Source organism: Dokdonella sp., assembly GCF_044227025.1.
Classification (GTDB): Bacteria; Pseudomonadota; Gammaproteobacteria; order Xanthomonadales; family Rhodanobacteraceae; genus Dokdonella_A.
The window spans coordinates 57362-111785 of the sequence record NZ_JBGAFX010000006.1 but is presented as its reverse complement, the minus strand read 5'-3'; the positions used below and the strand labels follow the sequence as shown (position 1 = coordinate 111785).

Annotated in this window: 59 protein-coding genes (2 of these 59 cut by a window edge); 23 read left to right on the top strand and 36 right to left on the bottom strand. The window is 67.7% G+C overall.

Annotation, left to right across the window (positions count from 1 at the left end; genetic code table 11):
* From ACILRJ_RS14755 to ACILRJ_RS14745, 3 genes are all read right to left on the bottom strand, one after another.
* Positions 1-121, bottom strand: partial view of a DUF488 domain-containing protein gene (locus tag ACILRJ_RS14755; protein ID WP_395683965.1) — the 5' portion only. Its footprint begins 275 nt before the window's first position; the window shows 121 of its 396 coding nt (coding positions 1-121); its start codon is at positions 119-121; its stop codon lies beyond the left edge, outside the window.
* Positions 118-714, bottom strand: a complete 597-nt coding sequence (locus ACILRJ_RS14750) for a uracil-DNA glycosylase family protein (RefSeq protein WP_395683964.1) — start codon at positions 712-714, stop codon at positions 118-120. Before ACILRJ_RS14750 ends, ACILRJ_RS14755 begins: the two co-directional genes overlap by 4 nt.
* Before the next feature lie 124 nt (positions 715-838).
* A complete protein-coding gene (locus ACILRJ_RS14745; protein WP_395683963.1) occupies positions 839-1669 on the bottom strand; it encodes a DUF4097 family beta strand repeat-containing protein in 831 nt (276 codons plus the stop codon).
* A gap of 108 nt (positions 1670-1777) precedes the next feature.
* Between ACILRJ_RS14745 and ACILRJ_RS14740 the strand changes: the two genes are divergently transcribed.
* The 4 genes from ACILRJ_RS14740 (at position 1778) to ACILRJ_RS14725 (ending at position 4510) form a co-directional block, all read left to right on the top strand.
* A complete protein-coding gene (locus ACILRJ_RS14740) occupies positions 1778-2803 on the top strand; it encodes an NAD(P)H-dependent flavin oxidoreductase (RefSeq protein ID WP_395683962.1) in 1026 nt (341 codons plus the stop codon).
* A gap of 157 nt (positions 2804-2960) precedes the next feature.
* Positions 2961-3200: a hypothetical protein gene (locus tag ACILRJ_RS14735; protein ID WP_395683961.1), complete on the top strand. Its 240-nt coding sequence runs from the start codon at positions 2961-2963 to the stop codon at positions 3198-3200.
* A 237-nt stretch (positions 3201-3437) separates the two neighbouring features.
* Positions 3438-3941, top strand: coding sequence for a hypothetical protein (locus ACILRJ_RS14730; RefSeq protein ID WP_395683960.1), 504 nt, complete (start codon positions 3438-3440; stop codon positions 3939-3941).
* Between the two features lie 65 nt (positions 3942-4006).
* Entirely contained in the window at positions 4007-4510 is a 504-nt protein-coding gene (locus ACILRJ_RS14725) for a rhodanese-like domain-containing protein (protein ID WP_395683959.1), read from the top strand.
* A 60-nt stretch (positions 4511-4570) separates the two neighbouring features.
* Here the strand turns inward: ACILRJ_RS14725 and mddA are convergent, their stop codons facing one another.
* A complete protein-coding gene (mddA, locus tag ACILRJ_RS14720; RefSeq protein ID WP_395683958.1) occupies positions 4571-5299 on the bottom strand; it encodes a methanethiol S-methyltransferase in 729 nt (242 codons plus the stop codon).
* A 136-nt stretch (positions 5300-5435) separates the two neighbouring features.
* Between mddA and ACILRJ_RS14715 the strand changes: the two genes are divergently transcribed.
* The gene (locus tag ACILRJ_RS14715) at positions 5436-6824 is read left to right on the top strand and encodes a choice-of-anchor Q domain-containing protein (RefSeq protein WP_395683957.1); all 1389 of its coding nucleotides are present in this window, start codon (positions 5436-5438) and stop codon (positions 6822-6824) included.
* Between the two features lie 72 nt (positions 6825-6896).
* Positions 6897-7028: a hypothetical protein gene (locus ACILRJ_RS14710; RefSeq protein WP_395683956.1), complete on the top strand. Its 132-nt coding sequence runs from the start codon at positions 6897-6899 to the stop codon at positions 7026-7028.
* Between the two features lie 4 nt (positions 7029-7032).
* Here the strand turns inward: ACILRJ_RS14710 and ACILRJ_RS14705 are convergent, their stop codons facing one another.
* The gene (locus tag ACILRJ_RS14705; RefSeq protein WP_395683955.1) at positions 7033-7281 is read right to left on the bottom strand and encodes a hypothetical protein; all 249 of its coding nucleotides are present in this window, start codon (positions 7279-7281) and stop codon (positions 7033-7035) included.
* A gap of 200 nt (positions 7282-7481) precedes the next feature.
* Here ACILRJ_RS14705 and ACILRJ_RS14700 point away from each other — a divergent pair, with 200 nt between their 5' ends.
* Positions 7482-8060: a gamma-glutamylcyclotransferase gene (locus tag ACILRJ_RS14700; RefSeq protein ID WP_395683954.1), complete on the top strand. Its 579-nt coding sequence runs from the start codon at positions 7482-7484 to the stop codon at positions 8058-8060.
* A 97-nt stretch (positions 8061-8157) separates the two neighbouring features.
* On the top strand, positions 8158-8727 hold the full coding sequence (locus ACILRJ_RS14695) for a hypothetical protein (RefSeq protein ID WP_395683953.1): 570 nt from the start codon (positions 8158-8160) through the stop codon (positions 8725-8727).
* 136 nt (positions 8728-8863) lie between these two features.
* On the opposite strand, the gene ACILRJ_RS14690 is transcribed toward ACILRJ_RS14695, so the two are convergent.
* The 4 genes from ACILRJ_RS14690 to ACILRJ_RS14675 all read right to left on the bottom strand — a co-directional run bounded on the left by ACILRJ_RS14690 (position 8864) and on the right by ACILRJ_RS14675 (position 12566).
* On the bottom strand, positions 8864-9328 hold the full coding sequence (locus ACILRJ_RS14690) for a hypothetical protein (protein WP_395683952.1): 465 nt from the start codon (positions 9326-9328) through the stop codon (positions 8864-8866).
* A 198-nt stretch (positions 9329-9526) separates the two neighbouring features.
* A complete protein-coding gene (locus ACILRJ_RS14685; RefSeq protein ID WP_395683951.1) occupies positions 9527-10006 on the bottom strand; it encodes a helix-turn-helix domain-containing protein in 480 nt (159 codons plus the stop codon).
* A gap of 98 nt (positions 10007-10104) precedes the next feature.
* Complete coding sequence (locus ACILRJ_RS14680) at positions 10105-10947, bottom strand: hypothetical protein (protein ID WP_395683950.1); 843 nt, start codon at positions 10945-10947, stop codon at positions 10105-10107.
* Positions 10948-11057: 110 nt separating this feature from the next.
* Positions 11058-12566, bottom strand: coding sequence for a S10 family peptidase (locus ACILRJ_RS14675; protein WP_395683949.1), 1509 nt, complete (start codon positions 12564-12566; stop codon positions 11058-11060).
* A 309-nt stretch (positions 12567-12875) separates the two neighbouring features.
* Between ACILRJ_RS14675 and ACILRJ_RS14670 the strand changes: the two genes are divergently transcribed.
* Entirely contained in the window at positions 12876-14909 is a 2034-nt protein-coding gene (locus ACILRJ_RS14670; RefSeq protein ID WP_395683948.1) for a S8 family serine peptidase, read from the top strand.
* Between the two features lie 520 nt (positions 14910-15429).
* Complete coding sequence (locus ACILRJ_RS14665; protein ID WP_395683947.1) at positions 15430-15678, top strand: hypothetical protein; 249 nt, start codon at positions 15430-15432, stop codon at positions 15676-15678.
* Between the two features lie 38 nt (positions 15679-15716).
* Here the strand turns inward: ACILRJ_RS14665 and ACILRJ_RS14660 are convergent, their stop codons facing one another.
* The 5 genes from ACILRJ_RS14660 to ACILRJ_RS14640 form a co-directional block, all read right to left on the bottom strand.
* On the bottom strand, positions 15717-16058 hold the full coding sequence (locus ACILRJ_RS14660) for a hypothetical protein (protein WP_395683946.1): 342 nt from the start codon (positions 16056-16058) through the stop codon (positions 15717-15719).
* A gap of 101 nt (positions 16059-16159) precedes the next feature.
* Positions 16160-16555 (bottom strand): glutaredoxin family protein, encoded by a 396-nt coding sequence (locus tag ACILRJ_RS14655; RefSeq protein WP_395683945.1) that lies wholly within the window; start codon positions 16553-16555, stop codon positions 16160-16162.
* Positions 16556-16665: 110 nt separating this feature from the next.
* Entirely contained in the window at positions 16666-16869 is a 204-nt protein-coding gene (locus ACILRJ_RS14650) for a hypothetical protein (RefSeq protein ID WP_395683944.1), read from the bottom strand.
* A 161-nt stretch (positions 16870-17030) separates the two neighbouring features.
* The gene (locus tag ACILRJ_RS14645) at positions 17031-17807 is read right to left on the bottom strand and encodes a hypothetical protein (RefSeq protein WP_395683943.1); all 777 of its coding nucleotides are present in this window, start codon (positions 17805-17807) and stop codon (positions 17031-17033) included.
* Positions 17808-17846: 39 nt separating this feature from the next.
* Complete coding sequence (locus ACILRJ_RS14640) at positions 17847-18851, bottom strand: phytanoyl-CoA dioxygenase family protein (RefSeq protein ID WP_395683942.1); 1005 nt, start codon at positions 18849-18851, stop codon at positions 17847-17849.
* Positions 18852-18972: 121 nt separating this feature from the next.
* Between ACILRJ_RS14640 and ACILRJ_RS14635 the strand changes: the two genes are divergently transcribed.
* From ACILRJ_RS14635 to ACILRJ_RS14620, 4 genes are all read left to right on the top strand, one after another.
* Positions 18973-20328, top strand: a complete 1356-nt coding sequence (locus ACILRJ_RS14635; RefSeq protein ID WP_395683941.1) for a hypothetical protein — start codon at positions 18973-18975, stop codon at positions 20326-20328.
* 25 nt (positions 20329-20353) lie between these two features.
* Positions 20354-21535, top strand: coding sequence for a hypothetical protein (locus ACILRJ_RS14630; RefSeq protein ID WP_395683940.1), 1182 nt, complete (start codon positions 20354-20356; stop codon positions 21533-21535).
* Between the two features lie 257 nt (positions 21536-21792).
* Positions 21793-22137 carry a hypothetical protein gene (locus ACILRJ_RS14625; RefSeq protein ID WP_395683939.1) on the top strand — a complete coding sequence of 115 codons (345 nt, stop codon included), beginning with the start codon at positions 21793-21795 and terminating at the stop codon, positions 22135-22137.
* Positions 22134-22877 carry a hypothetical protein gene (locus tag ACILRJ_RS14620; RefSeq protein ID WP_395683938.1) on the top strand — a complete coding sequence of 248 codons (744 nt, stop codon included), beginning with the start codon at positions 22134-22136 and terminating at the stop codon, positions 22875-22877. The genes ACILRJ_RS14625 and ACILRJ_RS14620 overlap by 4 nt, the downstream gene beginning before the upstream one ends.
* A gap of 105 nt (positions 22878-22982) precedes the next feature.
* Here ACILRJ_RS14620 and ACILRJ_RS14615 read toward each other — a convergent pair whose 3' ends face one another.
* The 7 genes from ACILRJ_RS14615 to ACILRJ_RS14585 all read right to left on the bottom strand — a co-directional run bounded on the left by ACILRJ_RS14615 (position 22983) and on the right by ACILRJ_RS14585 (position 31112).
* Positions 22983-23930, bottom strand: a complete 948-nt coding sequence (locus tag ACILRJ_RS14615; RefSeq protein ID WP_395683937.1) for a hypothetical protein — start codon at positions 23928-23930, stop codon at positions 22983-22985.
* Between the two features lie 36 nt (positions 23931-23966).
* Complete coding sequence (locus ACILRJ_RS14610) at positions 23967-24260, bottom strand: hypothetical protein (RefSeq protein WP_395683936.1); 294 nt, start codon at positions 24258-24260, stop codon at positions 23967-23969.
* Positions 24261-24526: 266 nt separating this feature from the next.
* Complete coding sequence (locus tag ACILRJ_RS14605; RefSeq protein ID WP_395683935.1) at positions 24527-25792, bottom strand: hypothetical protein; 1266 nt, start codon at positions 25790-25792, stop codon at positions 24527-24529.
* Between the two features lie 139 nt (positions 25793-25931).
* Entirely contained in the window at positions 25932-27065 is a 1134-nt protein-coding gene (locus ACILRJ_RS14600) for an SGNH/GDSL hydrolase family protein (protein WP_395683934.1), read from the bottom strand.
* The gene (locus tag ACILRJ_RS14595) at positions 27062-29218 is read right to left on the bottom strand and encodes a hypothetical protein (RefSeq protein WP_395683933.1); all 2157 of its coding nucleotides are present in this window, start codon (positions 29216-29218) and stop codon (positions 27062-27064) included. Before ACILRJ_RS14595 ends, ACILRJ_RS14600 begins: the two co-directional genes overlap by 4 nt.
* A gap of 188 nt (positions 29219-29406) precedes the next feature.
* On the bottom strand, positions 29407-30168 hold the full coding sequence (locus ACILRJ_RS14590) for an ABC transporter permease (RefSeq protein ID WP_395683932.1): 762 nt from the start codon (positions 30166-30168) through the stop codon (positions 29407-29409).
* Positions 30165-31112 carry an ABC transporter ATP-binding protein gene (locus ACILRJ_RS14585; protein ID WP_395683931.1) on the bottom strand — a complete coding sequence of 316 codons (948 nt, stop codon included), beginning with the start codon at positions 31110-31112 and terminating at the stop codon, positions 30165-30167. Before ACILRJ_RS14585 ends, ACILRJ_RS14590 begins: the two co-directional genes overlap by 4 nt.
* 233 nt (positions 31113-31345) lie before the next feature.
* Between ACILRJ_RS14585 and ACILRJ_RS14580 the strand changes: the two genes are divergently transcribed.
* Both ACILRJ_RS14580 and ACILRJ_RS14575 read left to right on the top strand, forming a co-directional pair.
* A complete protein-coding gene (locus tag ACILRJ_RS14580) occupies positions 31346-31726 on the top strand; it encodes a hypothetical protein (RefSeq protein WP_395683930.1) in 381 nt (126 codons plus the stop codon).
* Positions 31719-32312, top strand: coding sequence for a low affinity iron permease family protein (locus tag ACILRJ_RS14575; RefSeq protein ID WP_395683929.1), 594 nt, complete (start codon positions 31719-31721; stop codon positions 32310-32312). The genes ACILRJ_RS14580 and ACILRJ_RS14575 overlap by 8 nt, the downstream gene beginning before the upstream one ends.
* 1 nt (position 32313) lies before the next feature.
* Here the strand turns inward: ACILRJ_RS14575 and ACILRJ_RS14570 are convergent, their stop codons facing one another.
* Positions 32314-32790 carry a hypothetical protein gene (locus tag ACILRJ_RS14570; protein WP_395683928.1) on the bottom strand — a complete coding sequence of 159 codons (477 nt, stop codon included), beginning with the start codon at positions 32788-32790 and terminating at the stop codon, positions 32314-32316.
* 319 nt (positions 32791-33109) lie between these two features.
* Between ACILRJ_RS14570 and ACILRJ_RS14565 the strand changes: the two genes are divergently transcribed.
* Complete coding sequence (locus ACILRJ_RS14565; protein WP_395683927.1) at positions 33110-33454, top strand: hypothetical protein; 345 nt, start codon at positions 33110-33112, stop codon at positions 33452-33454.
* 176 nt (positions 33455-33630) lie between these two features.
* Here ACILRJ_RS14565 and ACILRJ_RS14560 read toward each other — a convergent pair whose 3' ends face one another.
* Together ACILRJ_RS14560 and ACILRJ_RS14555 are read right to left on the bottom strand one after the other, a co-directional pair.
* Complete coding sequence (locus ACILRJ_RS14560; protein WP_395683926.1) at positions 33631-34518, bottom strand: hypothetical protein; 888 nt, start codon at positions 34516-34518, stop codon at positions 33631-33633.
* 101 nt (positions 34519-34619) lie between these two features.
* Positions 34620-35075: a hemerythrin domain-containing protein gene (locus ACILRJ_RS14555; RefSeq protein ID WP_395683925.1), complete on the bottom strand. Its 456-nt coding sequence runs from the start codon at positions 35073-35075 to the stop codon at positions 34620-34622.
* A gap of 254 nt (positions 35076-35329) precedes the next feature.
* On the opposite strand from ACILRJ_RS14555, the gene ACILRJ_RS14550 reads away from it, so the two are divergent.
* Positions 35330-36406, top strand: a complete 1077-nt coding sequence (locus tag ACILRJ_RS14550) for a hypothetical protein (protein WP_395683924.1) — start codon at positions 35330-35332, stop codon at positions 36404-36406.
* A gap of 120 nt (positions 36407-36526) precedes the next feature.
* Here the strand turns inward: ACILRJ_RS14550 and ACILRJ_RS14545 are convergent, their stop codons facing one another.
* The 8 genes from ACILRJ_RS14545 to ACILRJ_RS14510 all read right to left on the bottom strand — a co-directional run bounded on the left by ACILRJ_RS14545 (position 36527) and on the right by ACILRJ_RS14510 (position 46297).
* Complete coding sequence (locus tag ACILRJ_RS14545; protein WP_395683923.1) at positions 36527-36886, bottom strand: hypothetical protein; 360 nt, start codon at positions 36884-36886, stop codon at positions 36527-36529.
* A gap of 71 nt (positions 36887-36957) precedes the next feature.
* Positions 36958-37353: a roadblock/LC7 domain-containing protein gene (locus ACILRJ_RS14540; RefSeq protein WP_395683922.1), complete on the bottom strand. Its 396-nt coding sequence runs from the start codon at positions 37351-37353 to the stop codon at positions 36958-36960.
* Positions 37350-37910, bottom strand: coding sequence for a GTP-binding protein (locus tag ACILRJ_RS14535; RefSeq protein WP_395683921.1), 561 nt, complete (start codon positions 37908-37910; stop codon positions 37350-37352). The genes ACILRJ_RS14540 and ACILRJ_RS14535 overlap by 4 nt, the downstream gene beginning before the upstream one ends.
* Positions 37907-38839, bottom strand: coding sequence for a hypothetical protein (locus tag ACILRJ_RS14530; RefSeq protein WP_395683920.1), 933 nt, complete (start codon positions 38837-38839; stop codon positions 37907-37909). The genes ACILRJ_RS14535 and ACILRJ_RS14530 overlap by 4 nt, the downstream gene beginning before the upstream one ends.
* A 1152-nt stretch (positions 38840-39991) precedes the next feature.
* Positions 39992-41728, bottom strand: a complete 1737-nt coding sequence (locus ACILRJ_RS14525) for an amidohydrolase family protein (protein WP_395683919.1) — start codon at positions 41726-41728, stop codon at positions 39992-39994.
* 157 nt (positions 41729-41885) lie between these two features.
* The gene (locus tag ACILRJ_RS14520; RefSeq protein ID WP_395683918.1) at positions 41886-43619 is read right to left on the bottom strand and encodes an ATP-dependent Clp protease adaptor ClpS; all 1734 of its coding nucleotides are present in this window, start codon (positions 43617-43619) and stop codon (positions 41886-41888) included.
* Between the two features lie 241 nt (positions 43620-43860).
* On the bottom strand, positions 43861-45414 hold the full coding sequence (locus tag ACILRJ_RS14515; RefSeq protein ID WP_395683917.1) for an ABC-2 transporter permease: 1554 nt from the start codon (positions 45412-45414) through the stop codon (positions 43861-43863).
* A 1-nt stretch (position 45415) separates the two neighbouring features.
* Complete coding sequence (locus tag ACILRJ_RS14510) at positions 45416-46297, bottom strand: ABC transporter ATP-binding protein (protein ID WP_395683916.1); 882 nt, start codon at positions 46295-46297, stop codon at positions 45416-45418.
* Positions 46298-46613: 316 nt separating this feature from the next.
* On the opposite strand from ACILRJ_RS14510, the gene ACILRJ_RS14505 reads away from it, so the two are divergent.
* The 3 genes from ACILRJ_RS14505 (at position 46614) to ACILRJ_RS14495 (ending at position 49080) form a co-directional block, all read left to right on the top strand.
* Positions 46614-47096, top strand: a complete 483-nt coding sequence (locus ACILRJ_RS14505; protein WP_395683915.1) for a hypothetical protein — start codon at positions 46614-46616, stop codon at positions 47094-47096.
* Positions 47086-47499: a hypothetical protein gene (locus ACILRJ_RS14500; RefSeq protein WP_395683914.1), complete on the top strand. Its 414-nt coding sequence runs from the start codon at positions 47086-47088 to the stop codon at positions 47497-47499. The genes ACILRJ_RS14505 and ACILRJ_RS14500 overlap by 11 nt, the downstream gene beginning before the upstream one ends.
* A gap of 144 nt (positions 47500-47643) precedes the next feature.
* Positions 47644-49080, top strand: coding sequence for a hypothetical protein (locus ACILRJ_RS14495; protein ID WP_395683913.1), 1437 nt, complete (start codon positions 47644-47646; stop codon positions 49078-49080).
* A gap of 69 nt (positions 49081-49149) precedes the next feature.
* Here ACILRJ_RS14495 and ACILRJ_RS14490 read toward each other — a convergent pair whose 3' ends face one another.
* Positions 49150-50610, bottom strand: coding sequence for a M48 family metalloprotease (locus tag ACILRJ_RS14490; RefSeq protein ID WP_395683912.1), 1461 nt, complete (start codon positions 50608-50610; stop codon positions 49150-49152).
* 254 nt (positions 50611-50864) lie between these two features.
* Between ACILRJ_RS14490 and ACILRJ_RS14485 the strand changes: the two genes are divergently transcribed.
* Positions 50865-52148: a choice-of-anchor Q domain-containing protein gene (locus tag ACILRJ_RS14485; protein ID WP_395683911.1), complete on the top strand. Its 1284-nt coding sequence runs from the start codon at positions 50865-50867 to the stop codon at positions 52146-52148.
* Between the two features lie 52 nt (positions 52149-52200).
* Here ACILRJ_RS14485 and ACILRJ_RS14480 read toward each other — a convergent pair whose 3' ends face one another.
* Positions 52201-53361 (bottom strand): choice-of-anchor Q domain-containing protein, encoded by a 1161-nt coding sequence (locus ACILRJ_RS14480; protein WP_395683910.1) that lies wholly within the window; start codon positions 53359-53361, stop codon positions 52201-52203.
* Between the two features lie 373 nt (positions 53362-53734).
* On the opposite strand from ACILRJ_RS14480, the gene ACILRJ_RS14475 reads away from it, so the two are divergent.
* Positions 53735-53977 (top strand): DUF2188 domain-containing protein, encoded by a 243-nt coding sequence (locus tag ACILRJ_RS14475; protein WP_395683909.1) that lies wholly within the window; start codon positions 53735-53737, stop codon positions 53975-53977.
* A 160-nt stretch (positions 53978-54137) separates the two neighbouring features.
* Here the strand turns inward: ACILRJ_RS14475 and ACILRJ_RS14470 are convergent, their stop codons facing one another.
* Both ACILRJ_RS14470 and ACILRJ_RS14465 read right to left on the bottom strand, forming a co-directional pair.
* Positions 54138-54350, bottom strand: coding sequence for a hypothetical protein (locus ACILRJ_RS14470; RefSeq protein ID WP_395683908.1), 213 nt, complete (start codon positions 54348-54350; stop codon positions 54138-54140).
* On the bottom strand, positions 54347-54424 hold the 3' portion of the coding sequence (locus tag ACILRJ_RS14465; protein WP_395683907.1) for a hypothetical protein. It continues 273 nt past the right edge of the window; only the last 78 of its 351 coding nucleotides appear in the window; its start codon lies off the right edge, out of view; its stop codon occupies positions 54347-54349. The genes ACILRJ_RS14470 and ACILRJ_RS14465 overlap by 4 nt, the downstream gene beginning before the upstream one ends.

Here is a 54424-nt window from a genome sequence, read left to right as displayed (position 1 = left end):
TGCGGCCGCGCGGCCAGAAGCGGTCGACCAGCACGCGGTAACCGTCGTGCGGAGTCGGGTCGTCGTACGCGCGCTGGATCGCGATCGATGGCTGCGCGGCCTTCTTCTTCGGCGCAGTCATGCGCGCGTTCCCGCCAGCACCGCATGCACGCGTTCGCGCAGGTGCGGCAACACGTCGTTCGCGAACCACGGATGACGTTGGAACCACGCGGTGTTGCGCGGCGACGGATGGGGCAGCGGAATGCAGCGAGGCGCGTAGTCGGCGAACGCGGCCACGGTGTCGGTCAGGTTCGCCCTGGCACGCGTGCCGAGGAAATGGCGCTGCGCATGCGTGCCGATCAGCAACGTGAGTTCGATGCGCGGCATGCCCGCGAGCAGGCGGTCCAGCCACAGCTGCGCGCATTCGCGGCGCGGCGGCAGGTCGCCGCCGGCGCCGCGGCCCGGATAGCAGTAGCCCATCGGCGCGATCGCGATGCGCGATGCGTCATGGAACGAAGCGACCCCGATGTCGAGCCAGTCGCGCAGGCGCGCTCCGCTCGCGTCATCCCACGGCACGCCGCTCGCGTGCACTTTCGCGCCCGGGGCCTGGCCGACGATGAGCAGGCGAGCCGTCGGGGACGCCTGCACGATCGGCCGCGGCCCGAGCGGCAACTGCGCCGCGCAGGCACGACAGGCGCGGATCGCCGCGAGCAGAGCGCCAAAGTCACGATCCACGGCACTCGCTCGCGCGGGCGGGATGGCGTGGATCGCGTAATGCGTTCGCCCCATGCCTCGCCTTTGCGGAGAGGATGAGCGTTCGAACGAGGTCATTGCATGATTGTACGCCCGCCAGGCTGCCTCAGTCGTCGTCGCGCGGCACATCGACCTTGCCACGCACCCCGTGGTCATGGACGTCGCCGGAGCCCTTGCGGCGCAGGGTGAAGTCGCCCCCGACATCCGCCACGTCGAGGTCGCCGGAGCCGAGCGAGTCGACGCTGACGCTGCGTTCGACGTGCCCGATCGTGACGTCGCCGGAACCGACATTGCCGATCGTCACGCCGCCGCCGACGTTGTCCAGGCGCAGGTCGCCCGAGCCGACGCGGCCCACCTGCACGTCGCCGTGCACGTCGCGCAGCGTGAGGTCGCCGGACGAGACGCTGCGCACGTCGGCGCTGCCGACATCGCGCGCCTGCACGTCGCCGGAGCTGAGTTCGAGCGAGAGCAGGCCGGCGATCTTGTCGGCGATCAGGTCGCCGGAACTGCCATCGTAAGCGAGCGACGCGACGTCGCGCACCCTGGAGTCGCCGGACGAGGCCTTGATGTCGACCGCCATCGACGCCGGCACGCGTACCTCGAGGTCGATCGAGGCATAGCTCGATTCGAACCAGCTCCAGTTCGTCCCGCGGCCCTGCTGCGGGGTCAGGGTCAGGCGATCGCCGCTGCGCTGCTGGTCGACCTTGAGATCGGCGAGCCACGCTTCCTCGGACGCACAGGCGCGGCCGCGCACTTCGACCTTGGCAAGGCCTGGCACGCCCTCGACCACAAGGTCGCTCGATCCGAGCCGGAACGCGATGGACTTGAGGCCGGCCGCATCGACGTCGAAGTCGCGATGCGCGATGAACTTGCAATCGGTATCGGCGCTGGCGAACGCCGGCGCGAGGGCGAACAGGAGAAGGGCGAAACGACGCATGCGGGCGGCTCCAGGTGGTTGCACCTTGATCCAGATGCCCAAGCGGGGCAATGGGTTTAAAGGGCTGGCCGCGCTAACCTGCGCTTCCCGAACGGGCGCGGAGCCGCCGTGCACGAACTGCTCGGTACGAAACTGCCGTTGATCCAGGCGCCGATGGCCGGCGTGCAGGCAAGCGGGCTTGCCCTCGCGGTCGGTGTTGCCGGCGGGCTCGGCTCGCTGCCCTGCGCGATGCTTGCGCCGGATGGACTGCGGCGCGAACTCGACGCACTGCGCGCCGGCGGCCAGCCGTTCAACCTGAACTTCTTCTGCCACGTGCCGCCGCCGGCAGACGAAGCACGCGAACGCGCATGGCGTGACGCGCTGCGACCGTACTACGAGGAATGCGGCCTCGCTGCGCACGACGCACCGACCGCCACCTCGCGCGTGCCGTTCAACGCGATCACCGCGAATCTGGTCGAAGCGTACCGGCCCGCCGTGGTCAGCTTCCACTTCGGCCTGCCGACGCCGGAGCTCGTCGCGCGCGTGCGCAGCTGGGGCAGCAAGGTCATCGCCTCGGCGACCACGCTGGCCGAAGCATTATGGCTAGAGGCCCGCGGCGTCGACGCGGTGATCGCACAGGGCCTCGAAGCCGGCGGCCATCGCGGTCATTTCCTGTCGAGCGATCTCACCTTGCAGGCCGGCACGTTCGCGCTGCTGCCGCAGCTGGTGCGCGCGCTGCACGTGCCCGTGATCGCGGCCGGCGGCATCGCCGATGCGCGCGGCGTCGCTGCCGCTTTGGCACTCGGCGCGAGCGCGGTGCAGGTCGGCACCGCCTACCTGCTGTGTCCGGAGGCGACCACGCATTCGGTGCATCGCGCGGCGCTTGCCGACGACCGTGCCCGCCACACCGCGCTGACCAATTTGTTCAGCGGCGGCGTCGCGCGCGGCATCGTCAATCGGCTGATGCGCGAACTCGGCCCGCTCAGTCCGCTCGCGCCACCGTTCCCGCTCGCGGCATCCGCGATCGCGCCCCTGCGTGCGCATGCCGAACGCGCCGGCAGCGGCGATTTCTCGCCCTTGTGGGCCGGCCAGAACGCGAGCGGTTGCCGCGAGATCGGCGCGGCCCGGCTCACGCGCGAACTCGCCGGAGACTGAACCGCACCCGGTGCAGCGCGGGCGGCCGGACGGACCGCCGGCCGACACGCGCCTCGCGGCCCCCAGACACACCGGTAGACGATGGCGGCGCCATGTCGACGTGCGCACGGCATCGGCAGTGCCGCGCTCCACGCCGGCAACGATGCCATCGGCCTTGATGTTCGATCAGCGCAGCGTGTGTGCGGTCGGCAATCCGCCGGGCATCGGCGTGCATGGGATGCAGACCGGCCTCGCCGAAGTCATTTTCGCGAACGGTCTTGAGCTGCCGCAGCGCGGACCGACGATGATGGCGGCGCGCGGTTTTCAAACGGCGGCGGCAAGGCACGCAGGGGGACGAACGGCAGCGGGCGCGGCCGGACCAGACGGAACACCGGCGAAAGCAGAAGCAATGACATGATCCAACTCCGCTGTGGCACGGGCGGATATTCGCGGCAGGACGCTCACGCGCCGCTGAATGAAGTTGTGCCTGCGCCGATCCGTTCAGCGGACATTCCACCGGGGAGCCAGGCAACTGCATCTACCAAGCACGGGTACGCCGGGATGTTCGCGCGGCGCGCCAACCGGAGCGCCCGCGCGTCCATCCGCGCCACACCTTTGGCGACAATCGAGTCGACTCACGCCACGGAGATTTCCGATGATCTCGCCCAGGGCCCTCGGCCTGGCCGTGCTCGCCGCCACCGGGGTGCATGCCGCCGACACGCCATCGGTGCCGCCACCCGGCTGCACCAGTGCTGCCTCGCACGCCTTCGACTTCTGGATCGGCGTATGGAACGTGACCGATCCGACCGGCAAGACCGTCGGCCACAGCCGCATCGAATCGATCCTGTCCGGCTGCTCGATCTCCGAGCACTGGGAAGGGCGCAGCGGCTTCACCGGTGTCAGCTACAACGCGTGGGACGCGAAGACGAAGTCGTGGCACCAGTTCTGGGTGGATGCACAGGGCAATGTTGCGCGCCTGCAGGGCGGTCCCGTGAACGGATCGATGGTGCTGCAATCGTCGCCCTCGCCGACCCACGTTGACCGCATCACCTGGACGCCGAACGCCGACTCCAGCGTGCGCCAGTTGTGGGAAGCGAGCGAAGACGGCGGCAAGGCGTGGAAGACGGTGTTCGACGGCCTGTACCGCAAGGCAGGCTGACGCCGCGGTGGAACTTCGGCCGCGGGTGGCACACCAAAATGGCGCCAGCCACCGCGGAGGACCGCATGAAGAAGCTTGCGATCGCATTTGGCATTGCAGCGGCCGCCGCCGCGAGTGCCCGTGAGCCGATCCCGAACCCGGAGATCGACTACACGGCGTTCGAGCGGATCGTGCATGAGTCGAAAGACGAACGCGAGTCGCATCGCCTGACCGAGGCGCAGTTCCTGGCGCGAATGCGCCAAGCCGGCGTGCTCGTGCTGGATGCGCGCACCGAATCGCGCTATCGCCTGCGCCATATCCGCGGCGCGGTGAACCTGCCATTCACCGAGTTCACCGCGCAAGCGCTCGCCGCGATCGCGCCGGACAAGGACGCTTCGATCCTGATCTACTGCAACAACAACTTCCGCGACAGCCCGGTCGCGTTCGCGCCGAAGGCCGCCGCGGCCTCGCTGAACCTGTCGACCTACACCGCGCTGAGGGCCTACGGCTACACGAACGTGTACGAACTCGGTCCCTTGCTCGCGGTCGCGGACACACGCATCCCGTTCGAGGGAAGCGAAGTCGACTGAACCTGCGGATGCCGACGGCCCCATCGCAGGCGCCGGGCGTCCGGCGTCCTGCCGACATGCCTACCCGCGAGGCCTCCTGAACGGCACGAGCATCGGCACGCGCGCGCGGTAGTCATCGTAGTCGCGGCCTATCTTCGCGCGCAGGTCCGTCTCTTCGAGGTGTACCCCCACCAGGACATAGCCACTGGTCAGCAGCGCGAAAAGCAGATGGCCCTGCGACATTGCCGGGGTCGCCCAGAACGCGACCAGGAAGCCGAGCATGATCGGATGGCGCACGAATCGATAGAAGAAGCGCTCGACGAACGGCGCTTCCGGTTGCGATGACTGCGCGCGAGCGCTACGCCAGGCCTGGGTCAGGCCGAATAGTTCGAAATGGCTGATCATGAAGGTCGACAGCAGCACGACCAGCCAGCCGAGCGCCTGCAGCGCGAGCAGCATCGGTGCAAGTGGCGTGCTGCGCACGTCCCAGACCAGCACCGGCAGCGGCCGCCACGCGACGAAGACCAGGCCCAGCAGCACGCTCGACAGCAGCACGTACGTGCTGCGCTCGATTGGCGGAGCGACGAAGCGTGTCCACCAGCGCTTGAACGCCGGTCGTGCCATCACGCTGTGCTGCACGGCGAAAGCACCCAGTACCAGCGCATCGACGAGGAACGCCGGCCAGCCGGTCGGCGTGACCGGTGCATCGATCGTCTTCGGCACGAGCAGGTTGCCGACAAATCCGATCGCGTAGAGGAATGACGCGAGGAACAGGATGTAGCACATCAACGCATAGCTTCGACGCAGCATGGTCACGACTCGGCAAGGGGGCGACCGAGTAGAACGCCGCGAGGCCGCCGATTGGGACATGCACCGCCGATGCCGTGCGATGTCCAAAACGCGCTCGACCCGGCGTTGTTCATCCATGCCCCTGCCGGAGAACGCCATGCCGACTTCGACCCATCCCATCGCATTGCGCGCGCTCGCGCGTGCCCTCGTCCTCGCGTTTGGCGGTCTCGCCGTGCTCGATGCCGCTGCGGCGCCGGATGGCGGCAACATCGCGATCACCAACTGCAACGACAGCGGGCCCGGCAGCCTGCGCGCGGCGATGGCAATCGTGACCAACAACTCGACCATCGACTTCGACCAGTTGACCTGCAGCACGATCACCTTGACGACGGGCGCGTTGACCGACCCGAACGTCGATTCGCTCAAGCTGCTCGCAACACCGCACTTCGTCGCCGGCCGACCGGTACCGGCGGTGACCATCGACGGCAACCACAACAGTCGCATCATCGACCACGCATCCGGCGGCTCACTTGAACTGCGCGGCCTCGCGCTGCGCAACGGTCGCACCACCGATGCCAAGGGCGGCGGCTGCGTGTATTCGGCCGGCCACGTGAAGACGATGGCGGTCAGCGTCAGTGGCTGCGTCGCCGCGGCGGTCGGCAGCGGCAATGCACTCGGCGGCGGCATCGCCTCGAACGATGCGATCGAGCTGCACTTCAGCACCATCAGCGGCAACAGCGCGCTCGCGAACGCCGGCGGCTATGCGTATGGCGGCGGCCTGTTCACCCGTTACGGCCTGTATGCGGTGTACAGCACGATCTCCGGCAACACGGCGACGGGCTTCGGTTACGGCGGCGGTGCCAGCGTGCTCGGCTACACGACCGTGTATTCGTCCGTCGTCAGCGGCAACACGGCGTCGTATGGCGCCGGACTTGCCTTGTTCGGAGGCAATGTCGGCCCGGGCGACCTGAAGATCGCCAACAGCACGATCGCGCAGAACCACGCGACCGGTTTCGCCGCCGGCATCGAAGCCGCGGGTCCGCTCAACGTATTCAGCAGCACGATCGCCGGCAACATCGGCGACCGTGCGGACCATGCCGCCGGCATCGTCATCAATGGCGCGAACACACTGCAACTGGTCAGCACGATCGTCGCGACCAATATCCAGGGCGGCGTGGCGCACGACATCAGCGGCGCCAGTGGGATCAGCGGCAGCGCGAACCTGGTCGGCGCTTCGGCGGTCGCGCTTCCACCCGGCACGCTGTCCGGCAACCCGATGCTCGGCGCGCTCGCCGACAACGGCGGGCAGACGCAGACGATGCGCCTGCTGGCCGGCAGCCCGGCGATCGATGCCGGCAGCAACCCGAACCTTGCTGTGTGCGACCAGCGCGCCGGCAGCTACTTGCCGGGCGGTGCGTTCACCGCGCGCTTCCTGCGGACGAAGGGCAACGCCACGGACATCGGCGCGTTCGAATCGGGCACGGGTGACTCGGTTTTCGCCAGCGGATTCGAGCAGCCCTTTGCATTGCTCTGCCATCCGATCTGACGCAAGCCGGCAGCATGATCCCCGGACGGCCTACCCTGCGTATGCAGGGACAGGCTCGTCGAGGATGTCCCCATGCGCCGCTTCGCAATGCTCTATTGCCTGTTCGCCGCGATTGCATTCACGCTGTTCGCGCTCGCTCCCGCACACGCCACCGACGGCTCGTCGGAACGCCGGAGCGGAACAGTCTCCGCTCCGGCAGACTGACGCTCTAGGCGCGCTGCCTGTCGCGCCGGACCTTGAAGCGGTTGAGCGCCGCGCGCAGGTCCTCCGAGCGGTCGCGCAGCAACTTGAGCTTGTCGCGCGTGCGAATCACTTTCTCGATGAGCTCTGCGCGCTGGCGCAGTTCGTCATCGCTCATCGGCATCGCCAGCGGCTTGAGGTTCGCCGACGCATCCTGCGAGCGCCGCAGCGCATCGATCGCGAGGGCGGCCTTGCGCAAGTTCGTGTTCACGCTCATGGGCGCTGCTCCATAAAAGGGAAATCGACTCGTCGCTTCATCGGCGAGTCGCGGACAGACTGACGGCGACGCGCTGAACGCCGCGCATATGTGGAACGCGAAGCGGGTCACACTCCCGCTGCGCGTTGGCCGGTTCATGTGACGCAGCCGACAATTGGCGCCGTCGTATCATGAAGGCTGTACGCCGTCCGACCTCGCGCATGTCCTTCGATACCACTGCCCTCAATCGCCGGCGCCATCGCTTCGAAGGCCGCTCGCAGGTCTGGCTGTTCGGCTACGGATCGCTGATATGGAAAGCCGACTTCGAGTTCATTGAGCGCCGCATCGCGCGCCTGCACGGCTGGTCGCGGCGGTTCTGGCAGGGTTCGCACGACCATCGCGGCACACGCGAATCACCGGGACGCGTGCTGACGCTCGTGCCCGATCCGGACGCGACCTGCATCGGTGTCGCGTACCTCATCACGCCGGCGGTGTTCGACGCGCTCGACCAGCGCGAGAAGAACGGCTACCTGCGCCACGTCGTGCCACTCGCGTTCGGCGACGGCACCGAAGTCGAAGGACTTCTCTACCTCGCCGACGAGCACAATGCGGCGTGGCTCGGGCCTGCTTCGGACGCGGCCGTCGCGCGCCAGGTCGCGCACGCACAGGGGCCCAGCGGCGCGAACCGCGACTACGTGCTGCATCTCGCCGAGGCATTGCGTGCGCTCGATGCGGATGATCCGCACGTGTTCGCGATCGAGCGCCTGCTGCGCGAAAGCGCGACGGCGACGGGTGCGTAGCGGGCGGGATGGCACGCGCGCCACGATCACAAGTGGCTCTTCTTCGAACCGGCGAAGCGTCGCAGGCTCACGTCGGTCGAATCGCCCGGAGTCCTGCATGAACCGCTTGCATGGCGCGCTCGCCGCGCTGCTCGTAACTGTTCCGATCGCGCTGCCCGTCGATGCCTCGACGCCGGTCGCGTCCGCGCGGGGCGACGCCGAAGCGACGGGTGTCCACGATTTCGATTTCATGTTCGGCGACTGGCGCGTACGCCATCGCACACTCAAGCCAGGCGCGCACGCGTGGGTCGAGTTCGACGGGACGAGCACGACCCGCCCGATCATGGGTGGCGCCGGAAACCTCGAAGACAACGTGCTCAATCCCGCCAGCGGCAGCTATCGCGCCTCGGCCGTGCGAGCCTACGACGCCAAGACCGCACAATGGGCGATCTGGTGGATCGATGGGCGCAATCCGCACGGCGTCCTCGATCCGCCGGTGAAAGGACGTTTCGAGAACGGCGTCGGCCGTTTCTATTCCGACTACGAACAGGGCGGAAAGGCGATGCGCGTGCGCTACACCTGGACACACGCGACGCCGTCGAGCGCGCACTGGGAGCAGGCCACGTCGAGCGACGGAGGCGCGACCTGGCAGACCAACTGGACCATGGAATTCACGCGCCTCGAATGACGCCACCAGGCGCAGCACCAATACGCCAGCGTCCCGGGCGTGCGCGCGCTCGCTGCCTGACGCCCGCCCATTCGCAGTCACGCGTGCGCAGCGCATCCACGGGCCGCGGCCGCGAACACACGGCCAGCGCGACCCGTCAACCGGTATCGGGATCGTTTCCGCGGTGCTCGCGCCGCACCCGTGTCGACCAGGGCCAACCGAACCGCATGGGCTTGGGATACGGCAGCCGGGAAACGACCCAGCCGACGCCGACGAGGGCGCCGCCAAGCCCGGCCGGCGCGGAACCGCCACGCACCAGGATGCACCCGACCCACACACCGACACCGGCGAGGTAGCACATCCCGACGAACGCGGACTTGAGCCGCATCGGCATGTCACGCAAGCGGTCTATTCCGCTTCGTCGCAGATAGCTTTCGATGCCCGCGGTTTCGAAGACGCCGTCGAAATCTTCGCGTGTGTCGGCATCGGACTGGCGGCACAGATCGACATCGATCAAGGCATAGACGACGCTCCCGATGTCACGGCTCGAGGCGATGCCTAGCCGTTCCAGAGTGATGCGGATGTCCTGTGCACTGCGCGCATCGATGTCGGCGACGAGCATGCGACACAGTTCGTCTGCGTCGACGTGGCCCGTATCGGACCCGAGGCGGCGATAAGCGCCCGTGAAGCGGATCGCATCGGCGATCCAGCGCACCGTTTCAAGCGGCATCGCAGTTGCCGCAACCACCTGGTCGAGAAGCTGCGCGCGGCAACGTGGGTGCGCGAGCAGTACCTCGCTCATCGTCGGGGAGCGCGCAGCCTACTTTGCCTTGCGCGTGCGCGGCGTGCGCGGCTTGCGCACCTTCGGCGTCGACAGCGCTTCGAGTCGCTGCTGCGCTTCCTTCTTGCCGAGCGAGCGCAGGCCCGCGATCGCCGCGACCTGGCTTGCGCGCGGCACGGCGACCTTGCGTTCCCAGTTGTAGACCGATTGCATGCTGACCCCGAGCAGCTTGGCCAGTTGGTCGGCCGACAGGCCGAGGCGAGAACGCATCGAACGCAGGCCCTTCGGCGAGAACCGGTTCTTCGACTGAGGTTCTTCCTGTTCCGCCTTGCCGGCGGCCGGCGCGCGCCCGGCGAGCTGCCTTGCGCGCCGCTCGAGTGCGGCGTTTGCGCGCTTGAGCGCGGCGATTTCACGCCGGTGGGTGCTGCTTGCCTTGCGCAAGGCCTGTACTTCCTTGCGCACTTCCTTGCGGGCGAGGCGGACGATCTCGGTCTTCAGAAGCGAGGCAATATTGGCCATTGACGGTCTTCGAGTGGGGAAATCCAGCCCGTAGTGTGGCAGACCTCGGAGCCAAGTGGCGTCCAGCGGCGCCCGGCACGGGGCGAATTTCCCTCCGTTCAGGGCATCTGGCAGTCGAACCCGTCCTGGAATATGCAACCGCTCGCGGGATGCGGCTCGCCGTAGATCATGTCGTCCATCGCCACCACATCGACACCACCGACGCCGTCGTCGTTGGAGGCGGACAGTGCGTGCGTGCCCGCTCGGATGACTACGTGATCGATCTTCTCGCCAGCATTGAACGAGATGCCGACGAACGACAGGCCGCCGCTCAGCGCCGGAGCGCTCGCCGCGACCAGCTGGCTACCGTCAGGCGCGAATGCCGAGACCTCCGTTCGGCTTCCGCCGCTGCTGCCGTCAACGTCGCTGAACACGACGCCGAATCCGCTGACTACCGCCCGGTTGGTCGTGCCCGGCTGGTAGAACTGCACCTGCAGCGCATGCGCGCCGCGCGGCATGAACAGGCGTTGCGCCGAAAACGTGATGAAGGTCGAGGTGTAGCCCGGGTTGATGTCGCCGAAGCGCACCGGCGTACCGGACGCTGCGCTCGCGCTGACCATGAAATCGTTGAATGCGCTGCCGGTGTCCTCGAGCAGGGTATGGAACACGATCCCTCGCGGTGACGTGGTGTTGAAGAAGTCCGGCGCGAGGAAGCTCGGTGCAGCCGACGCATCGGGCACGCCATCCCAGTTCACCTCGCGCCGACCGCCCGGGAATGTACCCCCGACGCCGTTGTTGGCGCCGCCGAGGTCGGCGCGGAAGGTGTCGACGATCGCCTGCAACGCAGCCGGGGTCGCCCCCGAACCTTGGCGAACCAGCGCCGCCGCGTGCACTCCGGTGCCGGACAGGCTGGCAACGATCCATGCGGCAACACGAAACGCACGACTGCGGCAGACAGGCATGGCAGGCTCCGGCACGTCTCCCCGGCGGGACTTCGCGACCGAATCATCGCACGCTGCGGAGGGCGAAGACATCTACGCGCGCGTCCTCGCTGCGAGAATGCCGACGCGCGTCAATGCGCCGCGTACACCCGCATCACGTCGCGACGCAACATCGCCTGGCTGTCGCCGCGGCTGTAGAACATGTGCCCCCCCGGATACTCCTTGACCTGCACGCGCTGCGGGTCGCCCATCACAGGCATCTGGTCGACGATCAGCAACGAGGCCATGAACGGGCACGACAGGTCGCCCCAGCCGTGCGCGATCAGCACTTGCAGCTTCGAATCGATCGCGACCGACTGGCGCAACTGCTCGACCGAGCCCTTGTTGTCCGCGTCGCGCTCCCACAGGCGGTTCACTTCGTAGCTCAGCGCGTTGTAGCGTCCGCTGTACTTCCAGCCGACCGTGCGGGTGATGAAGTCGACCATCGCGGTCGTGGTCGGCGCGATGATGCCGTCGAGGATCGGATCGTTGGTGCGCTGCTGCGGCGCGAACGGGAACGGATCCCACGAGGTCACGTTGGAATCGTAGCGGCTGCCGAGCTTGCCTTCGCCGCGGAACACCTCGCGCAGGTAGGCCTGGGTCTCGAGGCGGCCGCCGGCGCGGCGCACGAACTCGGGTTCCAGGCCGGACAGTTCGGTAACGCGCTTGACGATGCGCTCGACCGCCAATGGATCGCTGCGGCCCTTGAGCAGGTCGGTCACGTAGTCGCCGCGCGTGTAGTCGACGATGTCCTTCATCGCCGCGTCGCTGAGCTTGCCGTGGCGCTCGAGGTTCGCCGCCGAAATGCTCGGAAGGGTCAGCATCCACGGCAACGGCGAGAGGTCGCCGTTGTCGTTCGCGGAAGGATCGAGGTACGGCGACACCAGCACCACGCCGTTCATCGCGACGCCGAGGCGCGTCTGCAGGAAATGAGTGATGCGTGGTCCGCGGAAACCGCCGTAGCTTTCGCCGACGAGATACTTGCGCGACATCAGGCGGTCGTTCTTGACCAGCCAGTCATAGATGATGCGCGAGAGGTACTCGATGTCGGCATCGGTCGAATAGAACTTCTTCTTCGCTTCGTCTTCCGGAATGCGCGCCCGGCTGAAACCGGTGCCGACCGGATCGATGAACACCATGTCGGTGAAGTCGAGCCAGGTGCCCGGGTTGTCGCGCGCGACCGCCGGATCGGACGGGCTGTTGCCTTCCGCGCCGAACTGCACGCGCTTGGGACCGAGCGCGCCGAGATTGAGATACACCGACGAGGCACCGGGGCCGCCGTTGAGCGCGAACGTGATCGGCCTGTCCTTCGCGGGCATCGTGTAGGCAACGAACATCACGTCGGCGATCGTCTTGCCCTTGTCGTCGACGACCGGCAGCGATCCTACCGTGGCGTCGTACGACAGCGAACGGCCATCGACAGTGGTGCTCTGGCGTACGGTCTTGTCGGCCGGGAACGGCTGCAGCCTGGAGAAGTCGTCCCGGCCGCCTTCCTTGCCTGCCTCCTTCGCGCCTCCGTCATCGGCGCTGAACGCCGGCGTCACGACCGCCGCGGCGAGCAGCATCAGCGCGGCGAGCGCCGCGGTCATCGGCCGTTTCATATCGGAATTCCGCGTGGGAGGAAGGGGATCTTCCGAGCTTAGTCAGGGCGACTCGCAAGGCGATGTGCCGGAAGTCTTGCGTCCGGGCGGGCACCGCAGCCGGCAAGATCGCCGGATGCGCCCATGCGCCGGCGTACGCACGCGGCCGCGGCATCACGGCAACCGGCGTGCGTTTCAGCGCTGCAGCGCGCCGCGCATGCGGATAGACTGCGTCGCCCCCGCGAGCGGCGTTGCCGCCGGTCCTCTGGCCGGTCCGCGCACTGCGCGCTACCGGCGGGTGCCATCCATCATTGCCGTTGGGGAGTGTCAATGAACCGGTTCCAGAACACGTCGAGCGCCGCGTCCATGCGCGTGCGCGGTTTCGCAGGTCTCGCGCTCAGCGCACTCGCACTCGCCTGCAGCCACGCGCTAGCGGCCGAGATCAGTCCATCGCTCACCCTCCAGGCCGATTCGGCAGGGCGGGTCGAAGCCCTGATCGTGCTGCCGGACCAGGCTACGCCGGCGCTCGCGCCGCTCGCGACCGATGCCGACTACCTCGTGCGCCGTCGCGCGCTGGTCGACGCCCTGCGCACGCGCGCGGCGAGCCAGCAGGCGGACCTGCTCGCGTGGTTGCAGGCGCGCGGCATCGAGCATCGCGCGTACTGGATCTCGAACCTCGTGTGGGCACGCCTGTCGAGCGCGGACCTCGCCGAACTCGCGACGCGCAGCGACATCGCGCGGGTCGAGGCGAATCCGCACCTGCAACAGGCGCTGCCTGCCGAGGAGGACGAGGCCGCAGTCACGCAGCCGACCGCGATCAACGCGATCGAATACGGCGTCAACAAGATCAATGCACCGGCGGTCTGGGCGCTCGGCTACACCGGACAAGGTGTGGTGATCGCCGGCGAGGACACCGGCTACCGCTGGGATCACGCCGCCCTGAAATCGCACTACCGCGGCTGGAACGGCACCAGTGCCGACCACAACTACAACTGGCACGACTCGATCCACGACTCGAGCGGCAACACCTGCGGCAACGACGCGCCGGCACCGTGCGACGACCATGGCCATGGCACGCATACCGCCGGCACGTTCGCCGGCGACGACGGCGGCACCAACCAGATCGGCGTCGCGCCGGGCGCGAAGTGGATCGGCTGCCGCAACATGAATGCCGGCGACGGCACGCCCGCGCGCTACATCGAATGCATGCAGTGGATGCTCGCGCCGACCGACCTTGCCGGACAGAACCCGGATCCGGACAAGGCCCCCGACGTGATCAGCAACTCGTGGGGCTGCATTCCGTCCGAAGGCTGCACCACCGGCAACGAGATCAAGACCGCGGTCGACAACCTCGTCGCCGGCGGCATCTTCTTCGCTGCCGCGGCGGCGAACGACGGCCCGGGTTGCGGCACGATCACCGACCCGCCGGCGATCTACGATTCCGCCTTCGTCGTCGGTGCGACCAACAGCGCCGACCAGATGGCCGGGTTCTCGAGCCGCGGTCCGGTCAGCGGCATCACGCACATCCGTCCGGACGCGTCCGCGCCGGGCGTCAACACGCGTTCCTCCGTCAAGACCAGCACGACCAGCTACGGCACGATGAGCGGCACCAGCATGGCGACGCCGCACGTCGCCGGCGCCGCGGCGCTGCTGATGTCGGTGAACCCGGCGCTCAAGGGCCATCCCGACCAGGTCGGCGACCTGCTGCGCAACACCGCGGTCACGGCCGGCGTCACCGATCCGGGGAACTCCGGCTGCGGCGGCCTGACCATGGCCAACCATCCGAACTACCAGGTCGGCTGGGGTCGCATCGACGCGCTCGCTGCGGCACAGGCTGCGATGCCGACGACGACGCACACCGTCACGCCGAGCGTCGCCGGCGGCAATGGCACGATCACCCCGGACACGCCGCAGGCGGTGAACGACGGCACCACGATCAACTTCACGCTCGCCCCCGCGGCCAACCACCACGCCGTGCTTCCGCTCGGTGGCACCTGCCCGGCCGGGACGCTCGCGGGCAGCGTCTACACCACCGGCGCGATCGTCGCCGATTGCAGCGTCATCGCCAGTTTCGCCATCGACACGCATTCGGTGGGCGGCAGCGTCAACGGCCTCGTCGGCGGCAGCGTCACGCTGTCGCTCAACAGTGGCGCGCAGACCAAGGTCGTCTCCGCCGACGGCGCGTTCGCATTCGACACTGCCATGGACAGCGGCAGCAGCTATACCGTCACGGTGGCCGCCCAGCCGACCAATCCGACGCAGTCGTGCAGCGTGGCCAACGGCAGCGGCACGATCGGCGCGAGCGACGTATCCGATGTCGTGGTCAGCTGCGTGGACACGATCTTCAGCGACGGTTTCGAATAAGCCCATCAGGACCGTTCGCATCGAGCGCAGACGAACGAAGTTCCGCGGAGTCGAAACGCCAGAATCGCATTTGGCTCTTCGACTCCGCCTTCGGCGCCGCGCTCGGCGCGAACGGACTGGTTGATCCGTGCATGTTGAGCGTAGCGGAACGCGGTTGCGCGAAGTCGAAACACCGGAGAGTCGCACGTGGCTCTTCGACTCCGCGCCTTGCGCTGCGCTCAGAGCGAACGGAGTGGTCGAACCGTTCGTGTTGAGCGCAGCGGAACGCAGTTCCGCGAAGTCGAAACACCAGAGTCGCACTGCGCCCTTCCGACTCCGCGCCTTCGGCGCTGCGCTCGGCGCGATCGGAAGCTCGAGATCGGCTCGAGTCCCCGGCGGCCCGGTCGCCTCGCGCCGGATCCGCCGTCCGCCGTCTGTAATCGCCCGCGGCAAACATCGAACCTGCTCCAGAGCGCATGCGGGAATCCTTCCGCAGCGCCCCACCGCCACGCCCCGCGTGGCGGACCAACGGAGCCAAGCCATGGGATTCGACACCAACCTGCGCAACGCCGTCCTCGCCATCGGTTCGTTGCGCGGCGCGCAGCAGGCCTGCGCCGACCTCAAGCCGACCGCGATGCCGATGACCGACGAGGAACTGCGCGGACGCGCCGAGCTGATCGAACGCGTCATCCGTACCCGCGCCAAGCTGCAGGAAGTGCGCGACCGCGCAGAGAACCTGCAGGCCGCGCTCGAGCGATTCAAGCAGCGTCGCGCCGCGATGAGGATGTAAGCCGAGGCAACCCTGCTGCGCGAATCACGCGCTCCGCATCAATGGCGCTGGCGATGGATGGCGCGACTGTTGCGGTTCTCGGCACGATTGAGCCGCTGCGTTTCTGCTGCCGTCAGATGCCCGCCGTGGCGCGCTTCGGCAGCGCTCGCACGCTGGGCGATGTTGGTGGCATGCCGCTCGTCGCGTGCGGCCTGGGCCGGCGTGATGGTGCCATCCGCGACACCGGCATCGATGCGCTGCTGCTGATGGTCGATGCGACGGTTCACTTCGTTCACGCGCGGATGGCCCGGCACGTCGGTGGACTGCGCCTGCGCGGCGCCGGCGAACAGCGCGGCGGGCGCGAGGAGCACAAGCAGGGCAAGGCGGGCGATCGTCTTCATGGCGTTCTCTCTCGTTGGAATCGGCGACGCCGAGTGCGGCGCACATGCGTTCCAACGCACGAGCGGCGCGCCGGTTGACTTCCACATGGGTCCGGGGCCGCCTACGGTGTCTGCTGCGCGAACGTGGCGAGCTTCACCCGGTACGCCTGCTCGTCGAACCCGGTGATTCGCAGGTTCGCGGTGACCAGCACCGGCACGCTGTTCGCATGGAGTTGCTCGTACAGCGCGCGAGCAGGCTCCGACGTGTCGACGTCGTATTCCACGTGCGCGACGTTCATCGCATCGAGCAGGCTGCGCGCCTTCGCGCAGTACGGACAGGTCGTGGTTGCGAACAACACCACGGGTCGTCCCGCCGTCGTGACGATCGCGGAGTAGTCTCCCGCCTGCAGCGCCGGTTCGGCGCGCAGGCCGCGTATCGCGAGCGTGCCGAACCAGCCGCACGCGGCCGCGATCACCACCAGTGCGATGGTCGACAGGAGGTTGTGCAGGATTCGCATGCCCGGCGCCTTTCGTCAGGTCGTGGCCGCATTCCGTGCGGCCATCGACGAACATCACGAGCCGGGCGACCTCCGTGTCGCCCGGCATCGGACCACGCAGGGAGCGCCGCCTACAGGCCGTAGACCGCGCAGCAGAACGAGCTGCCGAACCAGTTCAGGCAGGCCAGGTACGCACTGGTATTGGCCGGATCGATCATGCACACGTGGCCACCGCCGCCACCCGGCGGCCTGGCCATGGCGGAGGCGCCCGCCAGGCCGAACACCAGACCAAACAGCACCGCACGGACACGCATGGAGCAAAGTATCTTCTTCATTTCAGGGGTCCTTTTGAAGAAATGGACCGCATCATCGCGGCCCATCCACGCAGAACGCCCAAGCGCGCGCGAATGAGACATGGGGAACGGTTGTTTCGCACGCCATCAGGCCCGCGTCGCGCCGGTCGCTGCAGGAACCCTGCACGGCGCCGGCGGCACGCTCATCGCACCGAGCGGGTGCCCGATGGATCGAAGCCGTCGGTGAAGATCGCATCACCGCCCGACTGGAACGCGAACAGCCACAGCGGCGCGCCTTGCGCCGGCGTTGTCGCCCACGACACGTGGTAGGTGCCCGCCGCCGCGACCTGCTTCCAGGCGACCACGCACTGCACCGCGCTGTTCGGCGGCAGGTCGACGAAGTTCTCGATGATCGTGAAACCGTTGCCGGGCACCGCGGAATGATGCAGGCCGCCCGCGTCACCCCACCAGAGCGCGACGAGCGTGGCCGGTCCGGTCGTGGTGACGTCACCGCTCGTGAGCGTGTTGCCTGCAGGCGGATAGTTCTGCGCCACTGCCTGCAGCACGCCGGCATCGCGGATCTCGATGAAAGGCACCGTGATCTCGCCCGCCGGCACGCCGTTCTTCACGATCGTCACGCTGTGCGCGGAACCGCCGCTCGCCGCCATCGCGCGATATGCCTTCACGTCGAAAACGCCGTCGTAGCCGCGATACACGACCGGATTGCCGAGCCGTACCCAGCTGTTGGCATAGTTGTCGGTCGGCGCCTGGTCGTTGCTCGCATACCCCGCACTGAACGCGATCAGCGCACTGCCGCTGGCGGCAGTCGCGATCGGCGCAGTGGTCGCCAGCGCCGGACTGTTGCCGTCCTCGTGGCCGAGAAGGGTGTGCGCGCCGAGGCTGCTCGCTGCGTCCGCGCGGCCGACCCATCCGCTGCAGAGGAGCAGCAGCGCGACTTGCAGCGCTGGGGACCCGATCATTCGTCGTCCTTCCATCATGTCGACAATCCCGCGGGATGGTCACGCTGGTCGCGCAGGATACATCGTCAGGTACTGCACCACGCGCGGTCGCACTCCACGATTCGGGCGGCTGCCGTGCGGCAATGCGTGGTGCCAGAGGATCAGGTCGCCGGCGTCGCCGGCGATCGGGCGTGCCGCTTCGGCGGGGATGCGCGAGTACGGGTCGACGCCGGGCGGCAGCGCGCGCAGCCAGTCGTCGATGCCGCGATGGAATCCGGGAATGCAGGTGAACGCGCCCTGCTCCGCCGGCGTGTCCGCGAGATACAGGATGCCCTGCACGCCGGGTCCCAGCGGCGGTTGGAGCACGGCATCCCAATGCAGGTGCGGTCCCGGAAACTGGAAGTGTGCGCCCTCGGGCGGATTGAAGCCGACGCGATCGGTGCTCATGACGAGGTCCTCGTCATTCCACAACTGTGCGCAGGCCTTGTGGATGCGCAGTGACGTACGCGCCGGTTCCAGAGCGGGGTGCTGGAACAACTGCACCATGATGCCCTGGCGCCGATGCGCGGCATGCCACGTCGCAGGATCGTCGGCATCGGCGCCGACGTGCGCATGCACGGCCGCGAACGCATCGGCACACTCGCGCGGCGTGATGGCCTGCTTCACGACGACATAGCCGTGCTCGTCCCAGTGCGCGAGGTCCGCCGGGTCGAGCACCGGCGCGAGTGCGCGCACCTGCGCATGCCTCTCGCGCACATCCGGCGGATATTCGTTACCGTCCTGCAAGGCGTTCACCCACGCCACGCGCGTTGGCGCAATCGCGCCGCCGAGGCAGTCGAGCACGAACTGCTGCAATGCCTCGAAGCTCGGCTGGTTGGACAGGAAGCGCGCGATCTGCTCCTGGCCGATGCCGAGGCTGTCGGTCAACACGCGATCCAGATGCTGCCGGCGCGGATCGTATTCGCCGGCCGCCTCGCCGCGCATGAACCGCAGCCGGCGCGACCAGAAATCGTGCAGGGCCGGTATGGCGAGGTCGTCGCGATGGATCGTATCGTCGATGGGCATTGGCTACAGTCTAGATCGTGCGGTGATGCGCTCCAAAGCGTTGCGCCGCCAAGAGCGTACGCGGATGACAGGATCCGGCGCCATGCTCCGTATAGGCATCAACACCGAAGGAGCACGGCCGATGCACAAGACCGCAATCCCACTGCTGTTCGCCTGCCTCGCGAACAGCGCATCCGCGGACTGGACCGCCGAGTGGCAAGGCGTGTGGCAGCACCCGGAGCCGATCCACTCGCCAACGAGCGTGGACGTCGCCCGATCGGCGACGGGACACGTACTCGCGGCGCTCGCGGTCGGCCACCACGGATTCAACCACGCCGCGCTCGTGCGATTCGCCGCAGACGGTACATTCGACTGGCTGCGCGAAGCGGTGTCGGGCGAGACGATCGGCATGTCGGCGCTCGGCGACGGGTCGCGCGCAGCGATCGTGGACGGCTCCGGCGCCGATGGCGCGCGCATCCAGGTGCGCGCATACGACCTCGCCACCGGCGAGCTCGCCTGGTCCGACACGACGCGAGTCGGCCGCTTCGTCGGCGGCGCGCACCGTACCGCCACGGCCAGCAACGGCGACCTGCTCGTGCGTGCGAGCGACGGCGGCGACCTCGTCGTCCTGCGCTATTCCGCAGATGGCACGCCGCTCGCGGACTGGCGCTGGTCGTCCGGACAGGCGCTGGCCTCGGCCGACGACATCCTCGCACTGCCGGACGGCGGGGCGATGGTTGCCGGCCGTGGCGCGGCGATCGGCGGCGGGTACCTCACGGTGCGCTTCGCGGCCGACGGTGCCGTGGTGTTCACCGACCGCGAGGACGGCGAACTCGGCAACCCGCTCGGCAGCCCGCGCCTTGCCGCGGTCTCCGACGGCATCGTCGTCGCGGGCGCGCCCGAATCCCGCTTCGGCGTGTTCAAGGCGCAGGTATGGAAGCTTTCCGCCGACGGCGCGCGTGTGTGGACGCACGCGTTGCCGAACCCCGCCGGCGATTTCGGCAGCCTCGACACCGCCGGCATCGCCACACGCGACGACGACGTGTTCGTCACGCTCGCCGGCAATCCCGCCGACGGCTTCCGTCTCGTGCGCCTCGACGGCGCGGACGGCGCCGTCCTGCACGACGCACACGGCGGCGTCGGTGGAATGCCGACGACACTCGTGCAGGCAACGAACGGTCGCTTCCTCGTCGGCGGGTTCGACTTCATCGACAGCAGCGGCCACGTCGGCGCGCGCATCGCGGAGTTCGACGCGGAAGGTGCGCCGTGCCGGGCCAGCGCAAACCTCGGCCTGCATGGCGGCGTCGCGGCCGCGGGCGATGGCGACGGCTGGCTGACGCTCGGCAACGGCGCATGGATCGACGGCGTCGGCAGCGAAGCGCTGGTCGCGCGCTACGATGCCTCAGCTCCTTGCGAGCGCGGCGAGACGGTATTCACCAACGGCTTCGACGCGACCCCGGCACGCGCACCGCAGGCCAGGCGCGACCTGGCGCTATGATGCAGACCCTTCCCCGGTGCCGACCATGGCGATCCGAGCCGGCCGTTGTGCGATCGCGTGCTGCCTGCTGCCGCTCGTGGCAGCGGGAAACACGCTGCACGTCGGTCCGGGCCAGGCGTATGCGGCTCCCTGCGCGGCGATCGCCGCCGCCGGTGCCGGCGACACGATCCTCATCGAGGCCGCCGGCGCCTACGACGGCGACGTCTGCGCATGGTCGACCAACGGGCTGACGCTGCGCGGCGTCAACGGAAGACCGCACATCGACGCCGCCGGCAACGATGCCCAGGGCAAGGCGATCTGGGTGATCAGCGGCAACGACACCACGATCGACAACGTCGAATTGTCCGGTTGTCACGTGCCCGACGCGAACGGTGCCGGCATCCGCCAGCAAGGCACGAACCTGACCGTTCGCAACGCCTGGTTCCACGACAACGAGAACGGCATCCTCGCCGGCGAGAACATCGCCAGCACAATCACGATCGAGCACAGCGAGTTCGCCCACAACGGCGCCGGCGACGGCTATTCGCACAACCTCTACATCGGCCATGTGGCGCGGCTCGTGTTCCGCTACAACTGGTCGCACGGTGCCGTCGTCGGCCACCTGCTCAAGTCGCGCGCGGCGCGCAACGACATCCTCTACAACCGTCTCACCGGCGAAGCCGGCGGCAGCGAAAGCTACGAGATCAACCTGCCGAACGGCGGCCTCTCGTACGTGATCGGCAACCTCGTCGAACAGCCGTCGACGACGCAAAACGGCGCCATGCTCGACTACCTCAGCGAAGGACTCGGGCCGAACACCGATGATCGCCTGTTCGTCGTCAACAACACCTTCGTCAACGATCGCGGCAGCGGCACGTTCCTGCAGATCGGCGCCACCGCGACCACGTCGGCAGTCGCGCGCAACAACATCTTCCACGGCGGCGGCACGCCGAGTTCGCAGGCGAACGCGCTGCTCGATCACAACTACATCGGCAACGCCGCGCTGTTCGTCGATGCGGCGCACTACGACTACCGCCTGCTTGCGGGCGCGAACGCAGTCATCGACGCGGGCGTCGCTCCCGGCAGCGGCGGCGGCGAGCCGCTCGCGCCGACCCGCGTTTACGTGCATCCCGTTGCGGCAGGCGCTCGCCCCGTGCTCGGCGCGTTCGACATCGGCGCCTACGAATGGCCCGGTGACGCGATCTTCGAAGACGGCTTCGACGGCTGACGCGGACCTCGCAGATACGCTAACGCCCCCTTTCCGCGCTGCCCGCAATCGGCGAAGGCGAGCATCGCGCGCGTGACTCGCCGCCTTGCGAGGCGCAGAATTTCGGCGGGGAGGCGCACTTGCCGATTCGGCCCGGCCGACGGTTCCGGACACTCCCCGCAGCGACGGCCATCGGCACCCGCTCGACAAGCAGGGGTGCCCGCCGCACACCGGTGTTCCCGATCGTTTGTCACTTGGTCATTCGAGGGGATCTAGCCATGCCGACCCGCACTCGCGATTTTCGTTTCGCTCCAGCCAGCCATGCTCCAGGCGCGGCGCGCGGACTCCGACGACGACGTGCGCGCAGCGTTGCTGCATGGCTGCTGCTCGGTGTCTCGGTCGTCGCGATGCAGGCGAGCTCGCAGACGTTGTCGGGTTCGGTGATAGCCGGTGGCGGAGGACGCAGCACCTCCAGCGGAGGCTGCTTCCGCCTCGACGCCACGATCGGGCAGCCGCTTGCCGGCGTCGCCAACGGCGGCACCTTCACGATCTTTTCCGGCTTCCTGCCCGGCCGGGCCGACCGGGACTCCATTTTCAACTACGGTTTCGAGGTGTGCTCATGAACACTCGCACAGTTCGTTTGTTCGCCGCGACCTGCGTGTTCGCCTGCGGCGTCTCGCTCGCACGCGCCGACCAGCGTGCGCCGGAGGTTGCGCAACTTCCGGACTTCACCTACCAGGGCCAACTGACGCAGGCCGGGCAACCCGCCAACGGCAATTTCAATCTGACGTTCGCGCTGTTCAATGCGTCCAGCGGTGGTTCGCAGGTCGGCTCGACCATCACCGAGAACAGCTTCCCGATCACCGGCGGCCTGTTCACCGTTTCGCTGTCGTTCCCCGGCGCGTTCACCGGCACGCAGCTGTGGCTGCAGGTCGGCGTGAACGGCACGCCGTTGTCGCCGCGCACTGCGGTTTCGACGACGCCCGTGGCGCAGTTCGCGCTGGACGGAAGCATTTCCCCGAGCGGACCGGCGGGCGGCAGTCTTTCGGGCAGCTATCCGAATCCCGGCATCGCCAATGGCGTGGTGACGCTGGCGAAGATGGCCGGAAACACCACCACCGGCTCGATCAGTTTCAGCCTCGCGGCGAACGGCTGCGGCACTCTCGGGCTCAGCCTCGGCAGTGCCCAGGTCGGCGACCTCGCCGTGTTCGGACTCGGCAGCGGCGCCACGCCGCCGGCGAGCGTCGTATTCGGCCCGATCGTGATCACCGGACCGGGCGCGGGCAGCATGCGCGCGTGCAACCAGTCGGCGAGTTCGGTGAGCATAACCAGCCTGCCGGTGATCGTGCGCACGTTCCGCTGAACGTCGGGAGCCGTGCGCGAGGTGCGCACGGCTCCGAGTGGCGTCGAATTGTCCTGCGGCACGCGGTCGCGCGCTTGCCCGCTCGCATCGCGATCGCGCCCGCCCTCAATGCGACGGGTAGCGCACCTCCGCCGAAACGACGGTCAGTCCCTGGCCGTAACCCTCGCCGTTTCCACCCGCGACGGCACTGCCGCGCTGGAACATGAAGGTCCACTGCGGATCGTCGGCGAAATCGTTGTTCGTGTTGACGCCCGCGCCGAAGTACCAGGTGTGGTAGGTCTGGCTCCAGTGCGCGGTCCAGGTCTGCGACTTCATCATGTTCGTGCGCCCCGGCGCGGCATAGATGTTGAGCGGCTGGCCGTCCTCCTGGCCGCCGTAGCCGAGCGTGTCCCAGCCCGAGTTCGCCGATCCGACATCGAGGTTGAGATTCTGCGAGCCGGCCTGCAGGCGCCAGTTGACGATCGAAGAGGCCGACAACGTCGGCACGGCGAAGTACAGCGTGACCGTGAACGGCTGCGTCTTGTCCCAGTCGGCCGGCTGCGGAATCGAGAAACCGATCGGTTGCGCGGTCGCCGACAGGCGCGGCCCGTATGTCGTCGAGGTCGTCTGCGCGTCGCTCGGATTGTGGAACATCGCGTTGCCGCTCACGACGATCGAACGCATCCGCTGCGCGAGCGTGTAGGGCGTGCCGGTGACTTCCTGGCGCGGCGTCAGTGTCTCGTACGTGCCGGCGCCGGCCGGACTGACCGCGATCTGCAGGTAGCGCCGGTCGCCATTGAACGCGCCGGCGCCGAAGTCGAGCGTCGTGCCGAAGCGGCCCGCCGAGACCGTGAGGCTCTGCTGCAGCGTGACGCCGATCTGGGTGCCGCCGGATGACGCGTCGTACAGGCTGAACTGGAAATCGTGTGCACCGCTCGCGACCTGGCCGGCGCTGCGCAGTTCGCCCTGGTAGGTGAACGCGGAGCCGAGGGGTTGTGCAGCGTGCGCGACCGACGCGAGCAGCAGGGTCGCCGAGACGGCGAGGATGAAGGAGCGGAATCGGTTCGTGGCCATGGGTGAACTCCTTGCAGCAGAGGTTCGGGAAATCGATCAGTGTTCGAAGGCGTCGCAGAACACGACGTCCGGCGTGGTGTCGCACGGCACGCCGGTCCAGTAGCCGCTGGTCAGCGTCCAGTCCGCCGCGGCGCATTCCGCGGCGCCCGGACTGCATGAGGTGACGACGAGCGGCTGGCCGACGGTGCCCTCGATGCTGAACACGCTCGGCCCGGCGGAAAGGCCGCCACCACCGGCGGCGACGTACCAGTCAATGCGGTAGTCCGCGTGAGCCGCGAACGCGGCGACGAGCAGGCACAAGCCCAAGGGAATTGCGGGACGGCGGGACATGGCGGATGGACCCTCGATTGGCAGGCTCCATCAGGGAAACGGAAAATCGCGCCCAACCCGAACATCCCGTGGCGCGGACATGCGACTGCGCGGCGCTGCAGCTGAGCGCCGGGCGTGCGCCGGCTACGGCGACGCCGGCGCGCCCGGGTCGCGCACGATGCGCGCCAGGCGGTGCATCGTCCCTGTCCGTTCACACGGGACCGTGGAGACGATCGGCACAAGGACCAACGCGCGCAGATGTTCGGAGCGGACCGGCGACCTTCCGCTCAGCCGTCGAATCCGTCGGCAAAGATCGCATCGCCTGCCGCAGGTTCGATGTAGCGCCACACGATGCCGTGCGTATGGTCGCCCATGAGGATCACGTAGCTGCCGATCGCGGCGGAATACGCGACCGCGGTACCGAACGGGTTGGATCCGTTCGCGCTCACCGCGGGCGCGTAATCGCGCGACCAGTTGGTGTCGTCGCCGATCGGCGCGCGTGCCTGCGTCGTCTCGATGAAGGAGTTGGCGTAGAGGTAGCGACCGGTCGCGACGATCGCCGACGTGTTGACGCCGTTGAACGTGCCGGGCCAGTTGCCGGACACGACGTCGACCCAGGTCGCGCCCTGGTCGGTCGACTTCGCGATTGTGGTCCAGCCGGCGACGTACCAGGTTCCGTCCGCGAGTTTCCACGCACCGAAGCTGCCGTGCACGTGTTCGACGCTGCTCACCTTGGTCCACGCCGCCGTGCTGATCGTGCCGTCGCGGTAATGCAGCGCCGGCGTACCGCCGACGCGGCCGGCGGTGGTCGTGCGCCAGATGCCGCTGTCGCCGTTGTTGCTCTGCGCGATCACGCACCAGGTCGTGCCGCTGATCGGGATCACGTAGTGCGAGGTACCGACGCCGGCCGGCGGCGGATGCACGACCCAATTGACGCCGCCGTCCCACGATTCGCCGAAGCCGCCGTCGTCGTTGTTGGCGAAGCCGTAGTGGTAGGTGACGAGTACGTGGTTCGGCGGATCGTCGGGCAGCACCATCGCGTGGTAGAGATCGGTCAGCGTCGGCCCGAACGGGTTGTACGGCGCGAACGCAGTGTCGGCGCCCGGCATGCGCTGCCAGCTGGCGGCGCCGTCGGTCGATTTCCATACGCCGAATGATCCGTAACCGGCCGGCGAATACAGCGTCGGCAACGTGCCGGGATCGCGCGACGGATTCGGGTCGATGCTGAAGCCCCACGGATTGCCGTGCATCGTCGCATGGTCGCGCAGTTGCCAGCTGTCGCCGAAGTCGGTCGTGCGCAGCCAGATGATCGCGCGACCGTCGTTGTTGCCGGCGCCGACGTAGAACGTGCCCGGATTCACCGGGTCGGCGATCACGCTCTGGATGGTGTCGCCGTTCTCGACACCGGCGTCGCCGCCGTTCAGCGCGGCGAGCGTGATCGGTTCCCAGACACCCGGCGTGCCGGATGGCGAACCGTTCGGCGCAGCCGCAAGCGGAAGCGCGCCCGAGACGAGCAATGCCATCAGGTGCGAAAGGATCCATCGCCGCGCCATCGCCCGTACTCCGCGCCGTGTGCGAAGCGCACTGTGCGCGCTGCGCCTCGCGGCAACCATGACCGACTGCGCAGTTCGCGCCGGATGCGGCACCGTCCGCGACAGGGAACCGGCCGACCACCACGCGCAACGGGATCGATCAGGGGTACAGCGGACGCACTGCATCGGCCCACAGCTGGTTCATCGAACGCGAACCGGCGTCGTTCGGATGCACGCCGTCGTACAGCTGGTCCGGATGGGCGAGGAACCACGCATACAGGTCCGGCGCGGCGCCGAGCCCGAGTTCTCCGACGACCGCATCGACCTGCGCGTTGTATGGAGCGAGGTACGCCTCGCCGCCGGTCTTGTACGGGATGCGCGGCACGAATACGGTCTTGCCCGCTGCCTGCAGCGTCGCGACGATGAAGCGCAGCCGCTCGCCGAATGCAGGCGCGAACTGCGGATCTTCGTTGGCCGAATCGTTGGTGCCGTAGGAGATCACCCAGTTCTGGAAATGCGGATGGATCGCCAGCCATTCGTCGATGCGCGCGACGCCATCGACGGTGCTGGTGCCGCCGACGCCTGCCCCGATCATGAGCGGGAAGAACGCCGGCGAGACGGTGTGCACGCGTTCGGGGAAATTGCCTTCGAACAGGCCGCGATGGAACGCCGCGGCGGTGATCGAGTCGCCGACGAACATCCAGCTGTCGGCGTTGCCGGTGCTGGCGTCCTGCACGTCGATCTCGTCGATCGAGATCGCCTGCCCGACATCGTGCGCGCGGGTCACGACGAAGCGCACCCATTGCTGCCCGGCGAATGCGAACGGATGCGCGCGCGCCTCGACGCCGTTGTCGACGACGGTCACCGCCGTCGTCCAGGTGCCGTCCGCGCCATTGCTGGAATTCGCCGAGGTCTCGATGCGGTAGTGCGTAGGCAGGTTGCTGCCCGGGTACGCGACCCAGTTCAGCATCGCGCGCGTCGGGCCCGCGCCGACCTGGATGGCGACCCACGCCGGCGTCGCGTCGCCCGGCACGACATCCCAGGTCGCGCCGCCGTAGTACTCGCCGTCGTTGACCGCGGCGGCATTGCCGGCACTCGCGAACGCGGGCCGGTTGCGCGAGACCAGCGGCATCGGCGTCGGTGTCGCAGACTCGAAGCCGTCGCTGCGGATGCGATCGATCGAGCGCGGGTCGAACGCGCGTGCCGCCGGCGAAGCGAACACGCATGCGAGCGCAAGCGCAGCGCCGGCGACCCGCAGGCGCTGCGCGATCGACATCGCGCATGCGGCGTTCATTGCACGGCCGTCGACTTCGGCTTGAAGCAGGCGCCGGCATCGAACGTGAACTGCGACGGGATGTCGATCTTCTCGCTCTGCCCGACCGCATCCCAGATGCGCGTGTCCGACCACGGCGTGTTCATGATGTAGTGGAAGCTGCCACCGACCGCGCCCTGGTACGACTCCACGCCGGTGTAGGCGGCGCTCGTTTCCGCGCTCGAGTGGTAGAGCACGTTGCCGTAGGCGATCAATCCGTAGTGCATCGCAAGCGGCCGCTCGCTGAGGTCGCCGCACCAGGCCTGGCGCCCGTTGATGTACAGCACCACGCGATCGTGGCGCGTGAAGATGTCGAAATGCGTCAGCGGCGCCTGCTGGTCGAACGGCTCGAACATCGGGCTGGTCGGATGGCGGTCCGCGTCGAGGCGCCAGAACATGCCGCCGGTCGCGTCGGGATCGTAGTCGTCGATGCCCGCAGGCTTGAGGTTGATGATGCCGTTCTCCACGCCCGCCGGGCTGATGAACGCATGCAGCTGCGAATGCGGCTCGTCGTACCAGGTCGGCCCCGCGTTCGGCGGCGGTCCCCAGTTCCAGTAGCCGCCGATCTGCACGAGGCTCAGGCATTCCTTGTCATGGTACGGCGTGAGCGGCTCACCGAGCATCGGCGCCGTCGGATTGCGGCCGTCCGGTGCGTAAAAGAACGGTTGCGCGACCGGGCGTCCGCGCGGCACGTGGGTGGACGGATCAACGAGTTCGTCGCGCGTCGCGCCGCCGCACATCATCCAGTGCCAGTAGCGCCGTGGCGTCGCGCCCGAGTCGATGCGGAAGAACGAGTGCACGTACTTCGTCGCATCGAGTTCCTGCGGCTGCGTGCGCGTCGAGGCGAAGTACACCGCGCCGAGCACGTCCTGCGCCCAGTCGCCGAAGGTCGAATACAGGCGGCCGTGGCGACGCCACACCTGCACGCCCTTCGGATTGTTGCCATTCTCCCAGTTCGACATCGCATCCAGCGCCGGCTGCACCGCGATGGTCCAGAAGTACCAGTCGCCGAACTGGCCGCCGCTGACGAGACCCGCGCCTTCCGAACGCGTCTCGGTATGGAACGAGGTCATCACGGCGTCGCTGCCGAAATCGTCGAACACCGCGTTCGGCCCGATGTCGAAGATCGGCGCGTTGACCGCCTCGTCGCCGGCCGGCCGCGACACGCGCAAGGTACTGCGCGCGATCACCTGCGGATCGGCCGGCATCACGGCATCGTTGGGTGGCACCGGCTGGCCGATCAATTCCGCCGGTGCTTCGTGCGCGGCATTCACGTTCTTGTAGTCGGCCAGCGTGCTGCCCTGTCCGTTGAGGATCTCGTTGCCGTACATCGCCCTGATGTCGGCGAAGCTGCGGAACGAGAAATGGTCACCACCGCTGCTGGACGCATCGACCGTCGTGAGCGGGATCGTCGCATTGGTGTGCGCCATCACGCCGGGAAACGGACACGGCGAGGCGAGCGCCTCGACGACGATCGTGTACGGGCCGTTCGCGACCAGTCCCGGTACCTCGATCGCCTGCAACAGTTCGCGGTGATGCACCGCGCTGACCAGCGGATTGTTGCTTTGCAGGGCATCGATGTTGCGCACGTAGCGCTGGCGGAAACCCGCACAGGCGACGGTCGCGCCGCGCGGCTGGGTGCCCGCGAACGTGACCGACGAATCCACCATGTAGGCGCGATAGTCCGCCGCGCCCTGTACCGCCGGCACGTAGACGATCAGCGCATCGCGCCGACCGAGTACGCCGACCTGGGGAATGCTCGGCATCGTCGGGCTGGCGAGCGCGGCGGGTGGTGGCGCCCAGCGCGTCGGCACGACATGGCGCGGCGCGTGGCTGAGCGTGTCGGCGATCAGGCCGAGGCCGTTGAACGCGACGGTCGAGGGCGGACCCAGCGCTGCCGGCGTGGTGCCCGGCATCACGGTCGGAATCGGATCGAAGCCGGTGCAGAAGATGTCGTCGACGAGCACGCTGCAATCGGCCGGCGTCGCCAGCGCTGGCGCCACCGAAACGGTCGGCGGTGGCGTGACGATGATGACCGGTGCCAGCAGGCCGACCCATTTTGCGGTGCCGTAGGCACTCAACGACAACACGGCGGCCGCTGCCGTGAGGGCAACCCGCGCGCGACGACTGGCCATGATCGATCTCTCCCCGGAACGATGTGCGACGGGCGCGGACGACATCGCGTCGCCCGCTGCGAGCGCACCCGCCCCCACGGCTGCGCGACGGCGAGTCTAGGCAATGCGGCGAAAGCGGCTTGCGGACCGCGTCGCAGATTCGAAGCCGCGGTGACGGCACGCGGCGTCGCTGCCGTCCCTGCGTGCGCTCAGCTGCGCAGCTTGTAGCCGGTGCGGAAGATCCACCACACCGCGACGAGGCAGAGCGCGAGGAAGCCGAGCGTCGCCAGCGCGCTGACCGCGACGTTGACGTCGGCGACACCGTAGAAGCTCCAGCGGAAGCCGCTGATCAGGTACACGACGGGATTGAACAGGGTGATCTTCTGCCACAGCGGCGGCAGCATGTTGATCGAGTAGAACGCACCGCCGAGGAAGGTCAGCGGCGTGACCACCATCAGCGGGATCACCTGCAGCTTCTGGAAGTCGTCGGCCCACAAGCCGATGATGAAACCGAACAGGCTGAAGGTGACCGCGGTCAGCACCAGGAAGAACGCCATCCACAGCGGATGCGCGATCTGGTATGGCACGAAGAAGCGCGCAGTGACCAGGATCAGCACGCCGAGCATCACCGACTTGGTCGCCGCGGCGCCGACGTAGCCGAGCACGACTTCGATGAAGGACACCGGCGCCGACAGCAGTTCGTAGATCGTGCCGGCCCACTTCGGCATGTAGATGCCGAACGAGGCGTTCGAGATGCTTTCGTTGAGCAGCGACAGCATGATCAGGCCCGGGATGATGAAGGCGCCGTAGCTCACGCCGCCGATCTCGCCCATGCGCGAGCCGATCGCGGCACCGAATACGACGAAGTAGAGCGAGGTCGACAGCACCGGCGAGGCGATCGACTGCGTGATCGTTCGGAAAGTGCGCGCCATTTCGAAGCGGTAGATCGCGCGGACGGCGTGCAGGTTCATGCGGCCGCCTCCTGCGCCTTGCCGTTGCCGTGCACGAGGCCGACGAAGATGTCCTCGAGCGAGCTTTCGCTCGAATGCAGGTCCTTGAAATCGATGCCCTGCTCGGCCAGTTGCCTGAGCAGGGCGGCGATGCCGGTCTCGTCCGTCTGCGTGTCGAACGTGTAAACCAGCGCGTGGCCGTCATTGGCGAGCTCGAGCGGCAGCCCGGCCAGCGCCGCCGGCACCTGCTGCAACGGCGTGCGCAGGGTCAGCGTCAGCTGCTTGCGCCCTAGCTTGCGCATGAGGGTCGCCTTGTCCTCGACCACGACGAGCCCGCCCCTGGCGATCACGCCGATGCGGTCCGCCATCTCCTCGGCTTCCTCGATGTAGTGCGTGGTCAGGATGATCGTCGCGCCCTCGTCCCGAAGGCGGCGCACCATCCGCCACATGTCGTGGCGCAGCTCGACGTCGACACCCGCAGTAGGTTCGTCGAGGAACAGGATCGACGGTTCGTGCGACAGTGCCTTCGCGATCAGCACGCGTCGCTTCATGCCGCCCGAGAGGGTCATGATCCTGCTGTCGCGCTTGTCCCACAGCGAGAGTTCGCGCAGCACCTTCTCCAGCTGTTGCGGGTCGGGCGCCTTGCCGAACAGGCCGCGGCTGAAGCGCATCGTCGCCCACACGCTCTCGAACGCGTCGGTCGACAGTTCCTGCGGGACCAGGCCGATCTTCGAACGCGCCGCGCGAAAGTCTCGCACGATGTCGTGTCCGTCCACGGTCACGCTGCCCGAGGACGCGTTGACGATGCCGCAGATGATGCTGATCAGCGTGGTCTTGCCGGCACCGTTCGGTCCGAGCAGGGCGAAGATCTCGCCACGACGGATCTCCAGGTCGATGTTGCGCAGCGCATTGAACCCCGACGAATAGACCTTGCCGACGTTGCGCACGGAAATGATCGACGGCATGGATGGCTCGCGGACGTCAGGGTGTCGACATGCTAGCCGAGCCGTGGCCCATCGTGCGCGCACCACTGCATTCCGACCACGGGACAATGGGTGAAATGGACCGGCGTGCCTTCGCACATGGCGCGCCCTCACTCGCCATGCACGCTGAACAGGGCGCGTGCGCCGATTCGAAGATTCAGCCACCGTCATAAGAACGCGGCCCATCCTCCGGTGCATGGCACCGGAGAAGCACCATGCCCAAACGCGACCGCAAGGACCTGCCGCACGACGGACATTCACCGCCGCACGAGGAAACGCCCACCGAACGCAGCGAGCGCAAGGCGCGGGAGAGCGACGCGCTCGACGAAGCGCTCGAGGAGACGTTCCCGACCAGCGATCCGGTATCTCCGTTCGTTCCGGCGATCCGCACGACTGGCGACAAGCACGACGAGGACAAGGCGGCCGCTCGACGGTGCGCCCATGACGGTTGCACCTGCAACGTGGAACCGCCGGAACGATGGTGCAGCGAAGCCTGTCGCGAATCCCAGCAGGGATTTGCCCGCGTCGCCGACGCATCCTGCGCCTGCGCGCACGCGAAATGCGGGGGTTCGCATTCCCGCGCGGCGCATGCGTGACCGCCTTGTCGTGGTCGAGCCGCGTCATGCCCGACGCGTCGATCCTCGAACACCAGCCGGCAGAACTGCGAAACCTCAGGAAGCCACCGCCATGACAGAGCGCCCCGTCACCTACAGCGAAAGACATTCCATCTTCGATCGATTCGCGGGTAGCGTGACCCGCCTGGCCGGCTCGCCCTGGGCATTCTCGATCGCACTCGGTTGCGTGCTGGTGTGGGCGCTCACCGGACCGATCTTCCGCTTCAGCGAAGGCTGGCAGATGGTCATCAACACCGGCACGACGATCGTGACGTTCCTGATGGTGTTCCTGATCCAGCAATCACAGAACAAGGACAGCCTCGCGGTCCACATCAAGCTCAACGAGTTGCTTGCGGCACATGAGCAAGCAAGCAATCGCGTGGTCGCGGTCGAGGATCTCGACGAAGCGGACCTCGAGAGGCTACGCACGTTCTATTGCAAGCTCTCCAAACTCGCGGAGGAGGAAGGCGGCCTCAAAGCAACCCATTCCCTCGACGATGCGGAAGACCTGCACGCGCGCAAGGTGCGGACGAGATCGGCAAACCGGCCGATCCGCAGCACACGCTGAATCAACCCGTGTTGCGCAGGAATGTCCTGGAAGGCGACACCCTGTTCACCCAACGCCTGGCAAGCCAATGCGCAACGCCGGCAGGATTCCGGTTGCAGCCGGGCCGCCGCCGCTCGGGAGTGGTCGCGAATTCCGGCGAGACGCCGGGAGCCACTTCGGCATGCATCTGTGCCACCGCGAGATCCAGCCATTCCCTGCCGGCCACAAGGCGATAGCCGGGGAGTTTCGCGCGCCCCACTTCTTCGATGAGGCATGACGCCACACGGATGGCTCGCCGCTCCCCGATCCCGAAATCCACGCGCGCCTGGAACCAGACGCGCGCGGGCAGACAGCGCGGGACTGGCAGGACCACCCATTCGGAGGATTCGAATTCGGCCCTCAACCTGGTCAGCAGGGAATCGACGATGCTTGCGCCGCCTTCCACTTCAAAAATGGCGACCTGTTGCCAGCTTCCATTCGGATTCATCGCAAAGCCCATGAGCACCCCTCTTTGATGCCCTAGACAATGCGCCCGCAGACGTTAAGGCGATGTGATCAGAAGATTCGCTCATGCAAGGTGAAGAGCAGGACGCGGAATTCCGCGCTGTCACATTCTGTGTCCGCGTGTGTCATGAAGGGACATGCATGCCCGTGCACGGAGGCGCCAGGCCCGCGCTGGTGTCGACCGTTCCATGGCACCGTTCTTGCTTCGACGCTCTAGCGCGCTTTGATGCAGCGGCGACATCCGCACTGCGGAGTGCGTTCAAGCCATCGCCGCAACGGCGCAGGCATTCCACGAAGAACAACAAGGGGAATTCATGTCCACCACCAACACGATGCGTGCGGGTCTTCTGTTCGCCGCGCTCGCACTGCCCGTCCTGCATGCGACGGCCGCCGACCAGTGGCACTTCAAGGTGAGCAACACGACGGAATCACGCATCACAAAGCTGCAGGTCTCGGAAGACAAGAAGGAATGGGGCGACTTCGACATCGGCAAGGGCATCGCGCCGGGCAAGACCGAGACGATGGTGTGGGACGCCAGCACCAACAATGAAGGTTGCGACCAGTGGATCAGAGCGAAGTTCAGCGACGGCAGCTTCAGTGAGCCGAGCAAGCAGAATTTCTGCGAAGACCTCGACACGCCGATCGAGTTTTCCGAGTAACGGCACGTACGCGTAGATGCGATATTCGGACCGACGCCGCAAGGGCGTCGGTCCGTCGCCGTCACGAAGATCGAGTGTTGCCGCGGCCTACCGCACGAACAACGCGATCAGGATGATGATCGGAATCGGGACGCCGAGCAGCCAGAGCAGTAGTGAGCGCATGGAAACTCCTGGAATCAGCGGTGGGCGGTGCGGGGACCATGGACGAACACATCGCGATGACGCCCGCCGATGGTGGCGGACAGGCTCGCGAAGAATGCGCCGCACAGCAACGAGATGAACAACCAGATGGCGATGCCGGCACTCGCCTTGCGCGCAGTGTCCGCGGCTTCCTTCGCGTTCGTCTTCGCATTCTCGACCGATTGCTTGAACTGCACGTAGACATCGTTCACGCGTTGTTCGCCCTGCACCGGATCGATGCCCGCGCGACGCGCGACCACCTGGCCCAGATACGCGCGATCGGCGGCGGACAGGTCTCCCGTGGCAATCGACGTCGCGAAGATGCGGCCGACTTCGTCACGGACCTGGGCATCGGTCGAGGCCGGTGCCGGCAACGAAGCGTCCGTCGCAGCGGCGGGAGGCGCACGCAACAGCGAATCCACGAAGTATCCCTGCGCATCGAGTTCGCCGGCGGCTTTCGTCGCGACCACTCCGGCCGCGGCGGCGGCCGTACCCGCGGTCGTGGCCGCGATCTTCGCGCCACCGCCGATCACACCGGCGATGGCATTGGCCAGGAATGCGGCGACCAGCAACGAGGCCACCGCCCAGCTCAGGAAGCCGTGCGCGGTGTCGCGAAAATAGACTTCGTCGGTATGCACGGTCGGCCACTTCACGCGCAGCCGTCCGGCGATGTAGCCGCCGAGGCTGGAAGCGGCGATCTGCGTCAGCGTCAGCCACAGGATCGTCGCGACGCCGATCGTCGTAGCGGATGCGCCCGCGGCGGCCCACGGCGAGACGGATGACAAGCCGAGGCCGAAGCCGAGGATCACGAGCGCGTAGGACAGCGCGGCCGCGCCTGCGGCGCCGGCGAGAACCGCGGCCCAGCTGACGCCGGACAGATTCACGTCCTCGCCCGTTCCGAAGGCAACCGTTTCCCGGCGTGCTGCGGAAATTTCCATGGTCATGGGTGTCCCCTGGTTGGGATTGGATGGGAGCAAGCGGCGGCTCAACGACCTGCCAGCTCGCGTTTGCGCTGTTCCATCTGTTCGCCGAGGGCGGTGAGTTCCGCCTTGTCGAGCAACTTCCTTGCGCGCGGGAACATCTCCTTTTCCTCTTCGTCGGCATGATGTTCGACGAGTTCCTTGAGCACCTTGGCGCGCCCGCTGAAATTGTCGGTCGACGGGTCCGTGCCCAGCAGGTCGGGCAATACCAGATCGCCTGCCGCGCGATGCTCTTCGAGCGCTTCGAAATACATCTTGTCGTCATCGGACTTCTGCCCGGCCTCCTTGAATGCCGGATAGAAGATCTCCTCCTCGATCGACGTATGCGCCTTGAGGTTCGTCTCAATCTTGTTGAGCAGGCTCTGGCGCTTCTTCACGGCGCGCGACGTCGTTGCTTCGAGCGCGCCGAGCAAGGCGCGCATCTCCTTGTGGTCGTTCTTGAGCAGCGTGATGGCATCCATGGGATTCCTCGATGTGGGGTGTCAGAGGTGGAACTGGAGGCAGCGGGCCCCGCTTTTCGGGGATCGACCATGTCACGCGGGGACAGCGCGGGCGCTGAACGGCACGCGCGGGCGCTCAGCACCCGCTCAGCAAGCGGCGCGCCGATGCAGCCATGTCGCAGCGGGAGGCGCGAGCGCGTGGCCTCCGTCACCGCCGGAATGCGTGGACGACAGGGACCGCGCGACTGCGCGGGACATCGTCGGGCGACCGCTGCATGAAAATACCCTCGTCGTTGCTGCCCTTGGCGTTCATGGCGCTCGCGACGTCCGCGCACGCGGAGATCTACTGCGTGGCCGACGGCACCATCCTGCAGCTGGCCCTGCAGGCGTCGGCACAGAGCCCGGCCGTCAACGATTCGATCAGGCTCGAGGCCGGGACCTATCGTTCGACGTCGCCGAACGGCTTTTACGCCACCTTCGGCGACTCCAACACGGGCAATCTGGACATCAGCGGCGGCTGGTCCCCTGGCTGCCAAATCCGCCTGCCGGGGCGGCGCAGCACCATCGATGGCGAGTTCGCCCGGCCCGGAATGCACCTGTACGGCACGCTGTTCCTGCACGGACGCGTGCGCATCACGAACCTCGAGTTCGTGCGCGGCCGCGCGACCAGCCAGAACATTTCCGGCGGCCTCACGGTCAACCGCGGCTACGACATCGAGATCGAATCGAACGTGTTCAGCGACAACGCGCTCGACCATGCGAACAGCACCGCCGGCGCGGGCCTGTTCGCGATTTCCGAAGGCGCGATCAGCGTGCGCAACAACCTGTTCGTGCGCAACGACGCCGACACGCCGATCAGTATCGCGGCGGGTGGCGCGGTGGTGTACTGCTACGGATCCGGCAACGTCGGCCGCTTCATCAACAACACGGTCTACGACAACACCGCGGACGCGGGCGCGGCCGGCGATGTCGGCGGCGTCTACGTCGGCGGCGAGCCCGCATGCGGCTGGGACGTCGCCAACAACAGCCTGTGGGGCAACCCGGGCCTCGATCTCTCGCTCGGCAGCGCGAGCGTAAACGTGCGCTACAACGACCTGCAGAACCGCGGCGGCACCGAAACGCCGTCGACCAGCAGCGGCAACTTCAGCGCGTCACCGCAGTTCCTGTCCGCCACCGACTTTCGCGTCAAGCGCAGCTCGCCGCTTGTCGATGCGGGCCTCAACGCGGCCGGCGGCGGCGTGACGGGCGGTTCCCTGGATGGTGGCCCGCGCCTGGTCGGGCCGCACGTGGACATCGGCGCCTACGAACTCGACCGCCTGTTCGCCGACGGGTTCGATCCTGTTTCGCCGTGAGGCAGGTGCGTCGCCCAGACGCCGGTCGCGGGCGCTGCGAAAGAACTGGAACATGCGATGGCGACGACGCAGGGACCCCCGCCCTGCGTCGCCGCCATCTTCCCGCGGGGCAACGCAGGGTCAGAACTGCAGGGTGGCCTCGACATCCTGCGCGGCACGGCGCGCGAGCGCGAGGTTCGACTTCGCCTTGTCGAGAACGAGGTAGATGAACAGCCCGGGCTTCGTCGCGACCGGACGGATGATGTGGTACTGCTTGCCGAGCGTGATGAGGATGTCCTCGATGGTGTCGTTGAGGCCGAGCGACTTCATCGTCTTCATCTTCGCGCGCACGACCTCGGTATTGCCGGCCGCCGCGAGGTCGAGATCGACGCCCGAGCCCGCCTTGCCGAGCAGCATGCCGCTGTTGGCGTCGACGATCGCGGCGCACATCGCGCCGTCGATTTCGAGCAGTTTCGCCAGACCTTCGTTGATGTTTGCCATGGTTGTTCTCCGAGACATCGGGGTGGCTGCGTCGCGGTCGGTGCCTCTTCCGTCCGCGGCGTGGTGGTGAATCAGGGGTCGAGCAGTTTCGCGAGCGCCTGGCAGCAGCGCTGCGTCGTCCACAGCAACTGGCCGAGCACGGCGTTGCGGTTGGCGACGACGGCGAGCGACATCGACTGCCCGCTGCCGACGCGCATGATCGTCACGGCGCCGCCTTCGCTTTCGATGGTCACGCGGCCGAACTCGCCGAGGCCGGCTTCGGTCGACAGCGCCGTACCGAGGGCGGCGAGCGAACTGCCGATCGCCGCGAAGCGTGCCGAGGCGTTTGCGTCGGTCGCGTAGGACGCGATCTCGAACCCGTCCGAGGAAAACAGCACCGCACACTGCGCGCCGGCGACTTCGCGAAAGCTCTCCAGCACCTTGCGCGCGAGCTCGCGCGACAGCTTGGCAGGTCGTGCCTTGCTCATGCATCGGCTCCGTGGGCAATCGAATCGAGGATGCACACAAGCGTGCGCACCAGCATCATCACGTCTTCCCTGCGGCGCACGTCGACCGACAGCACCGGCGCGACGATGCCGCGGGCATCCAGGCGCGAGGCGAACGCGTCGGTCGTCGGCGCACCGCGTTCGCCGGTTCGCCCGACGCCGACCACGAGCGCGCCCTGCGGCACGTGCGGGAGGAACGCGTCGACGAACAGGTCGAGCTGGACGAGCGCCCCGGGCTGGCTCGCATCGAGCAGCACGATCACGCCGGCGGCACCGCGGCCGAGGATGTCCCACATGAAGCGGTAGCGCGCCTGGCCGGGCGTCCCGTACAACCGCACCACGCCGCCCTCGGCGAGCGTCAGCCGGCCGAAGTCGCAGCCGACCGTCGTCGACGCCTTCGAGTGCGCAGCCTGGTCGGTGTTGTCGACCTCGGTCTGCACCGGCGCGATTTCGCTGATCGCGGCGATCGCGGTCGTCTTGCCCGCGCCCATCGGGCCGGTGAAGACGATCTTGAATTCGCCTGCGTCGTCCTCGCTCATGCAGCGAGCCCGAGCTTGCGGCGCAGGCCACCGATCAAGCGACGCCACCCGCTCGGCATGCCGGCGCCCGCGCGCGGGTGCGATGCTTCGCCACGCGCCGCGTGCGTCGTCGCGAGCAGTCCCGCGAGCGAAGCCGCATTGAGGAAGCGGTTTACGGCGTCGGGCGATTGGCCGGTTGCGTTCGCGAGTGCTGCCGGCGTCCACACGCGTGTCGTCGCATACGCGCACAGTTCGAGCAGGCCCGCGGTCACGCCGAGTCGGCCGAAGTCGGGCCAGCGGCGCAGGCGGTAGCCCGCGTCGGCCTCGAGCCACGGCGCCAGCTGTCCCGCACCGCGCACGCCGACGAACCAGGCGAGGTCGCACAACGGAAACGCGGTGGTGCCGGCCCCGGGGCCGTTGCGCACCGGCCGGAACGCGGACAGATGGATATCGCGTTCACGCAGCCGCGCGAGCGTGGACGGATCGGCGTGCGCGTGGCCGCCACCGAGCCAGATTTCCTCGCCGAGGTCGCCACGCGCGACCTGCCATTCGCCGCTGCCGGCGCGCGACATGCACTGGCGCAACGCTTCGGCAGCAGACCATGCAGCGGTGTCGACCGATGCCGGCGCAGAGTGCGCGCACAACTCCTCGGCGACGTCGTCGAGGATCGAAAGCAGCTGCATGACGCGGAACGGATGGCGCAACACGAAGGGCGCCGGCGGCCAGCTGCCGCGGTCGTCGATCACGAGTACGTACGGCTTGCCGCTCGCGCCCCACGCCGCGAACGATGCGGGGTCGCCTTCGGACGAGGCGATCATCACGTCGGCGTCGCCGACGCCGCCCACCGACCAGGCCGCCTTGGAGCGGCCGGAAACGACCTTCAGCATCGAATGGAACGCGTGCGAGGTGTCCGGCGCGAGGCCGATGTCGCAGATCTTCAAGCTTTTCATCGCGCATCCCTCCGCGAAGATCTCATGTCCATGCAACTGGAAAAGCAGGAATTGGCAGCTGGGGTCCACATGTGACGTTCCTCCTCCGTGTCCGTGTCGTGTCGCCGCTCCTGCCGCGGCGGACGCGGATCCGCGCGCGGATCCTTTCGTCTTGGTGTGCCCGACCCTGCCCTTTTGCAGTGCCTGACCACCGGTTCGAAGGTCATTGCAATGCGTAGGCCAATGTATACGCCATTACATGTATAGTGGATTCGAGGGCAGCAGATTCCTCGCGGAGCGTGCGCCGAACCCACAGCGCCGCTACAGACGCAGCAACATTGATTCAATTCGATCAGTACGTCTGAGCACGGACTCGACGACGGGTCGCGTGAATGAGAAGGGTTGCGCGCGAACGGCCAGGGCCGCGCGATCACGACGATGAATTCGGGGGCGTCGGTCGACCTCCAAACGCCGCCGCGTGTTCCGATGTGACGCACATCGGCAGGACTGGCTTACCGGACAGGGCCACGCCCGTTCGTCGCCGATCGACCATGCCCGCGGATGGCCCATGCAGGTGCGACACCTGGTCCCGCGAGCGCCGCAGGACCGCGGGTCGGACCCGTCAATGCATGGGTGGGTGCGTCGCGAGGTGCATGCATCCGATCGCGACGGCGAAGGACGCCGCCACCCGGGACAGCGCCGTCGGTTGAAGCCGGCAGAGGACACAGGCGGCGACGACCGCGGAACTCCTTGCACGTAAGGATGCTTGCGGATTGATCGATCAGTTTTCGAACGCGCTGCAGAAGACGACGTCAGGCGTCGTGTCGCACGGCACGTTCGTCCAGTAACCGCTGGCCAGCGACCAGTCGCGGTGGCGCACTCGGCTGCACCCGGACTGCACGAGTCGACGACGAGCGGCTGGCCGACGGTGCCCTCGATGGTGAACACCGACGAGCCCGCGGAAAGGCCGCCCCCACCGCCGATGACGTACCAGTCCACGCGGTACTCGGCGTGGGCCGCGATCGACTGCTTCAATCAAGGGAAACGCGAGATCGCGTCAAAACCGAACTTCCCTGCCATGGCTGCACGACCGGCAGGCGGCCACGCGTGCGCCGGTCGAGCGCCACTGCCCTCCAGGCGCCGGGCGACCGGCGGTCGCGCGTCGCCTGCGGGCTATGGGGATGCGTGCCAGCCCGGCCCGCGCACGACGCGCCCCGGCGTCGCGCCCGTGTGCTCGCCGTTCCTGAGCACGGCGATGCCGTTGACGAACACGTCGCGAACGCCATCGGCGAGCTGCGCGGGCTCATTGAACGTCGCGTGGTCGGTGACTTTCGCCGAATCGAACACGACGAGGTCGGCGAAATAGCCGTTGGCGACGAGGCCGCGATCCTTCAGCTTCCACGCCTGCGCCGGCATCGAAGTGAGGCGGCGCACGCCGTCGGCAAGTGTCGCGACCCGTTCGTCGCGCACGTAGTGGCCAAGAAAGCGCGCGACGTTGCCATACGCGCGCGGATGCGCCTTGCGCTTGAGGAACACGCCTTCCGGTGCGTACGCGCCTTCGTCGGAACCGAGCGCGACCCACGGCTGCGACAACCCGAGTTTCACGTTGTCCTCGCTCATGAGGAAGAACACCGTGTCGATGCGGCTGTGGTCCTCGATGACGAGATCGACGATCGTGTCCTCGGGACTGCGGTGGCGTTCCTTGGCGATGTCAGCGAGCGTGCGTCCGGACAAGGGTTTCAGCTTCTCCGTGTCGAAGCCGCTGAGCACGATGCGGTCCGGCGAACCGGCGAGGAAGCAGAGGTTCTCCCAGCCCTTGCCCGGCTGCTTCATCTCGCGCACAACGCGCGTGCGCACCGCGGGTTTTTTCAGGCGCTCGATCCACGCGTCGAGCCCGCCTTCCTGGATCGCCGGGTCCATGCACGCGTACAGGCCCGTGCCGCCGGCCGTGTAGGCGTACATGTTCGCGCCCACGGACAAGCCTTCGGCGCGCGCGGCGTCGATGCGTGCGATCGCCTGCGCCATCTTCGGCCAGTTCGCCGCGCCCGCCGCCTTCAGGTGATACGCCTCGGCGCGCGCACCCGTCGCGCGCGCGATCCCGACGAGTTCGTCGACCGATTCGAGCAGGCGATCACCCTCGCTGCGCATGTGCGAAATGTAGCCGCCACCGCTGTCGGCCGCGGCGCGCACGAGCGCGGTCAGCTCGTCGGTCTTTGCGTAGGCGGCCGGCGCGTAGATCAGCGAGGAGCCGACGCCGAGCGCGCCTTCGTGCATCGCTTCGCGCACGAGGTCCTGCATGCGCGCGAGTTCGGCCGCGTCCGGCGCGCGGTTCGCGCTGCCGAGCACGTACTGGCGCACGGTCGTCGCGCCGACGAACGAAGCGACGTTCGGCGACACGCCCTTGTGCTCCAGAAAACCGAGATAGTCGCCGAGCGAGGTCCACGTGATGTCGTAGCGGATGTCCCCCTGCTGCGACTTCATCTCCTGCTTCAGCGCCTCGTTGAGCGGCCCGTACGACCAGCCCTCGCCGAACACCTCGAGCGTGACGCCCTGCCGGATGTCGGACAGGCCACGACCGTCTTCGATCAGCGTGTCGGTCGCCCACGACAGCATGTTGATGAAGCCCGGTGCGACCGCGAGGCCATGCGCGTCGACGTTGTTGAGTGCCTTTGCGTTCGACAGGTCGCCAACCGCGACGACACGATCACCGCGCACGCCGACATCGGCGATGCGACCCGGCGCGCCGGTACCGTCGTAGAGCATGCCGCCGCGCACGACGAGGTCATAGGCCCGCACCGGTGACGGTGTCGACTCGGGTGCAGGTCGCGGTGGCGCCGCACAGCCCGCGAGCGCGAGAAGTGACAGTCCCGCGGCGATCCATGCGGATCCAGCCAGGCGATGACGCTGCATCTGCACTCTCCCACGCGATGGGTAGCCACAGTGTCGCGGTACGCGTGCGCGCTGCCAAGTGCGCGTTCTGATTCCATCGCCGCGGGAGCCGGTCATCCGCGAGCGTTCATTCCCGTTGCACATCCATTGCTGGCGATCCGCCGCAACCGGCTGGCCCCTACCCGGCCCCGACGCCGAGCAGTGTCCGAGTAAGGCGGTCGTTGTTGAGCGCAAGCTCGCCGAGTGCCGCGTCGACATCGCTTGCTTCGACGCGCGTGCCGCTGGCGCGCTCGATCACCAATTGCGACAGGCGACGCATGAGCTCCTTGATGAACGCCGCGCTGACCCCGTCGGTGCGCCGTGCGAGCTCGTCGGACACCTTTGAATCGATGTCGAGGTCGCCCCGGTAGAGAGAGATGAGCTTTAGCCGGTTCGCGAAATCGGGGGCCGGGAATTCGACGGCCTGGTCCACGCGGCCGGGACGCTGCGCCAGCGCGGCTTCGAGTGCCTGCGGGCGATTGGTCGTCAGCACGACGAAGATCGCTGCATCCGGTTTCAGCCCGTCCATTTCATTGAGCAACTGGTTGAGCAGCACCTCTTCACACGCGCTGCCCATGTCTTCGCGGTTGCGCGCGATGAGATCAGCGTCTTCAATCACGAGGATGGATGGCTGGAGGAGGCGCGCGAGCGCAAAGTACTCCGAAATCAGTCCAGCCTGCCCCGCTGTGACGAGCAGGGTCGTGTGGTCCGGCAGGCAACCAGCAAGGTAGCGCACCGTATGGGTCTTGCCGGTGCCTGGCGGACCATGGAACAGCAGACCCTTGCGGCCGGATTGACCAAGCGCGACGAGCTTTGGACGCAGTCGCGCGAACTGCACGACATTGCGGTCGATCAGGCGCACGGTCGCCTCCGGCAGAACCACCTCGTCGCGCGTGATTGGCGGCAGGCGGTGCACGGCGATACCGGTTGCAAACCCGCGATAGTGATCCTGCTGGTCCAGCGAAAGGACTTTCCCGCGGTACGAGCGGGCGTCGGCGATCGCCTTCTCGAGTGAACGGAACAGTGAGTCGGCGAATTGCTGGCCGATCGCTCCCGCCGGCGCCGCGACGGTGACGGAAAGATGCGATCCCTCGTGACGCGGTGGTCGCGACAGCAGCACGACGACGGGAGTGTTCGATTCGCGCAGCAACCACAAGCCGTTCGCGAGGCAGCGCATCGGCATGTCCTCGCCGATATCCACCTCCTCGTACTGGAGAGGTCCGATGGCCTTGGGGTGACGCCGCTCGCCGAACAATGCGGCGAACGTGATCGCCTCGTAGGAGGTCCCCCCGTGGATACCGACGAGGCGGACTTCGCCCTGCGCGAGCACCTCGTCGAGGGCACGCTGCAGGTCCGCGCGCATGCGCCCGGGAAACGTGCGCTCGACCGCGACGATCTCCGCCTCTGGAATACCCCCGAAGTGCCAGTCGAGCACCTCGTAGACATTGCGCATCACCGAACTCGGTGTCTGCAGATGCATTGCCTTCGCCGAATTGATGATGCAGGCATCGCAGACGAAAGCACCTGCGGACCCGCGGTACATCCACTTGCAGTCCGCCTGTGCCCGCGCACAGAAACTGCAGGCGATCGTCCCGCTCGTGGTCGCCGCGCCCGCCAGACGCACGGTGAAAGGAACTTCCGCAACTCTTGCGCGCTCAGCCGCGACGTCGACCATGGACTGCGCGATCGAGGGTGCGAACGGACCCAGCCGCGCCACCCCATTGTTGTGGATCGCATTGGTGAGCGAGCGCGCCTGTTCGACGTCCTTGCCGAACACCGACTGCAGGATCTGCACCACGAAGTCATAGGGCGTCGTGTCGTCGTTGAGCAATTCGACGCTGACGTCGTCGATGGCGGCGGGGGTATCGCGCATGGTCGTGACTCGAAGACGCTGATGCAGCGGATAGCTTGCCGGAATCCGGCGCGAGGCGAAATCCCGCAAAAGGCCCCGAAGTACGCTGAACCCATGCGGCGCACCGCATCGGACTGCGAGGGCTTCCGCCGCGCGGTCGGCGCAGCCCTCGTCCGACGGCACGTCTGCCTGCTGCGGGTTGAGCGGACCTCACCTTCTCCAGGCGAGGTGTGCGTTCCGCGTGCGTCCCCCGTGCATCGCGTCAGCGCGAGAAGCGCGGCCACAACACGACCACGATCGCGACCAGCAGCGGCAGGACAAGACCGTGCAGGTACAGCAGGCCGCGCGCGTCGGCGAGCACGGCGAGCGGACCCTGCCCCTGCACGCCCGCGTAGGCGAGCACGACCAGCAGCAGTTCGAACGGGCGCGGATTGCGGCAGAGGATGCCGAGTGCAAGGCCCGCGAACGCAACGTTGGCGGCCGCCAGCAGCAGCGCGCAGGCCGCGGGCGGATCGCTCGCGCACAGGTGCAGCAGCGCCGGCGCGACGGCCAGCACTGCGAGCACGAGCGCGACGCCGACACGCGCGAACAGCAGGCGCCGGGCCGCGCCGGCAGCAGACCACAACAGCGATCCGGTGCCGGTCTCGCGCTCGCGCAGCACCGCGCGTGCGAACACGTCGATGCTTGCGAGCCATGCGCCGATCACGCCGACGCCGATCGCCTCGCGATTGCCGGACACCTGCGCGCCCCACGCGATCGCAAGCGCGAGCCACCATGCGGCGCGGCGCTGGCGCAGCACGAGCTTGAGCTCGGCCGCGAGCAGCAGGCCGAGGCGCGTCGACGCGAGCGGTCGCAGCACGCGGTCGAGCCAGGCCAGGCGCCGCCCGGCGTTCGCGCCCTGTGCAACCGCCGCGCTGCGCATGCGCGATGCGGCGCGGTCGAGCGCGGGCGCGAGCGCGACCACGCCGAGCACCGACAGCAGCACCCACACGCCGCGCCCGGCGAGATCGCGCGCGTGCATCGGCCACGCCCGCCACTGGAACAAATGCAGCGACGCAACGTGGTCGCTCATGCCGATGCTGATGTCCGTCGCCTTGACCCAGGGTGCGGAGCGGACCAGCGTCGCCGACATGTCGCGCATGACCATGACGATGCCGCTCGGATCGCTGATCCAGGTGGCGTGCGCCCACGCGGACTTGTGCGGATCGAGGGCCACGCACATGACCACGAACAGGAACATCCAGACGAAGAAGAACAGCACGTTGCCGGCGGTGCGCCGCAACCACGGCACGAGGTCGAACAGCACGGCGAGGAACGCACTGAACGCGAGAGCGGGCAGCGCGATCACGACGACCGGCTTGAGCAGTTCGACCAGATCGAAGGCGCGGTCCTCGGCGCGCACCCATTGCGCCGCGACGGCCACCGCGAGTCCGACCAGCATGATCAGGCCGAACACCGCCATGTGGCTCGTCCATTTCGCGAGCAGGTAACCCGCGCGCGTCATCGGCGTCGCCACGAGCAGCTGCCACACGCGCGTGTCGAAGTCGCGCACGAGCGTGCCGCGCACGAGGTAGAAGCCGACCAGCGACAGCATCGTCGAGTACATGAGCCCGAGCACGAGGCCGGCCCACGCGCTCGAATACGCCGCGCGCGTGTCGTCGCCGAAACCGACCGCGAAGCGCCCGCTCTCGACGCCGGGGAAACACGCCCAGGTCGCGATGCCGACGAGGGCGAGCACGACCCAGAAGCGCGTGCTGCGGCTGCGCTCGCGCAGGTCCGCGAGCACGATCGCGTTGAAACGCCGGATCGCGTCCATGTCAGCGCACGCCGTCGCGGGCGAGCAGCCACAGGTACGCGTCGTCGAGATCCGGCGTCACGGCCTGTGCATCGTTCGACGGCGCGCGCGCCGCGACGACGCGCAGGCGCACGCCGTCGGGCCGGCGCAGCGAACTGCTGATCGTGAACTGCGTGCGCGCCTGCGCGAGCTGCGATTCCGGCACGAGCCACTCCCACACGTGCCCGTGCGCCTGCGCGACCAGCGGTTCGGGCGCGCCGGCGAACAGCAGTTTCCCCTTCGCCATCACCGCGAGCGCGGTCGCGCTCGCTTCGACATCCGAGACGATGTGCGTGGACAGGATGATGAGGCGATCGCCGGCGAGATCCGTCATCAGGTGGCGGAAGCGCAGGCGCTCTTCCGGATCGAGGCCGACCGTCGGCTCGTCGACGATCAGCAGGCGCGGGTCGTTGAGCAGCGCCTGCGCGATGCCGACGCGCTGGCGCATGCCGCCGGAAAAATCGCCGAGGCGACGATCGGCCGCATCACCGAGACCGACCAGGCCGAGGCATTCCTCGATGCGCGACTGCGCGCGCGCCGGCGGCAGGCCCTTGACCGCGGCGAGATAGGCGAGGAACTCGCGCGCGCTCAACGACGGATAGATGCCGAAATCCTGTGGCAGGTAACCGAGCTCCGCGCGCAGCGCGTTCGGCGTGCGCGCGATGTCGACGCCGTTCCACAGCACGCGCCCGACGCTTGGCCGGGCCAGCGTCGCCAGGATGCGCATCAGGGTCGACTTGCCCGCCCCGTTCGGCCCGAGCAGGCCGAGGATGCCGGGGCCCATGTCGAGGTCGATGCCGGCGACGGCCTCGAAACCCTTGGCGTAACGGTAGCGGACCGCCTCGACGGTCAATTGGCAAGCCATGTTGTCCCCGGAAGTGGCGCCAGAGCGCGCCGCACCGGGGTAGTATGGTGTTCTATTGAACTAAAACACCGTGCCGAACGACCGGGTGACTTCCGGCAGGGTCGACTGACCCTTTCGACACCAGACGCGGACGTCCACGTCCCATCCCGGGACTCGGTCTGTGCACGGCCGCAGCCCCCGCGCGCAGGCGAAAAGGCGCGCGCACCACACCGCCGATGGACGCTCCGAACAGGAGCTTGCGCCCGCGCAGGGATCCACGTCCAAACACGCAAGCCGACGGGCGGATCGCGCACGAAAATCATCGGAACGCGCACGGATGGGCCGCGGTGTTGCACCTGAGAGGTGCATGCGCGCATGCCGGAGCTTGAAGGCTCCAACAAAGACTTTCGATCGCCAACGAAAACCTTCGGTGCGCGCAAGCCGGGACTTCGATGAATTCAAGCGCGGACTTGCACGATCGATGCAAAAAGCTTCGCGCGTCGACCTTCGGCGTGCAGTCGTGCAACCGGAACGTTCGCGCGACCATCCCGGCGCTGCACGCGTCGACGCACAAGCATCGCGATTTCCAACCCCACCCTTCCGAGCGCCGAAGGTTTTCCTCGGCGCTCGCAAGGCCTTCCTGCGCACGTCGATCTTTTTCGTGCGCGTGCGCACCATCCTGGTGCGCGATCGAACCCGCGACCTGCGCGATCGCAACCCGGGCCTGCGCGCACCCAACCCGCGCATGCAGGCTCCAAGCACCACGATGCACGCTCCGAACCCGCGCTCGCCATGCACGCTGCCGTCCGATGCCGCATGATGTGCGGCGCACGTGGCGACTCGACAACGTGACGACGGACGCATCGGCGCACGAAATCCTTGCTTCGTTTTTACATTCTGCTGTCATTCGATCACGTAGCTTTCGATCAATGGCTATTGGAAATCTCCTTCTGCAGCGCGCGCCGCTGCGACTGTCTCCCGTGCTGCTTCTGCTGCTGCTGCCACGCACAGGCGCCGCGCTCGACGACGATCCTGCGAACGTCACCGTGGCGTGTCCGGGTTTGACCGCGCACATCGTCCTGACCGACTACGACGGCACGCATGTCGTGAACGCCTGCGTCGCGCCGGGCGGCCTTTCGATTTCCCAGAATACCGTCACGCTGATCGCCTACGACAATCTCTCCGACGGCCTGTTCCACAGCGGTTTCGAAGCGCCGCCCTGAGGCGCGCATGCGCGGCAGATTTGTGCCAATGGCACAAATCTGCCGCTGCAGGGGTTTGACAGCGCGACAGCGCTGGACGAAGGTCGGAGGTTCCTGGTGCCGGGGCGTTCGCCGCCGACACCTGCCCTACTTTCGAGGTACAGCATGCGCAAGCAGTCCCGCGCGCTCGTCGCGCTCGCCGTCGGTATCGTCGCCACGTCCGTTCCCGCGTTCGCCGATGTCGTCGGACAGTCGATCGGCAGCGACCTCGTCGTCGATGCCGGCTTTGGTGGCGGACTCGGCTACACCGTCGTCAACTGGAACGACGCGGACGGCACCTGGGACGAGGCCGTGCGCCTGATTCCCGCCGACAACGGCGCGACCTGGATGATCGGCTTCCATCGCACCGACGCGACGGGCGACCGCGCCGCGATCTCGCGCCTCGATGCGGACGGCGCACTCGATCCGACCTACGGCACGGGGGGCAAGCAGCTCGCGGACACCGGCATCGGCCAGATCCATGATGCGATCCGCGTCGGCGACCGCTTCTACGTCGCCGGCATCCACTATCTCGACACCCCCGGGCTCGGCGATGCCGGCGTCGCCTGCTTCCTGTTCGACGGCACGCCGTGCACCGGCTTCGGCAACGGCGGCACGGTCGAACTCGCGCTCGCGGCGCCCGGCTTCAACAGCGACGCGGCGCGCATCCTGCATCGCGACGGCGCGCTGTACGTCGTCGGCAACACCGATCCCGGTGGAGCGAACGGCCATTCGAGCGACATCGTCGTCGCGAAGCTCGACGCCGCAACCGGCGCGCTCGACAGCGGATTCGGCGACGGCAGCGGGCCGCTGCCGGGATCAAGGGTCTACGCACCCGATCTCGTCGCCGACGGCAACGACTACGCGTACGCCGCCGCGTTCGATTCCAATGGCGCCGTGCTCGTCGGCGGCAGCGCGCAGGGCGATCGCGGCAGCGTCGGTTACGTGCTTGCGATCGACGCCGCGACCGGCGTACCCGAGGCGTCGTTCGGCGACGCCGGCTACGTGCGCTATTCGCTGAACACCGGCGTGCACTTCGACGATCTCTCGATCCACGCGATCCAGGTCGCCGCCAACGGCCGCATCATCGCCGCCGGCAACGCGAACCACGACGACGAATTCTTCAACACGCTGACCGCCGTGCTGCTCGTGTCGCTGCAGCCGGACGGCACGCCGACGCCCGGTTTCGGCGTCGCCGGCGTCAGTTCCGTCGAGGTCGGCATCAACACCAGCGTGACCGACCTCGTCGTGCGCGCGAACGGCGACCTCGTGGTGTCGACGCCGTCGAACGGCATCATGCCCAATCCGTACAACGGCGACACGCTGCAGTCGATCGTGCAATTCGACGCCAGCGGCAGCGGCCCCACCTCGACCGTGTCGATCGAGTATCCCTCGCAGGTCACGCCGCAGGGCTGGCCGATGACGATGCTCGTCGATGCGAACGACCGCGTGCTCGTCGGCGGGTTCCGCCTGTGGGACTTCAACTTTCCGATACCGGATTCGGACCACGTCGTGACGCGACTCATGCGCGACGGAATCTTCGGCAACGGCTTCGATTCCTGACCTGCGTCGCCGCGGCGCGCGTTGCTTACCCAGCGTCCGCGCGCTGCATGTGCGCGCCTCTCGGCGCCCTCAGCGCAGCAGGGCGTGCAGCAGCACGGCCGGCAACCAGGTGAACAGCATCGACAGCGCGATCGAGACGTAGAGCAGGCCAAACACGACCATGCCGAGCAGGCCGGCGACGATCGCACCGAGCGGCAGCAGGATCGCCCATGCCCACGCCGGCATCGCCTTCGCCGTGTGCGGTGTGACGTGCGCACCCATGATCCCGAGCGCGACCAGGCGCCGGTCGAGCGACGGCGCCATCGGCACCGCGCTGCCGCCGAGGATGCTCGCCGCGCCGCTGCTGCCGGGCGGCACCACGCACAGGTGCGCGATCCAGTCGCCGAACGCGCCGGCGACCGGCGCGCCGCGCAACTGGCCGAGCGCGGCGCCGAGCGCGGCCGGATCGCGCGTGAGCTGCACCGCGATCGCATCGGCGAGGTATTTGCGGCGTCGCCACGACAGCGCAAGCAACGGACCGAGCAGCACCATGCAGAGCAACCCGCCGAAGAAGCCGCTGATGACGAGCGGTCCGGCCAGCGGCATCCACAGCCAGGTGCGCCAGGCGGGTATGTCGCTCTCGCCGGACGCGCCATGCGACGCGCCCTTTTCCGGTTCGAACGGATTGGTGAGCTGCATCGCCAGGACGCCGTCGCCAGCGCCCCCACCGGGCCGCAGCGCGTGGCGCAACAGGGCCGCGAACCGTCGCGCCGCTTCGCGATCGGTGAACGAGGTGGACAGCCGCGCGATGAGTCCGAACATGCCGAGCACGCTCGCGTAGCGCGCACCGATGCGCATGTCGCCGTTGGCGATGGAGCCGACCAGGTGCGCCGCGATGCCCTGCAGCTGCGCACGCTCGAGCGACGCGAGCAGGCCGCTCGTGACGACGATGCTCGCGTGCCCGCGGTCGGCGCCGAACGCGACCGCGTTGACCGCGTCGCTCGTCGCGACGCGCACGTTCGGCGGCGGCAGCGCCGCGGCGATCGCCATTTCGGCGACGACGTTGGCGAAGCGTTGTTCGGCGAGCGCTGTTGCATCGACCGGCCGCGTGGAGGCAGCCAGCGCCTCGCCACCCATGGCCTCGCGCATTGCACGGCCAAGCGCGCGCCATGCGAGCGTCATCAACACCAGTCCCGGCAGCGCCGCGACGACCAGCACGCCGAGCCAGCGCGACAACGACACGACGTCCATGTGGTCGATCAGCGCCGACATGCTGTCCGTGATGCTGCGAATGAGATCCGGCATCGGCGTGAGGTGGTTGACCAGATCGAGCAGCAGGCCGATCAGTGCGTACAGCAGCGGTGCCATCAACGCCGCGACCACCAGCGCAAGCACGCTCGCGCAGGCGAGCGCGACCGCGGCAAGGCGTGATGCCGAACGGCGGTGGCGCGCGATGCCGTCGAAGAACGATTCGCGTTCGGCCGGCGTGAACGCAGGCAGCGTGGCCCTGCCAAGCGAGGCGTCGGAGGAGGGATCGGTGGATGCACGCATGCAGGGACGATCCGCGAAGAGCAGCGGCGAGTGTGCCGCGTCTGCCACTGTACGGTAAACGCTGCGCCGCGCGCCTGAAGCGCCTCGCGCTTCGCGCTTCGCGCCAGCATGCAGCCGACTCCCCGTCAGCGGCGCGTGGCCGTATTGTCCGCCGTTTCCTGTTGATCCTTTCGAACGTGCGGCGCACTTGCGCCGGCGCGCGCATGCGGCGTCATTGCGACCGCCGATGAATCCATTGAATCGGGAGACAGCTCGTGAACCGCCGTTCGATACTCCTTGCGATGGCTGGCGTCGTGCTGGCGGGACTGCTGCCCCTGCGCAACGCACGCGCGGACGTCACCTTCGTGGTCGACAACGTCGTCGACCGCATCGACGACAACACCGCGGACGGCCTCTGCCACACCAGTGCCGGCACCTGTTCGCTGCGCGCGGCGATCATGCAGGCCAACCACCTGGACGTCCCGGCAGTGCGCATCGAGGTACCTGCCGGTACCTACACGATCACCATTCCGCGCAGCGGCGCGGACTTCGACGCCGAGGACAGCGGCGATCTCGACATGAAACCGCTGAATGGCAACCAGCGCGTGTTCATCCATGGCGCCGGCGCCGCGAACACGATCATCGACGGCAACCACACCGAGCGCGTGTTGTTCGTCAGTAACGGCGCCCGCACGACGATCGCACGCCTGACCATACGCAACGGAGCCACGCTGTCCGGTGGCGGCATCAGCAATTTCGGCGAATTGACGGTGCTCGAGAGCGTCGTCGAAGGCAACGAGGGCGCCGACGGCGGCGGCATCTACAGCTCGGGCACATTGACCGTCGAGCGCAGCACGATCCGATCGAACATCGCCACCCGCGGCGGCGGCTTGTACCTGACCGGTCCAAGCAGGTTGCGCGGCTCCACCGTGCACAACAATGGCGCGAACGACGGCGGCGGCATACATGCCACGAGCCAGCCGCTCTACCTCGTCAACAGCACCGTGAGCACGAACTACGCGAACACGAACGGTGGCGGCATTTACAGCGCGGGCACCACCAGCCTGTACAACGCCTCGGTGATCAACAACGACGCCGACCATGATCGCGACGAGAACGGCGGCATCGGCGGCGGCGTGTATGTCGCCTCGGGAACCTTCGGCATCAGCAATACGCTGATCGCGCAGAACACCATCCTCGATGCACCGATCGACGACGACTGCAACGGCTTCGTCGTCGCGTTCGGCTGGAACCTGTTCGGCGAGACCGACGGCTGCGCGTTCGGCGGCATGGGGGCGGCCAGCGTTGGACGGGTGTCCGCATCGACCATCGGCCCGCTGCAGGCCAACGGGGGTCCCACGTCGACGCATGCGCTGCTCGCCGGCAGCCAGGCGATCGACACCGTCTTCGCCGCGGACGGATGCTACGACGAGAACCTCGCGCGCTTGTCGATCGACCAGCGCGGCGCACTGCGCCCCGCGGGCGCGCGCTGCGATGTCGGCGCCTACGAATACGACGCGCTGTTCGACGTCCTGTTCCAGGACGGCTTCCAACACTGAGCCGCCTGCCGCACCTGCGACGCGCAGTGCGCGCCGTCGCTCGCCGCGTGCCCTATTCGAATCCGGCGACGAAAATGTAGTTGCTCTCGTAGGCGCCGAGATCGATCGCCACGCCGTCGATGCGCTGCGCGCCATCGAGGTCAACGACCGATGATCCTGCGATGGCGTCGACACCCGCGTCGATCAGCGGCGACGACGGCGACAGGCGGAAGTCGTCGACATCGGAGAATCCCGGCGAGATGTTCAACGCGCCCGTCGACGTGACCGGCGTTCCGACGAGCGACTGGATGTCGTTGTTGCGCAGGTCCGCATGCCGGAACTGTCCGCTGACGTCGATATCCGCCATGCCGGCGGCGGTCGAATTGTCCCAGAAGATGTTGTTGTCCAGCTTGAGACCGCCGAACGTGAAGTAGTCCAGCACCACGCGCTGCGTCAACTGCGTGTCGGTGGATACGTTGCGTGCGAACGTGTTGTTGGCGACATCGATGGCGTTGTTCGAGAACAGGTACGCCGCACTCGCGTTCGGCGACTCGTTGTCGACGAACAGGTTGCCGCGGACGATCAGCGGCTGGCCATCGGTCGCGACGAGCAGGCCGCCGACCGCCTGTTCGCCGGGGCCCGCGACGCCGATGTTGTGCCGGAAGATGTTGCGCTCGACGAGGACACTGCCGCCGGCGACGGGACCGGGGTCGCCGATCTTGAGGCCGCCTGCGCTGGACTGGAACGGCGACGAGCCGCGACCATTCTGGAACGTCAGGCCACTGATCACGATCGCGCTGTTCGGTATGGCATTGGCGTTGATGGTCAGCACGCCGTCGACGCCGCCACCATCGAGCACCGTCAGCGATGCATCCATGCGCTGTTCGGCGCATGCCGCATCGACATAGCCTCCACGGATCGACAGGTCATGGTTGTTCGACACGCTGCCGACCCACCCGCCCGCGGGCGCCGCGTAGGTACCGACGCGGATGCGGATGTCGTCCGCATCGTTGTCGCCGGTCGATGTCGACAGGGCCGACAACGCCGCGGCCAGCTCTTCGGCGCTGCCGACGCAGGCGACCCGCGTTTGCGCTGCCGCGCCGCTGCTCGCGCCGAGCAGGATGACCGTGGCGAGGACGACCCCGTGTCCCACGAGTGCCGCGCGCGGGCTTCGCCCCCGGGCGATGGTCGGCGATCGGTGGACGGTGGACTGGACGATGGCGATGTCGAACACGGAAGAATCCTGCGTCGGAAGGTGGGCGATGCGTACAACGATGTTCCGGGCGCATGCACGACACGCACGCCGTCACGTCGCGCGGCATCGACCGCGCGCACGAGGCGCCATCCCGGTCGACACCGTTGTGGTCCGGGGTGTGTTCCATTCCGGCGAAGGAGGGTTGTGGCCGCGCGTCGGCGCATGCGCGTGCTGCAGGCGTGCGCCCACGCGGCGATGACTGGAACGCTGGATCCGGTCCTCACCCGCCGCCACGACCGGCTTGGCGGTTGGAACCGCGCGCCGACTTGAACGCGCGGCAACGCGAAACGGCGGCGTTCAGTCCACAGTGCGATGCATGTGGTTCATTGGTGACCCTGACTGGGGTTCGCCCATGAGTAGACGCTACGTGATGCATCTGGTCCACCGCAACGCCGACGACCGCTGGCATCTGCAGCACCTCGGTCGATCGATCTCCGCGTTCGACACCCGGGAGGAGGCGATTGATGCCGGGCAGACGCGCGCCCATCGCCTGCACGAAGTGGGAACGAATGCCCAGCTCGTGATCCACCGCCAGGACGGCTCGATCGAGAACGAATTCAGCTACGGCGAAGACCCGCACGAAATTCCCGGTTGACACAGCGGCCGCAGGTGCTCGATCGAAACCGGACTGCCTGGCCGAAGATCCGCGCGGGATTGCATTCCGATGCGACAGCCGTCGGCCACCCATGCAGCGACGCGCCGCCACCACACCCCGCGGCGACACGCGCGAGTGCGCGCAGGACGGCACTGCCGCTTCAAACGGCGAGTTGTTCCTGTCGTCTTCTGACCAGCCACGACTCGACGCTGTGCGGCGCGTAATAGTTGCCCGACGCGACGTCGTTGAAGCCACGCTTGTCGAAGCATCCTCGGCGCGCCTGGCATTCGTCGCGAAGGGAGAAGTAGACCATCGCCCCCATCTGCGGCAGGCGGTCCCTGGCGATACCCCATGCGACGGCATTGGCGGTCATTGCACGTACCTCCGATAACGCGTGCAGGTTTTCCAGCGCAGCCTGCCGGCCCCCGTGTTCGGGATGCGCGCGCC

Excerpts from the sequence above, each read along its gene's own strand:
- ACILRJ_RS14745 (WP_395683963.1), bottom strand. The coding sequence starts at position 1,669 with ATGCGTCGTTTCGCCCTTCTCCTGTTCGCCCTCGCGCCGGCGTTCGCC.
- ACILRJ_RS14735 (WP_395683961.1), top strand. The coding sequence starts at position 2,961 with ATGTTCGATCAGCGCAGCGTGTGTGCGGTCGGCAATCCGCCGGGCATC.
- ACILRJ_RS14730 (WP_395683960.1), top strand. The coding sequence starts at position 3,438 with ATGATCTCGCCCAGGGCCCTCGGCCTGGCCGTGCTCGCCGCCACCGGG.
- ACILRJ_RS14725 (WP_395683959.1), top strand. The coding sequence starts at position 4,007 with ATGAAGAAGCTTGCGATCGCATTTGGCATTGCAGCGGCCGCCGCCGCG.
- mddA (WP_395683958.1), bottom strand. The coding sequence starts at position 5,299 with ATGCTGCGTCGAAGCTATGCGTTGATGTGCTACATCCTGTTCCTCGCG.
- ACILRJ_RS14715 (WP_395683957.1), top strand. The coding sequence starts at position 5,436 with ATGCCGACTTCGACCCATCCCATCGCATTGCGCGCGCTCGCGCGTGCC.
- ACILRJ_RS14710 (WP_395683956.1), top strand. The coding sequence starts at position 6,897 with ATGCGCCGCTTCGCAATGCTCTATTGCCTGTTCGCCGCGATTGCATTC.
- ACILRJ_RS14705 (WP_395683955.1), bottom strand. The coding sequence starts at position 7,281 with ATGAGCGTGAACACGAACTTGCGCAAGGCCGCCCTCGCGATCGATGCG.
- ACILRJ_RS14700 (WP_395683954.1), top strand. The coding sequence starts at position 7,482 with ATGTCCTTCGATACCACTGCCCTCAATCGCCGGCGCCATCGCTTCGAA.
- ACILRJ_RS14695 (WP_395683953.1), top strand. The coding sequence starts at position 8,158 with ATGAACCGCTTGCATGGCGCGCTCGCCGCGCTGCTCGTAACTGTTCCG.
- ACILRJ_RS14690 (WP_395683952.1), bottom strand. The coding sequence starts at position 9,328 with ATGCTCGTCGCCGACATCGATGCGCGCAGTGCACAGGACATCCGCATC.
- ACILRJ_RS14685 (WP_395683951.1), bottom strand. The coding sequence starts at position 10,006 with ATGGCCAATATTGCCTCGCTTCTGAAGACCGAGATCGTCCGCCTCGCC.
- ACILRJ_RS14680 (WP_395683950.1), bottom strand. The coding sequence starts at position 10,947 with ATGCCTGTCTGCCGCAGTCGTGCGTTTCGTGTTGCCGCATGGATCGTT.
- ACILRJ_RS14675 (WP_395683949.1), bottom strand. The coding sequence starts at position 12,566 with ATGAAACGGCCGATGACCGCGGCGCTCGCCGCGCTGATGCTGCTCGCC.
- ACILRJ_RS14670 (WP_395683948.1), top strand. The coding sequence starts at position 12,876 with ATGAACCGGTTCCAGAACACGTCGAGCGCCGCGTCCATGCGCGTGCGC.
- ACILRJ_RS14665 (WP_395683947.1), top strand. The coding sequence starts at position 15,430 with ATGGGATTCGACACCAACCTGCGCAACGCCGTCCTCGCCATCGGTTCG.
- ACILRJ_RS14660 (WP_395683946.1), bottom strand. The coding sequence starts at position 16,058 with ATGAAGACGATCGCCCGCCTTGCCCTGCTTGTGCTCCTCGCGCCCGCC.
- ACILRJ_RS14655 (WP_395683945.1), bottom strand. The coding sequence starts at position 16,555 with ATGCGAATCCTGCACAACCTCCTGTCGACCATCGCACTGGTGGTGATC.
- ACILRJ_RS14650 (WP_395683944.1), bottom strand. The coding sequence starts at position 16,869 with ATGAAGAAGATACTTTGCTCCATGCGTGTCCGTGCGGTGCTGTTTGGT.
- ACILRJ_RS14645 (WP_395683943.1), bottom strand. The coding sequence starts at position 17,807 with ATGATCGGGTCCCCAGCGCTGCAAGTCGCGCTGCTGCTCCTCTGCAGC.
- ACILRJ_RS14640 (WP_395683942.1), bottom strand. The coding sequence starts at position 18,851 with ATGCCCATCGACGATACGATCCATCGCGACGACCTCGCCATACCGGCC.
- ACILRJ_RS14635 (WP_395683941.1), top strand. The coding sequence starts at position 18,973 with ATGCACAAGACCGCAATCCCACTGCTGTTCGCCTGCCTCGCGAACAGC.
- ACILRJ_RS14630 (WP_395683940.1), top strand. The coding sequence starts at position 20,354 with ATGGCGATCCGAGCCGGCCGTTGTGCGATCGCGTGCTGCCTGCTGCCG.
- ACILRJ_RS14625 (WP_395683939.1), top strand. The coding sequence starts at position 21,793 with ATGCCGACCCGCACTCGCGATTTTCGTTTCGCTCCAGCCAGCCATGCT.
- ACILRJ_RS14620 (WP_395683938.1), top strand. The coding sequence starts at position 22,134 with ATGAACACTCGCACAGTTCGTTTGTTCGCCGCGACCTGCGTGTTCGCC.
- ACILRJ_RS14615 (WP_395683937.1), bottom strand. The coding sequence starts at position 23,930 with ATGGCCACGAACCGATTCCGCTCCTTCATCCTCGCCGTCTCGGCGACC.
- ACILRJ_RS14610 (WP_395683936.1), bottom strand. The coding sequence starts at position 24,260 with ATGTCCCGCCGTCCCGCAATTCCCTTGGGCTTGTGCCTGCTCGTCGCC.
- ACILRJ_RS14605 (WP_395683935.1), bottom strand. The coding sequence starts at position 25,792 with ATGGCGCGGCGATGGATCCTTTCGCACCTGATGGCATTGCTCGTCTCG.
- ACILRJ_RS14600 (WP_395683934.1), bottom strand. The coding sequence starts at position 27,065 with ATGAACGCCGCATGCGCGATGTCGATCGCGCAGCGCCTGCGGGTCGCC.
- ACILRJ_RS14595 (WP_395683933.1), bottom strand. The coding sequence starts at position 29,218 with ATGGCCAGTCGTCGCGCGCGGGTTGCCCTCACGGCAGCGGCCGCCGTG.
- ACILRJ_RS14590 (WP_395683932.1), bottom strand. The coding sequence starts at position 30,168 with ATGAACCTGCACGCCGTCCGCGCGATCTACCGCTTCGAAATGGCGCGC.
- ACILRJ_RS14585 (WP_395683931.1), bottom strand. The coding sequence starts at position 31,112 with ATGCCGTCGATCATTTCCGTGCGCAACGTCGGCAAGGTCTATTCGTCG.
- ACILRJ_RS14580 (WP_395683930.1), top strand. The coding sequence starts at position 31,346 with ATGCCCAAACGCGACCGCAAGGACCTGCCGCACGACGGACATTCACCG.
- ACILRJ_RS14575 (WP_395683929.1), top strand. The coding sequence starts at position 31,719 with ATGCGTGACCGCCTTGTCGTGGTCGAGCCGCGTCATGCCCGACGCGTC.
- ACILRJ_RS14570 (WP_395683928.1), bottom strand. The coding sequence starts at position 32,790 with ATGGGCTTTGCGATGAATCCGAATGGAAGCTGGCAACAGGTCGCCATT.
- ACILRJ_RS14565 (WP_395683927.1), top strand. The coding sequence starts at position 33,110 with ATGTCCACCACCAACACGATGCGTGCGGGTCTTCTGTTCGCCGCGCTC.
- ACILRJ_RS14555 (WP_395683925.1), bottom strand. The coding sequence starts at position 35,075 with ATGGATGCCATCACGCTGCTCAAGAACGACCACAAGGAGATGCGCGCC.
- ACILRJ_RS14550 (WP_395683924.1), top strand. The coding sequence starts at position 35,330 with ATGAAAATACCCTCGTCGTTGCTGCCCTTGGCGTTCATGGCGCTCGCG.
- ACILRJ_RS14545 (WP_395683923.1), bottom strand. The coding sequence starts at position 36,886 with ATGGCAAACATCAACGAAGGTCTGGCGAAACTGCTCGAAATCGACGGC.
- ACILRJ_RS14540 (WP_395683922.1), bottom strand. The coding sequence starts at position 37,353 with ATGAGCAAGGCACGACCTGCCAAGCTGTCGCGCGAGCTCGCGCGCAAG.
- ACILRJ_RS14535 (WP_395683921.1), bottom strand. The coding sequence starts at position 37,910 with ATGAGCGAGGACGACGCAGGCGAATTCAAGATCGTCTTCACCGGCCCG.
- ACILRJ_RS14530 (WP_395683920.1), bottom strand. The coding sequence starts at position 38,839 with ATGAAAAGCTTGAAGATCTGCGACATCGGCCTCGCGCCGGACACCTCG.
- ACILRJ_RS14525 (WP_395683919.1), bottom strand. The coding sequence starts at position 41,728 with ATGCAGCGTCATCGCCTGGCTGGATCCGCATGGATCGCCGCGGGACTG.
- ACILRJ_RS14520 (WP_395683918.1), bottom strand. The coding sequence starts at position 43,619 with ATGCGCGATACCCCCGCCGCCATCGACGACGTCAGCGTCGAATTGCTC.
- ACILRJ_RS14515 (WP_395683917.1), bottom strand. The coding sequence starts at position 45,414 with ATGGACGCGATCCGGCGTTTCAACGCGATCGTGCTCGCGGACCTGCGC.
- ACILRJ_RS14510 (WP_395683916.1), bottom strand. The coding sequence starts at position 46,297 with ATGGCTTGCCAATTGACCGTCGAGGCGGTCCGCTACCGTTACGCCAAG.
- ACILRJ_RS14505 (WP_395683915.1), top strand. The coding sequence starts at position 46,614 with ATGGGCCGCGGTGTTGCACCTGAGAGGTGCATGCGCGCATGCCGGAGC.
- ACILRJ_RS14500 (WP_395683914.1), top strand. The coding sequence starts at position 47,086 with ATGCCGCATGATGTGCGGCGCACGTGGCGACTCGACAACGTGACGACG.
- ACILRJ_RS14495 (WP_395683913.1), top strand. The coding sequence starts at position 47,644 with ATGCGCAAGCAGTCCCGCGCGCTCGTCGCGCTCGCCGTCGGTATCGTC.
- ACILRJ_RS14490 (WP_395683912.1), bottom strand. The coding sequence starts at position 50,610 with ATGCGTGCATCCACCGATCCCTCCTCCGACGCCTCGCTTGGCAGGGCC.
- ACILRJ_RS14475 (WP_395683909.1), top strand. The coding sequence starts at position 53,735 with ATGAGTAGACGCTACGTGATGCATCTGGTCCACCGCAACGCCGACGAC.
- ACILRJ_RS14470 (WP_395683908.1), bottom strand. The coding sequence starts at position 54,350 with ATGACCGCCAATGCCGTCGCATGGGGTATCGCCAGGGACCGCCTGCCG.